Annotated in this window: 45 protein-coding genes and 2 pseudogenes (2 of these 47 only partly in view); 22 read left to right on the top strand and 25 right to left on the bottom strand. The window is 69.1% G+C overall.

What is annotated here, in order from left to right; translation table 11 throughout:
• The 3 genes in view from ABD691_RS23290 to ABD691_RS23280 are tightly spaced (at most 37 nt apart) and all read left to right on the top strand, a layout consistent with a single transcriptional unit that may run on beyond the window.
• Positions 1-670 carry the 3' portion of a thioesterase II family protein gene (locus tag ABD691_RS23290; RefSeq protein ID WP_344683059.1) on the top strand. It extends 98 nt beyond the left edge of the window, so only the last 670 of its 768 coding nucleotides appear in the window; the start codon falls outside the window, past its left edge; it ends in the stop codon at positions 668-670.
• On the top strand, positions 667-1,872 hold the full coding sequence (locus ABD691_RS23285) for a cytochrome P450 (protein ID WP_344683058.1): 1,206 nt from the start codon (positions 667-669) through the stop codon (positions 1,870-1,872). Before ABD691_RS23290 ends, ABD691_RS23285 begins: the two co-directional genes overlap by 4 nt.
• Positions 1,873-1,909: 37 nt before the next feature.
• Positions 1,910-3,502, top strand: coding sequence for a tryptophan halogenase family protein (locus ABD691_RS23280; RefSeq protein ID WP_344683056.1), 1,593 nt, complete (start codon positions 1,910-1,912; stop codon positions 3,500-3,502).
• A 33-nt stretch (positions 3,503-3,535) separates the two neighbouring features.
• On the opposite strand, the gene ABD691_RS23275 is transcribed toward ABD691_RS23280, so the two are convergent.
• The 11 genes and pseudogenes from ABD691_RS23275 to ABD691_RS23225 form a co-directional block, all read right to left on the bottom strand.
• A complete protein-coding gene (locus tag ABD691_RS23275; RefSeq protein ID WP_344683054.1) occupies positions 3,536-4,699 on the bottom strand; it encodes a DUF711 family protein in 1,164 nt (387 codons plus the stop codon).
• A gap of 78 nt (positions 4,700-4,777) precedes the next feature.
• A complete protein-coding gene (locus ABD691_RS23270; RefSeq protein WP_344683052.1) occupies positions 4,778-5,908 on the bottom strand; it encodes a ParB N-terminal domain-containing protein in 1,131 nt (376 codons plus the stop codon).
• Between the two features lie 1,124 nt (positions 5,909-7,032).
• Positions 7,033-7,539, bottom strand: a complete 507-nt coding sequence (locus ABD691_RS23265) for a hypothetical protein (protein WP_344683051.1) — start codon at positions 7,537-7,539, stop codon at positions 7,033-7,035.
• Positions 7,540-7,588: 49 nt separating this feature from the next.
• Positions 7,589-10,945: a TM0106 family RecB-like putative nuclease gene (locus ABD691_RS23260; protein ID WP_344683050.1), complete on the bottom strand. Its 3,357-nt coding sequence runs from the start codon at positions 10,943-10,945 to the stop codon at positions 7,589-7,591.
• Positions 10,946-11,105: 160 nt separating this feature from the next.
• Positions 11,106-15,332, bottom strand: coding sequence for a type VII secretion protein EccCb (gene eccCb, locus ABD691_RS23255; protein ID WP_344683049.1), 4,227 nt, complete (start codon positions 15,330-15,332; stop codon positions 11,106-11,108).
• A 4-nt stretch (positions 15,333-15,336) separates the two neighbouring features.
• On the bottom strand, positions 15,337-15,723 hold the full coding sequence (locus ABD691_RS23250; RefSeq protein ID WP_344683048.1) for an effector-associated constant component EACC1: 387 nt from the start codon (positions 15,721-15,723) through the stop codon (positions 15,337-15,339).
• Positions 15,724-15,998: 275 nt separating this feature from the next.
• Positions 15,999-18,104 carry a xanthine dehydrogenase family protein molybdopterin-binding subunit gene (locus tag ABD691_RS23245; protein ID WP_344683046.1) on the bottom strand — a complete coding sequence of 702 codons (2,106 nt, stop codon included), beginning with the start codon at positions 18,102-18,104 and terminating at the stop codon, positions 15,999-16,001.
• Positions 18,101-19,087, bottom strand: a complete 987-nt coding sequence (locus tag ABD691_RS23240; protein WP_344683044.1) for an FAD binding domain-containing protein — start codon at positions 19,085-19,087, stop codon at positions 18,101-18,103. Before ABD691_RS23240 ends, ABD691_RS23245 begins: the two co-directional genes overlap by 4 nt.
• Positions 19,084-19,431 carry a (2Fe-2S)-binding protein gene (locus ABD691_RS23235; protein ID WP_344683508.1) on the bottom strand — a complete coding sequence of 116 codons (348 nt, stop codon included), beginning with the start codon at positions 19,429-19,431 and terminating at the stop codon, positions 19,084-19,086. Before ABD691_RS23235 ends, ABD691_RS23240 begins: the two co-directional genes overlap by 4 nt.
• Positions 19,408-19,548: pseudogene (locus tag ABD691_RS23230) on the bottom strand (2Fe-2S iron-sulfur cluster-binding protein); the annotation flags it as partial. The gene ABD691_RS23235 and the pseudogene ABD691_RS23230, both read right to left, overlap by 24 nt.
• A 245-nt stretch (positions 19,549-19,793) precedes the next feature.
• The gene (locus ABD691_RS23225; RefSeq protein ID WP_344683043.1) at positions 19,794-20,159 is read right to left on the bottom strand and encodes an SPW repeat protein; all 366 of its coding nucleotides are present in this window, start codon (positions 20,157-20,159) and stop codon (positions 19,794-19,796) included.
• Positions 20,160-20,404: 245 nt separating this feature from the next.
• Between ABD691_RS23225 and ABD691_RS23220 the strand changes: the two genes are divergently transcribed.
• The 3 genes from ABD691_RS23220 to ABD691_RS23210 all read left to right on the top strand — a co-directional run bounded on the left by ABD691_RS23220 (position 20,405) and on the right by ABD691_RS23210 (position 23,107).
• Positions 20,405-20,893, top strand: coding sequence for a DUF5994 family protein (locus tag ABD691_RS23220; RefSeq protein WP_344683042.1), 489 nt, complete (start codon positions 20,405-20,407; stop codon positions 20,891-20,893).
• A gap of 364 nt (positions 20,894-21,257) precedes the next feature.
• Positions 21,258-21,728, top strand: coding sequence for a DUF350 domain-containing protein (locus ABD691_RS23215; protein ID WP_344683040.1), 471 nt, complete (start codon positions 21,258-21,260; stop codon positions 21,726-21,728).
• A 524-nt stretch (positions 21,729-22,252) separates the two neighbouring features.
• Positions 22,253-23,107 (top strand): sulfurtransferase, encoded by an 855-nt coding sequence (locus ABD691_RS23210; protein ID WP_344683038.1) that lies wholly within the window; start codon positions 22,253-22,255, stop codon positions 23,105-23,107.
• A gap of 125 nt (positions 23,108-23,232) precedes the next feature.
• On the opposite strand, the gene ABD691_RS23205 is transcribed toward ABD691_RS23210, so the two are convergent.
• The 4 genes from ABD691_RS23205 to ABD691_RS23190 are packed head-to-tail and all read right to left on the bottom strand — an operon-like array spanning position 23,233 to position 28,385.
• Positions 23,233-24,912 (bottom strand): dipeptide ABC transporter ATP-binding protein, encoded by a 1,680-nt coding sequence (locus ABD691_RS23205; RefSeq protein ID WP_344683037.1) that lies wholly within the window; start codon positions 24,910-24,912, stop codon positions 23,233-23,235.
• Positions 24,891-25,733 (bottom strand): ABC transporter permease, encoded by an 843-nt coding sequence (locus tag ABD691_RS23200; protein WP_344683035.1) that lies wholly within the window; start codon positions 25,731-25,733, stop codon positions 24,891-24,893. The genes ABD691_RS23205 and ABD691_RS23200 overlap by 22 nt, the downstream gene beginning before the upstream one ends.
• Positions 25,730-26,716 (bottom strand): ABC transporter permease, encoded by a 987-nt coding sequence (locus tag ABD691_RS23195; protein ID WP_344683033.1) that lies wholly within the window; start codon positions 26,714-26,716, stop codon positions 25,730-25,732. Before ABD691_RS23195 ends, ABD691_RS23200 begins: the two co-directional genes overlap by 4 nt.
• Before the next feature lie 10 nt (positions 26,717-26,726).
• The gene (locus tag ABD691_RS23190; protein ID WP_344683031.1) at positions 26,727-28,385 is read right to left on the bottom strand and encodes an ABC transporter substrate-binding protein; all 1,659 of its coding nucleotides are present in this window, start codon (positions 28,383-28,385) and stop codon (positions 26,727-26,729) included.
• 206 nt (positions 28,386-28,591) lie between these two features.
• Between ABD691_RS23190 and ABD691_RS23185 the strand changes: the two genes are divergently transcribed.
• Positions 28,592-30,904, top strand: coding sequence for a molybdopterin-dependent oxidoreductase (locus ABD691_RS23185; RefSeq protein ID WP_344683029.1), 2,313 nt, complete (start codon positions 28,592-28,594; stop codon positions 30,902-30,904).
• Position 30,905: 1 nt separating this feature from the next.
• Here the strand turns inward: ABD691_RS23185 and ABD691_RS23180 are convergent, their stop codons facing one another.
• The 3 genes from ABD691_RS23180 to ABD691_RS23170 all read right to left on the bottom strand — a co-directional run bounded on the left by ABD691_RS23180 (position 30,906) and on the right by ABD691_RS23170 (position 34,425).
• Entirely contained in the window at positions 30,906-32,126 is a 1,221-nt protein-coding gene (locus ABD691_RS23180) for an acyl-CoA dehydrogenase family protein (RefSeq protein WP_344683027.1), read from the bottom strand.
• Positions 32,123-33,340: an LLM class flavin-dependent oxidoreductase gene (locus tag ABD691_RS23175; RefSeq protein ID WP_344683025.1), complete on the bottom strand. Its 1,218-nt coding sequence runs from the start codon at positions 33,338-33,340 to the stop codon at positions 32,123-32,125. Before ABD691_RS23175 ends, ABD691_RS23180 begins: the two co-directional genes overlap by 4 nt.
• Before the next feature lie 185 nt (positions 33,341-33,525).
• On the bottom strand, positions 33,526-34,425 hold the full coding sequence (locus ABD691_RS23170; RefSeq protein WP_344683024.1) for a LysR family transcriptional regulator: 900 nt from the start codon (positions 34,423-34,425) through the stop codon (positions 33,526-33,528).
• A 149-nt stretch (positions 34,426-34,574) separates the two neighbouring features.
• Here ABD691_RS23170 and ABD691_RS23165 point away from each other — a divergent pair, with 149 nt between their 5' ends.
• Positions 34,575-35,306 (top strand): alpha/beta hydrolase, encoded by a 732-nt coding sequence (locus tag ABD691_RS23165; protein WP_344683023.1) that lies wholly within the window; start codon positions 34,575-34,577, stop codon positions 35,304-35,306.
• Entirely contained in the window at positions 35,306-36,658 is a 1,353-nt protein-coding gene (locus ABD691_RS23160; protein WP_344683021.1) for an FAD-binding oxidoreductase, read from the top strand. The genes ABD691_RS23165 and ABD691_RS23160 overlap by 1 nt, the downstream gene beginning before the upstream one ends.
• Positions 36,659-36,682: 24 nt before the next feature.
• Here ABD691_RS23160 and ABD691_RS23155 read toward each other — a convergent pair whose 3' ends face one another.
• Complete coding sequence (locus ABD691_RS23155; RefSeq protein ID WP_425565143.1) at positions 36,683-37,294, bottom strand: TetR/AcrR family transcriptional regulator; 612 nt, start codon at positions 37,292-37,294, stop codon at positions 36,683-36,685.
• 195 nt (positions 37,295-37,489) lie between these two features.
• Between ABD691_RS23155 and ABD691_RS23150 the strand changes: the two genes are divergently transcribed.
• Entirely contained in the window at positions 37,490-37,858 is a 369-nt protein-coding gene (locus tag ABD691_RS23150; RefSeq protein ID WP_344683018.1) for a hypothetical protein, read from the top strand.
• 31 nt (positions 37,859-37,889) lie between these two features.
• Positions 37,890-38,915: a CPBP family intramembrane glutamic endopeptidase gene (locus ABD691_RS23145; protein ID WP_344683017.1), complete on the top strand. Its 1,026-nt coding sequence runs from the start codon at positions 37,890-37,892 to the stop codon at positions 38,913-38,915.
• On the opposite strand, the gene ABD691_RS23140 is transcribed toward ABD691_RS23145, so the two are convergent.
• Both ABD691_RS23140 and ABD691_RS23135 read right to left on the bottom strand, forming a co-directional pair.
• Entirely contained in the window at positions 38,912-40,852 is a 1,941-nt protein-coding gene (locus tag ABD691_RS23140) for an NACHT domain-containing protein (RefSeq protein WP_344683016.1), read from the bottom strand. The two genes, ABD691_RS23145 and ABD691_RS23140, sit on opposite strands and share 4 nt — an antisense overlap.
• Positions 40,853-41,447: 595 nt before the next feature.
• Positions 41,448-42,650: an ROK family protein gene (locus ABD691_RS23135; RefSeq protein WP_344683014.1), complete on the bottom strand. Its 1,203-nt coding sequence runs from the start codon at positions 42,648-42,650 to the stop codon at positions 41,448-41,450.
• A 379-nt stretch (positions 42,651-43,029) separates the two neighbouring features.
• Between ABD691_RS23135 and ABD691_RS23130 the strand changes: the two genes are divergently transcribed.
• From ABD691_RS23130 to ABD691_RS23100, 7 genes are all read left to right on the top strand, one after another.
• Positions 43,030-44,283, top strand: coding sequence for an ABC transporter substrate-binding protein (locus tag ABD691_RS23130; RefSeq protein ID WP_344683012.1), 1,254 nt, complete (start codon positions 43,030-43,032; stop codon positions 44,281-44,283).
• Positions 44,284-44,296: 13 nt separating this feature from the next.
• Entirely contained in the window at positions 44,297-45,292 is a 996-nt protein-coding gene (locus ABD691_RS23125) for a carbohydrate ABC transporter permease (protein ID WP_344683010.1), read from the top strand.
• On the top strand, positions 45,289-46,125 hold the full coding sequence (locus ABD691_RS23120) for a carbohydrate ABC transporter permease (RefSeq protein ID WP_344683008.1): 837 nt from the start codon (positions 45,289-45,291) through the stop codon (positions 46,123-46,125). The genes ABD691_RS23125 and ABD691_RS23120 overlap by 4 nt, the downstream gene beginning before the upstream one ends.
• 28 nt (positions 46,126-46,153) lie before the next feature.
• A complete protein-coding gene (locus tag ABD691_RS23115) occupies positions 46,154-47,800 on the top strand; it encodes a glycoside hydrolase family 13 protein (RefSeq protein ID WP_344683006.1) in 1,647 nt (548 codons plus the stop codon).
• 27 nt (positions 47,801-47,827) lie between these two features.
• Positions 47,828-48,892, top strand: a complete 1,065-nt coding sequence (locus ABD691_RS23110; protein ID WP_344683004.1) for an ABC transporter ATP-binding protein — start codon at positions 47,828-47,830, stop codon at positions 48,890-48,892.
• Between the two features lie 10 nt (positions 48,893-48,902).
• Complete coding sequence (locus ABD691_RS23105; protein ID WP_344683003.1) at positions 48,903-49,925, top strand: aldo/keto reductase; 1,023 nt, start codon at positions 48,903-48,905, stop codon at positions 49,923-49,925.
• Positions 49,926-50,049: 124 nt separating this feature from the next.
• On the top strand, positions 50,050-50,877 hold the full coding sequence (locus ABD691_RS23100; protein ID WP_344683001.1) for an SAM-dependent methyltransferase: 828 nt from the start codon (positions 50,050-50,052) through the stop codon (positions 50,875-50,877).
• Positions 50,878-50,908: 31 nt separating this feature from the next.
• On the opposite strand, the pseudogene ABD691_RS33780 reads toward ABD691_RS23100, so the two are convergent.
• Both ABD691_RS33780 and ABD691_RS23095 read right to left on the bottom strand, forming a co-directional pair.
• Positions 50,909-51,166: pseudogene (locus ABD691_RS33780) on the bottom strand (IS5 family transposase); the annotation flags it as partial.
• 135 nt (positions 51,167-51,301) lie between these two features.
• Positions 51,302-52,288: a LacI family DNA-binding transcriptional regulator gene (locus ABD691_RS23095; RefSeq protein ID WP_344683000.1), complete on the bottom strand. Its 987-nt coding sequence runs from the start codon at positions 52,286-52,288 to the stop codon at positions 51,302-51,304.
• A gap of 170 nt (positions 52,289-52,458) precedes the next feature.
• Between ABD691_RS23095 and ABD691_RS23090 the strand changes: the two genes are divergently transcribed.
• Together ABD691_RS23090 and ABD691_RS23085 are read left to right on the top strand one after the other, a co-directional pair.
• Positions 52,459-53,832 carry a sugar porter family MFS transporter gene (locus ABD691_RS23090; protein ID WP_344682999.1) on the top strand — a complete coding sequence of 458 codons (1,374 nt, stop codon included), beginning with the start codon at positions 52,459-52,461 and terminating at the stop codon, positions 53,830-53,832.
• A gap of 54 nt (positions 53,833-53,886) precedes the next feature.
• Positions 53,887-54,579, top strand: a complete 693-nt coding sequence (locus ABD691_RS23085) for a nucleoside/nucleotide kinase family protein (protein ID WP_344682998.1) — start codon at positions 53,887-53,889, stop codon at positions 54,577-54,579.
• A 99-nt stretch (positions 54,580-54,678) separates the two neighbouring features.
• Here ABD691_RS23085 and ABD691_RS23080 read toward each other — a convergent pair whose 3' ends face one another.
• Positions 54,679-55,272, bottom strand: a complete 594-nt coding sequence (locus ABD691_RS23080; protein ID WP_344682997.1) for a DUF6801 domain-containing protein — start codon at positions 55,270-55,272, stop codon at positions 54,679-54,681.
• Between the two features lie 240 nt (positions 55,273-55,512).
• Positions 55,513-56,136 (bottom strand): MerR family transcriptional regulator, encoded by a 624-nt coding sequence (locus ABD691_RS23075; protein WP_344682995.1) that lies wholly within the window; start codon positions 56,134-56,136, stop codon positions 55,513-55,515.
• A gap of 82 nt (positions 56,137-56,218) precedes the next feature.
• Between ABD691_RS23075 and ABD691_RS23070 the strand changes: the two genes are divergently transcribed.
• Complete coding sequence (locus ABD691_RS23070) at positions 56,219-57,538, top strand: flavin-containing monooxygenase (RefSeq protein ID WP_344682994.1); 1,320 nt, start codon at positions 56,219-56,221, stop codon at positions 57,536-57,538.
• A 90-nt stretch (positions 57,539-57,628) separates the two neighbouring features.
• Positions 57,629-57,671, top strand: the 5' portion of a protein-coding gene (locus ABD691_RS23065) for a hypothetical protein (protein WP_344682992.1). Its footprint extends 434 nt past the window's final position; the window shows 43 of its 477 coding nt (coding positions 1-43); its start codon is at positions 57,629-57,631; the stop codon falls past the right edge of the window.

The following is a 57,671-nucleotide window of genomic DNA, read 5'->3' as shown; positions in this document are numbered from 1 at the left end:
AGCGTGGCAAACCGCGCTGGGCGACGACATCTCAGTGGTCGGGGTTCAGCTGCCGGGCCGGGAAACCCGATGGGCGGATCCAGAACCGTCCACGATGGAGGAAGCAGTCGGGGCGGTGGTGGCCGAGCTGACCGATCTGGTTCCCCCCGGCCACCGCATCGTCCTTTTTGGACATAGCTTCGGTGGACTGCTGGCCTACGAGGTCGCCAGATCGCTGTGGCGGCAGTGGAAAACCTGGCCGAGTTCCCTCGTGGTGGCAGCGTGCAAGCCACCCGGGGAATGGGTCGGCGCGGGCCGCGGCCTGGCCGACGACGAGGAGGAGCTGGCCAACCTGCTTGACGCCCGCGGGCTGGACGCCGAGGACCTGGACGAGGACAGCCGGGAGTTGATGCTCGAAGTCCTGCGGCAGGACGCCCGGTTGTCGCTCAGCTTCGCCGAACCTGACCAGCCGGTGGTCGACTGCCCGCTGGAAGCGTGGGGTGGTCAGGACGACCTGACCGTCTCGCACCGGCATGTGGCCGGCTGGCGGGACTACGCGGGTGGTGGGTTTCGGGAACGGCTGTTTCCCGGTGGCCACTACTTCTGCCTGGAGGCGCCTGCTCCCGCTCTGGAACTGCTGCGCTCGATGGCTTGTCAGCCGTCGATCGACACGAAGGGAAGCAAGCAGTGATCGAAGCGCCGATCGTGGACCTTACCGACCCGGAACTGTTCTCCAGCAACGAATTCTGGAAGGTGCTGGCCTGGTTGCGGGCCAATGACCCGGTACACTGGCACGAGGACGGCAAGGGTTCCGGTTTCTGGGTCGTCACTCGCTATGACGACGTGACCGCCGTCTACGCCGACGCGGAGTCGTTCAGCTCCCGGTTCGGCATGCGGCTCGGCAGCGATGAGGACGCGGTTTCCGCGGTGTCGCAGCGAATGCTCATAGTGTCCGATCCACCCGATCACACCTACCTCAAGCGGGTGCTGTCCAAAGCCTTCAGCGCCAGCGAGATGTCCCGGCTGGAAGGGCTGGTGCGGGACGTCGTCCGCGAGGTGATGGACGACGCCGTTGATGCCGGCGAGATCGATTTCCTCGATGTGGCCAAGCTGATTCCCAACTACGTGGTGTGCGCGGTGATGGACCTGCCCCGCGAGGACTGGGCCTGGGTCGGCCGGACGACCACCGACGCGTTCGAGGGCGAGGACGAGGAGACCCGCAGCGGCGCTCACAGTGAAATCTTCCTCTACTTCGACGACCTGCTGCGGCAGCGCCGGGGCGGCTCCGGCGAGGACTTCGTCAGCCGGATCGCGCGCGACCGGCGGGCCACCGGCGAGCCCGGCCAGGACCGGCTGCTCACCGATGAGGAGATCGTCTTCAACTGCAACGGCGTGCTCGCCGGCGCCAACGAGACGACCCGGTACTCGACGGCAGGCGGTGTGCTCGCGCTGGCGGAAGATCCCGACCAGTGGCGGACGCTGCGCGCAGGCGGCGCGGCAGCGATTCCGAACGCCGTTGAGGAGATCCTGCGGTGGACGGTGCCAGGCGTGCACGCACTGCGTACCGTGACTCGGCCGGCCGCCATCGGCGGCCAGCCGGTCGGAGTCGGCGACCGCGTCACCGTCTGGAACGTCTCGGCCAACCGGGACGAGGCCGTGTTCACCGACGCGGACAGGTTCGTGGTCGATCGCTCGCCCAATCGGCACATCACCTTCGGCGCCGGTCGCCACCTGTGCCTGGGGGCCCGGCTGGCACGACTGGAGCTCGCCGCTTTCCTCGGTGAGCTCCTCGAACGGGTCGAAAGGATCGAACTGTGCGGAGAACCGCGGTATAACGCCTCCAACTTCACGTGGGGGCTTCGCAAACTGCCGGTACGACTCGTAGCGAAATAGAAGGTTCCCCAAGAAATCTGCAGATCGGAGACAGCAAGTGGACCACAGGATCAAGAAGGTCGTGATTCTCGGCGGAGGCACCGCGGGATGGATGACTGCCGCGTACCTCTCCAAGGCCCTGCAGAACACGGTGGAGATCACCCTGTTGGAGGCAGCCTCCGTACCGCCGATCGGTGTCGGCGAGGCGACGGTGCCGAATCTGCACCGGGTCGTGTTCGACTTCCTCGGCATCCCCGAGGACGAGTGGATGCGCGAGTGCAATGCCAGTTTCAAGACCGCGGTCAAATTCATCAACTGGCGAACACCGGGGGAGGGCAGTCCCACCGCCCGGGAGTGGCAGGGCCGACCGGACCATTTCTACCACCCGTTCGGGCTGCTGCCTTCGCAGGAGCAGATCCCGCTGTCGCACTACTGGTCCTACAAACGGCTGCTCGGCGAGACCGATGAACCCTTTGACTACGCGTGCTTCCGGGAACCAGCGATCATGGACGCGAAGAAGGCGCCGCGCTCGTTGGACGGCGAGCCGGCCACCTACTACGCGTGGCATTTCGATGCGCACCTGGTCGCCGACTTCCTGCGCCGTTTCGCCACTGAGAAGCAGGGTGTGCTGCACGTACAGGACACCCTGCGGCAGGTCCAGAAGGACGATCGGGGCTTTGTCACGGCGCTGACCACCGAGGGCGGGCGCGTCCTCGACGCCGACCTGTTCATCGACTGCTCCGGCTTCCGCGGGCTGCTGATCAACGAAGCGCTCGGCGAGCCCTTCATCGACATGAACGACCATCTGCTGTGCGACAGCGCAGTAGCCGCCTCGGTGCCGCACGACGACGAGGCGAACGGCGTCGAGCCCTACACCTCGGCGATCGCGATGCCCTCCGGTTGGACCTGGCGCATCCCGCTGCTGGGCAGGTTCGGATCCGGCTACGTGTATTCCAGCAAGTTCGCCAGCCGGGACCAGGCCACCGAGGACTTCTGCAAGCTGTGGGACCTGGACCCGGAAACCACGCCGTTGAACCAGATCAGCTTCCGGGTCGGTCGCAACCGTCGGGCCTGGGTGAACAACGTCGTCAGCATCGGTCTGGCCTCCTGCTTCCTGGAACCACTGGAGTCGACCGGGATCTACTTCATTTACGCGGCCATCTACCAGCTGGCCAAGCACTTCCCGGACCGCCGGTTCGACCCGGTGCTGGTGGACCGGTTCAACCACCAGATCGAGACCACCTTTGACGAGACGCGCGACTTCCTGCAAGCGCACTTCTATTTCTCGCCGCGCACGGACACGCCGTTCTGGCAGGCCAACAAGGAACTGGAACTGGCCGATGGAATCCTTGAGAAGGTGGCCATGTACAAGGCAGGCGTGCCGGTGAACCCGCCGCTGACCGACGAGCGGGGTTACTACGGCAACTTCGAGGCGGAGTTCAACAACTTCTGGACCAACGGCAGCTACTACTGCATTTTCACCGGGATGGGGATGCTGCCCGACCGGCCACTGCCCGCGCTGACCTACAAACCGGAGTCCATCCAGGCCGCGGACCTGCTGTTCGCCAAGGTGAAGCAACAGCAGCAGGCGCTGGTCGCGGACCTGCCGTCGAACTACGACGTCCTGCGGCAACTGCACCGCAAGGACTGACCGAACCCGGCCCGGGAACCGGTCTCTTCGAGGTCACGGCAGCCGCAGGTTGATCAGGTACGGCGAAGTGAACGTGGTGTGGTCACCGGATTGCTTGCCGGGCAACGGGAACAGCCGTGCCGACAGCGGCTTGGCCAGCCGGACGGCGAGGGTCGCCACGTCCATCAGCAGGCCGGCGATGTCGCTGACGGAGGTATCACCCGGCAGCGGCACGGTGTCCAAGCCGGTTCCGCAGACCGTCGAGTAGGCCAGCAGCTGGTGCATCCTGAGGCGACCCTCGGTCCACTCACGCGCCAGTACGGTGTCCTCCATAACCGGCAACATCAGTCCGTTGTAGCCACATGTCGGCAGGTTCGTGCTGCGCAGGGCCTCGGTGATCGCTGCCACCACCGCGACCGTGCCGGGAGCACCGAACCTGCCGACGAGGCCGAGTTCTATGGCCGCACCAATGCTGGTGTCGACCGACGGTGCCGGTGAAAGGTCTATCCCACCGAATCGCAGCCCGGACTCCTCAGCCAGTCGCTGCCCGAGCCGCACCACCGGGGTCGCATCGGTGATCATCGCTTCGCGCACTCGCGCAGTGATCGACGCAGGGTCGAGCTCATCGCTGTTGGCGAGCGCGGCGGTCACGATTCCGGCTCCCTGCAGGCCGATGGTGACTGCGTCCGGTCCCTGGTGGTAGCCGGCCGGAAAAAACGGGTGGCCGGACGGCACGCAGGCAAGAGCCGCGAACCGGAAGTTGCCTATTCCTGCCTCGGTCCGCTGCGCGATCCGGAGCATCGCGTGGGCCGTCGGCTCCACCGCATCGAACAGAATGCCTTGCTGCGCCGTGGCAATCTGGACGGCGCTGCTCAGCGCGGGGAGGTCCGGTATCAGTTTTTCGATCAACGCGATCTGCTCCAGCAGGATGTCCCGCCGTGTTGCTCGCGCTGGTCCCAACGAGAAGTGGTCGATGCCGAGGCGATCGAGGTCAGTTTGCAGGCGGCGGGCGTAGGAGCTCAGCTCGTCGGGTTGACCTGGGAAGTCGTCGAACACCGGCGGGGCGGTGATGCGGACCGTCTGCACCTCGTAGCCGGCTTGCCGGAAGGCGGCCTCCATCACCCGCAGCCGGGTGATGGAGGCCGCGAGTCTGGCCCCGGACAGCGGGTGGGGACCCGCGAGTCCCAATGTGATGGTCCGAATCACCGGCTGCCCCATGGCCACTCCCGAAATCTCGCACCGACCGCATCGGTGCAGGTGAACAGTACTGAACGGCAATCACGAAAATAGGAGGATTCAGCGTTCCTCAAGTCGTGCTGCGAATTCGCTCCACACCTGAGCGTACCCGCGGGCCAGTTTCGCCACCAAGCCCGCGCAGTGGTCGGGCACCATTTCGGCGATCTTCTTGGGTGCCGTCATTTCCACCTGGTGCTGGGCCAGCCATCGGAGCAGGAATTGACCCGCCTTCTTGAACCGGAGCGAAGGGTCTGCCTTCAGGTTGTCCAGGATGGCGGCAACGTCATCATCGCAGGTGAGACCAGTCTTCTCGGTCGTTTCCCGAGGAGCGCAGATCTCCGGTGGCCGGGGTGCGCCCGATGATTCTTGGACTCCCTGCCGTTGCGATGTCGGATCCTGGCCCGCACGCACGCGTTGCCGCACGTTGTGCACAGTGGAGTGTGACACACCGGCCTCCTTCGCAATGGCGCGGATCGACGCGGTGGGTTTCTCGGACAGCAGCTTGGCGACCTCCAGTCTGGCCGCGGAGCTGCTGGCAGGCCGCACTCGGCCGTCCTTGCCGACTCTTCTGGTTGAATGGGCGTTGTGCGAATTCGAACGCCAGCGCAGTTTGCCGACAGTCCCCGCGGAGAGACCAACAATGGTGGCGATCCGCCGGTTCGACCACTGCGGGTGCAACTGGATGATCCGGGCCGCTGCCGTGGTCCGATCAGCACGGGTCAGCGGTAGTCCGTGCGCGATGTTCAGCTGCACGGCGAGCAGGAAAGCGTCGCTGTCCGTGCCCTCGTACACTCTTGCTTCGATCTTGTCCTCGCCACGCAGAATTGCGGCGTGAACTCTGTGAATTCCGTCGATGACCTGCCCGGATCGACCGTGTACGACAATGGGAGGTAATCGGTCTTCCGACTCTGCGAGCATTCTGATGTGCTCGTCACTCGCGCCAGCCTGTCGCGGGGAACCATCAACCAACAAAGATTTTATCGACACCATGACGGTCGGCAGGTCATCCAGCCGAATGGACTGCTGACCGGTCGGCTCGCGGACATCTTCCTCAGATGCACCTTCGCGGGTCGCCGTGGAACCCTCGGACATCTTGCCCCCTTCAAGATAAGACATGACGTTGTCGATTTGTGCCAACCTGCGGATCGGCCCAGCGGTGCCAGCCGGAACACGCCCGGTCGCCGGCAGCACTTTGACTGGGATTCACCTCCTGGATGGGCAGTGGTCTGGTCGGGTAACCTAGGGGTTGACGGGCCCGCTCGGGTGCGCCCGAGCCGTCCGAGGCCGACGAGTGGTCGTCTTTCGACCATGCCCGCGAAGGCGTCGAAATCGGGGCCCAAAGCCTGCAACTGGATCGACAGTGACGAGAATGCTGGAAGTCTCTTTCGGGCGTCGCCCTTGTGTCGTTTTTATCACTTTTTGAAACGATTGTAGCCCCGATCGCGGCGATGATCCAGCCCAACATCAAGCTGACCTTGGCCGCAACTCAGCCGCTGTTCGCGGCTGTCTTCAGCACGGCCAACTCCGCGGCGTCATTTTTAATCGATTAATTCCACGATTAATCGATTAACGATGAGCAAACCTGCTCGCTGGGCGGGATTTCGAGGCATTGAGCGAGCATCGGATGCGAGCCCGTGAAGAGAACTGAGGCACCGCCAGGAACACCGTGGGGCGCCGGTGATCATGGTTGGGCCGCTGGGTCCGAGGGGTGGTACGGCCCGACGATGCGCCAGAGGTGTGGCCAGACCCCTAGCGCTGTAGCTCGAGTGCCCGGTCTTTTCCTGCGGGGCTGTCGGGCAGATGTAGTGGTCCGTCTGCGGAGTGCAGCGGTGTGGTGAGCAGTTCTTCGCGCCTGAGCAGCGGGCCGAACAGTTCGCTGCCCCACGTGCTCAGCGCCTCCTCGACCACCGCCGACGCGGACTCGGTACCCAGGCCCATGTCACAGGGACCGAGCGGCGCGCGACACCGCCCAGCAACGTGTGCATGGGTTACGCCGAGGCAGCGCACCCAGGCATCGTGCAGGGCCACCTCGACCGCAGGTCGCGCTCCATCCGGGCTCTCTTCCTGCTCAGGCCCGGGCGGGGCGACCGCCCTGGCCGGGGTCGGTGGTCGGTCAGGCGGGTTCGAGGACGAAGTCGTACTCCGACCGCCAGGAGCCTTTCCGTGTTCCCGGCTCGCACGGCTGGTGACGTCGCGCGCCCGCAGTCCGGCGAAATGCGTGCGCCGAGAGGTAGACCAGGAACTGGTGCGGACGGCCGCCGCTGCAAAACCCAGCGCGTCGGTCCGTCGTGGAAACGAGGGCTGCGGGTACCGGGTCAGTTGGGCAGGGGAGTGTTGGGCCAGAGGTGGATGCGGTAATGCTCGGTGCCTGGACGGCGGTCGGCGGGTGCTGGGAGCGATCCGCTGGGTGTGTCGAGTGAGGTGAGCAGTTGTCGGCGGTACTCGGCGGCGGTGGTGCGTCCGTGGTGGGTGATGCGTAGTGCGTAGGTGCCGGGTCCTTGGGGGAGTTCGATGCCGATGGCATCGCCGGTGGGGGAGGCCAGGACGAGTTGTCCGCTGGGGCAGTGCAGGGTCAGCGGCGGGCCGAGGTGTTCGATGGTGTCGGGGTGGCTGTCCCAGATGTGGGCGGTGACGGTGACGGGGCTGAGGTCTTGGGCGCAGCTGATGTACAGCTCGTCGTCGGTGCTGGCGGCGACGTCGTGCTGGGCTTGCTCGATGACGCCGCGAGGATCGGGGCTGGGGGCGGTGTCCTGGTCTCGCAGTGTGATCAGGTTGTGTGCGGGGATGGTGGTGAGCTGGGTTTCGGCGAGCAAACGGGGCATGAGCGGATCCAGGGTGAGACGCGGCAACAAGTGCCGTTGCGGTACGAGGTCAGAGAGCAGGCCAGGAGTGGGCGTCCCGCAGCAGTCCGAGCATCCCGGACACGAGCCGCATCTGCTCGACCGTCCGGATGTCGGCCTCCAGCAGCTGCGGGCTGCACACCAGCACCGCCACCGACTGCGCTCGCGACAGTGCCACGTTCAACCGGTTGCGCGACAACAGGAAATCCAGTCCGCGGGGCAGGTCGATCGCTGACGAGGAGGTCATCGTCGTCACCACCACCGGGGCTTCCTGGCCTTGGAACCGGTCCACCGTGCCGACGCGCACGTCGCCGAAACCGGCGTCGGCCAGCGCGTGCGTGACCGTGCGCGCCTGAAGGTTGTATGGCGCCACCACGAGGAAATCCGCGTCCGTCAGCGGACGGCCCTGCCATGTGCGCCCGTGCAGGTCCGCGATCACCGACACGACCTGCGCAGCTTCCTCGATCGACCGCGTGGTGTTCCCGCGGTGCTCCACCGAGGCGAGGTACAGCCCGGAGGCGAAGCCGTCGACCGAACGGTCCGCGGATGGGTGCGAGTGCAGCAAACCCGCGTACGACAACCGGGAAACCGGCGCGCACACGGCCGGATGCATGCGCCGTGTCTGGTCCAGGAAGTAGCCCAGCTCGGGCGGCATGATGTCCGCGTCGCCGATCAGGTGCCCCAACGCCGACGCCTCCGCGCCCGCCGGGTGCGTGCCCTGCACGACCTGCGGCAGCTGCTGCGGATCGCCCAGCAGCACGAGGTTCTTCGCGCACATCGACACGGCCAGCGCGTCCGCGAGCGCGAACTGCCCGGCCTCGTCGATCACCAGTACGTCGAACGGTTCCTCGCGCACGGCGGCGTTCGCGAACGTCCACGCGGTGCCACCGACGAGGTGCCCGTCGTTGTGCTCGTCGCGCCATTTGGCCAACGCGTTGTTCGTCTTCGGTTGGTCCCACGGCAACGCGGGATCCGGCGTCCGGCGCGGCCGTTTCGCGCACGCCATCGACGGTGCGTTGCCGAGCGCGGCGGACAGCACGTTCTCCACGGCCTTGTGGCTGTTGGACGTCACACCGACCGTCCGCCCAGACCGCACGAGGTGTGCGATCAGCTTGCCCGCCAAGTACGTTTTCCCCGCCCCGGGCGGGCCCTGCACCGCGAGCACCGACCCGTCGAGCGCGTCGACCGCCTTGATCACGGTGGCCACCAGGTCCTCGCCGGGTGCGGGCAGCGCACCACCACGCAACCGCGGGATCCGGCGCAGCAGGTCCACGCCCGGATGAGCGGGCAGCTCCGGCAGCGCTTCCCCGACCAGCCGGGCCAGGTCGGCCACGGCCTCGTCCTTCGGCGCGGGCCGCACCGGGCCGCCCGGCAGGACCGCGACCGGTTGCTCGTTCGACGTGCTGTCCGGTGCGCTGCTCTCCTCCAGCGTCAGCTCGACCGCCGATGCCGCCACGACTTTCGCGTCCCGCGCATCGGCGCCGTACCGCAGCCGCACGCCGTCCCCGACCGCGAACGGATGCGGCCGGTCCGGGTCGCACGCCACGACGAGCGTGCGCTTGGCCGTGCGCAGCCGTCCCGACGGCGGCACCCATTCCCCCGCGGACACCGATACCGGCACAGCGCAGGTCGTGTCCACCTCCAGGTCGCCGACCGGTGCGGCGAGCTGCCGGAAGAACTCCCACCACGCCGGGTTCGTCTCGCGCCGGTGGTAACCGACGGAAGCGGCGAGCAGTGCGCGAGCGTGGTCGTCCGGGGTGAAGTCGGCGGGATCATCGGGCAGGCCGTCGAGCAGCGGGTCGACCAGCGCCGCCAGCGCGGCCGCGCGTTCGGCCCGGCGCAGCGCGGCCTCTTCCTCCTCCGTTTGCCGCAGCAGGGCGTCCACTTCGGACTCCGGCGCCGGTGTTGCGAGCTCGATGCCCGCTTCCTCTCGTACGCGGTGCAGGAACTCCAGCAGCCGCAACGTGGACACGCAGTCGTACTCGTTGTAGTCGGCGATGCCGCGCAGCACCTCGTCGGCCTCTTCGACGTCGCCGGCTTTGGCGAGCGTCAGGTAGTCCTCGTACGCCTCGATGCTCGACGCGGCCGTCTTCACGTCGCCGTCGCGGGCTTCCGGCATGTACAGCGGTTCGAGGTACTTGATCGAGTACGACCGCTGGCCGACGCGCAAAGCCTTGCGCACCACGGCATACAGGTCGATCATCCGGCCGCTGCGCAGTAGTTCGTCCACGGCTTCCTCGCGCGTTCCGTGCACCGCGGCGAGCCGCTTGATGGCCGTGACCTCGTACGGCGCGTAGTGGAAGATGTGCGCGTCCGGATCGTCGGTCAGTCTGGCGGTGGCGAAGTCGACGAACTCCTCGAAAGCACGCTTCTCCTGCGGGCGCGTATGAGCCCAGAACGGTGTGAAGCGCGCATCGGGCGTGACGGCGCCGAACAGGTACTCCAGCCCGGCGCCGGCGAGCGCGTACGGGTCGCCTTCCATGTCGAAGAAGATGTCGCGCGGGCTCGGTGGCGGCAGCTCGGCCAGCGCCGACGGGTCGATGATCTCGTACGCCAGTTCCCCGGTTTCGTCCTGCCGCACCTGGATCGCGGCCTGCGCGCGCAAGGTCGCGAACGTGCCCACCGACATGTCACGGGGCCGGTCCGCAGGCTCGGCGGTGGCGAGCGCGTCGATCGTGCCGAGCCCGGCCGTCACGAGCTTGCGTCGCTGTTCGCCACGCATGCCCGCGACCAGTGACAGGTCCCGGTCCGCCTCGCGCGCGGACGAGCAGTGGTCGGCGAAGACGCAGCCGGTGCAGGCGGGGCGCTCGTCGGCCCACATGCGTTCCGGCAGCCGTGCCGGACGCGTGACCAACCGGTCACGGAGGCGATCGAGCAGCGGCAGGAAATCGTCGACGCGCAGGCTGCGCGTGGTGCCGTCACCGAGCAGCAGGTGCATCTCCGGCCCGGCCGGCCAACCGGCGCGGCGCAACGCGTCGGCGTACGCGGTGAGCTGCAGGACCGCGGATGGCTTCGCGTGCCGCGCGAGCTTCGTGTCGTAGACCTCGTAGCGGCCTTGGTCGTCGCGAAGCAGGAAATCGGCGCGGCCGGAGAACTCACCGTCGTGGAAGACGGCCTGGTAGACCACCGGCGCGCTCGCCCGCAGCGCTTCCTCGGTGGCCTTGGCGGCGGAGACCTGGTCGCGCTCGTCGATTTCGATCACGGTCTTGTGCTCGCCACGCAACCGTTCGAGCGTGGCTTCCTCGTGCGCACGGCCGTGCTTGACGGCCAGCCGGTCGGGCCCGGAGCTCGGGCGCGGCGCACCGGGCAGTCCCGCCGCCCACGCTTGCTTGAGGATGCTGCGATGTTCGCATTCGAGCAGGTCGGCGAGGTCGGACGGGGTATGCATCGCCTGGCAGTCTGACATGCGCGCCCGGCCGGGTCGGCGGCGTGGGTGCCGACACGCTGTGGCTTGCGGCGCGCACTCAAGGTATTGGTTCAACTCGGTCCGGAGACTTGAACCCCACCAGAGAACGGGCGCCCGTTTTGACGCTCCTTGATTCCCGCCTTTACTCCGCCGGGATGAATGCGGTCTGGAGCAGCTGCGGTCCGCCGCGGAGCATGCGGCTGGCGAACGTGCCCCGGCCCGGCGGCAGCGGGCGCGACTTGATGTTCGCGATCAGCTGGCCATCGTCCTTGTGCGCGCTGAGCACCAGCCCCGGTGCCGACGTCTCGCGCAACCTGCCGAGGACCGGCTCGTACAGCGCTCGAGCAGCACCACCGGAGTTGCGCGCCAATACCAAGTGCAGGCCTACGTCGCTCGCCTGCCCCACGAACTCCGCAAGCGGTGCGAGCGGGTTGTTGCCCTGCGGGGCGACCAGCTCGTAGTCGTCGACGACGACGAACAGCTCCGGCCCGCTCCACCACGACCGGTTCTTCAGCTGCTCCTGCGTGATGTCCGGCCCGGGCAGCCGCTTCTTCAACGACCGGCAGACGTCGTTGATGTTGCTCTTCAACTGGTCCGCGGTGACCGAGTACTCCAGCAGGTGGCCGGTGTCGAGGAATCCGATCAGGGTGCGCCGGTAGTCGACCAGCAGAATGAGCGCTTCCTGCGGTGTGTAGCGCTCGGTGATACCTCGCAGGATGGTGCGCAGCACCGCCGTCTTGCCCGAGTCCTGCTCGCCGAACACGTAGAAATGCGACTCCACCAGGAAGTCCAGGTACACCGGGGCGAGGTCGTCCTCGTTGATGCCGATGGGGACCAGCTTCGGAATCGGCTGCTGCTCCGGACGCGGCAATCGCTGGTACGGCAGCATCTCCGGCAGCAGGCGGATCTCCGGTGCCGGGCGGCCCTGCCAGGAACTCCTGATCCGGTACACCAGGTCGGCGACACGCGCGGAAACATCGTCGGGTTCCGCACTGCCCACATGCGGCAGTGCAACCAGGAAGTGCAGCTTCGAAGTGTGCAATCCGCGCCCCGGACGGCCGTCCGGGACCTTCGCCGCGAGTTTGCGGTCGACCTCCGACTCGCTCGGGTCACCCAGCCGCAGCTCGATGCGGGTTTGCAGCAGATCCCTCAGGGCCGGGCGGATCTCTGCCCACCGGGCAGCGGTGACGAACACGTGGATGCCGTAAGCCAGACCGTTCGAAGCCAGGTTCAGCACATCCTGCTCGAGCGGTTCGAACTCTTCCCGGAACGACCGCCACCCGTCGATGACCAGGAACACGTCGCCGTACGGGTCGTTTTCGAACTCACCGCGCCGCTTGCGGTCGCGGTAGTCGGTCATGCCCTCCACGCGGTTCTTCTCGAAGAGCTCTTCCCGCTCCGCCAGCAGCATTCTGAGCTGCGCGATCGTCCGCCGCACCCGGTCGGCATCGCGCCGCCCGCCGACACCGCCGACGTGCGGGAGATCCCGCAGCGTGAACAGCCCGCCACCGCCGAGATCGATGCAGTAGAACTGCGCTTCCTGCGGCGTGTGCGTCAACGCCATCGACGCGATCATCGCGCGTACCGCGTTCGACTTGCCCGAACCGACACCGCCGACGATCGCACCGTGCCCGGCCTGACCGCTCAGGTCCAGCAGGAACGGTTCCTGCCGTTGCTGGAAGGGTATGTCAATCAGGCCCACCGGCACCTGCAAGCGTCCTCTGCCCGCGTATCCGGCGGCGGCGTAGCCGCGGTCTTCAGTCTGCTGCAGCGGCGGCAGCAGGGCGTCCAAAGTGGGCGGTGGGTCCAATGGCGGCAGCCAGATCTCGCGGGCTTGCGGTCCCCTGCCTCGGAGTTCGGCCAGCAGTTCGTAGAGCAAGGGGGCGCTTTCGCCATCCCCGGAACCGGACACGTATGCGGCACGGAAGCGCGTCATGCCGTTGGGGTGCTTGAGGTAGCCGTGCCCGCCATCGGTGGGAAGTTCGGCGGCGTCTGGAACACCGATCGCGGCGCGGGATTCCGTCGCGTTGAAGGTCCGCAGGCCGATCCGGTAGGACAGGTGAGCGTCCAGGCCGCGAAGCTTGCCCTCCTCCAGCCGCTGCGACGCAAGCAGCAGGTGGACCTGCAGTGAACGCCCCAGCCGCCCGATCATCAGGAACAGCTCGGCGAAGTCCGGCTGCCGCGCCAGCAGCTCGGCGAACTCGTCGATGATGACGAACAACGTGGGCAGCGGCTCCTCGCAGCGCTCGTCGCCTGCCTCGCGCTTGCGCCGGTATTCCCAGACGTCCTTCGCGCTCGCCGCGTTCAGAAGTTCCTGGCGGCGGTACAGCTCGCCGCTCAGCGCGTCCTGCATGCGGTCGATCAGCGAAACATCGCTCTCCAGGTTCGACACGACCGCCGAAACGTGCGGCGCGGCCGCGAAGTCGTGGAACGTCGCGCCGCCCTTGAAGTCGATCAGCACGAAGTTCAGCGCAGTGCTGGGATGCGTGGCCATCAGGCCGAGCACGAGGGTGCGCAGGAACTCCGACTTGCCGGATCCGGTCGCCCCGACGCACAGACCGTGCGGCCCCATCCCGCGGGCAGAGACCTCCTTGATGTCCAGCTCGATCGGCAAGCCCGCCTCGTCGACGCCGAAAGCGATCCTGTAGAGCTCGTCTGGCGGCCGCGGTGCCCAGGCCCGCTGGGGGTCGAAACCCCCGTCGAGGTTCCACAGCGGGACCGGATCGACGGTGCGACCGGTGGCTTCCTGCCCGGCGGAGATCTCCAGGTCACCGGGCACGATCGGGGAATGGAGCAGCGCAGTCAGGTCCTCTGGGATGTCCGGGCCGTCCTCCAGCTGCGGCAGCGCGACCCGGAACCGCCGGCGGTCGGACAGCGCCCACCCCGGTTCGGCGGGCAGCGTGGCCGACAGTTCGGGATCGATGCGGGAGGCGCCCGGATCGTCCAGCGCGAGCTCGATGTGCGCCTGCAGCAGCAGCGCCACCGCGCGCGGGATGTTCTCCCACTGCCGCGCAGTCAGGATGATGTGCACCCCGCAGGCCAAACCGCGCTCGGCGATGCGGCGGACGGTGGTGGCGAAACCCGGGATGTCCTCGGCGAAGGTCTCCCAGCCGTCGACCACCAGGAACACGTCGGCGTGGTGGTCGCCGGGCAGCTTGTCGGCATGCCGGCGGCGGATCTCCCGGTAGAAATCGAGATTCTCGATGCCATACCGGTGAAAAAGCTTCTTCCGCTGCTCGATGAGGCCCTCGACCTCCCGGAGCACGGCTTGCGCCGTGGCGTTGTCGATCGCGTTGGCCAGAACGTTCGCCCGTCGCTGCAGGCCGACCAGCGCACCATCGCTGTCCAGGCAGTAGAACCGGACCTCGTCTGCCGGATGCGTGGCGGAGTGGCCGACGATGAGCGTGCGCAGCAGGGTCGACTTCCCGGAGCGGAACCGGCCGATCACCGCGAGGTGCCCGTGGTGGTCGAACGGGTCGATCGACACGATCTCGCCGTGGTGCCGGTCGACGTCGTGCGCCCGCCCGATCGGCACGGTCGGCCCGGACCGGGCTTGGTCGGCCGGGATGAGTTCCTTGAGGCGCAACGAATCCTCCTCGGCGAGCAGCCGGCTGCGCGCTGCCTTGGCGAGGACGATCGAGCGGTGCCGCACCCCTCCGTTGGTCGGTGTCATCCCTTCGGCATGCAACTTGCGGGAGGCGAACTGGAAGAGCTCCTCTGCGGTGATCGCCCCGTCGTGGTCGGTGTCGGCGGCGCCGGTCTTCAGCCCCTCGATGATCGCGGAGGTGAACGCACTGACCGCGATCGGCTTGTTGAGCACGAGCTGTTCCTGCTCGTAGGCGTACTCGATCTCGTTGGTCGCGGTCATCACGTACACGCCACCGCCGGACTGGTTGTCACCGCCGAACCGGTCCGTCACATCGACCGCCGTGGAACTGCGGGCGACGATGTCGTTGGTGAACACTCCGCTGTAGCAGCAGTCCAGGATCACCGCGATCGACTGCGCCCGGCAATCCCGGATCATGCTCTGCACCACCGCGGCCGGGATCGCGGTGGAGTACGGCAGCGCCAGTTCGGTGTTGTAGGCGGCGAAGAACAGCTCGCTGTGGTCGTTTTTGATGCCGTGCCCGGAGACGAACAGCAGCACCATGTCGTCGGGCCCGCGATCGCGGAACAGGGTCTCGACCTCGCGCTCGACCCCGGCCTTGGACTCGTTGACGACCATCTGCACCGAGTCGAAGTCGCCGATGGCCGGATCGCGCAGCAGGTCGCGTAGCTGGTGCGCTTCCTTCACCGGGGAGCGCAGCCGCCTCAGACCGGGGTCCCGGTAGTCGGAGGTGGCCACGAGCAATGCGTGGCGAGTACCCATCAGCTCATCGCTCTGCGCGGCGGTCTTCTTCCTTGTCCTCGGCGAACATCTCCGTCAGCCGACGCTGGACCTCGGGGGAAGCGCCGGTGACGGTCAGCTCCTGGCCGTCGGCCTTCTTGATCGTCACCGAGCGGCTCGCGGAGCGGTTGATCAGCGCGGTGATGACCTGCGTGACCGCGGCGCCCGTCCCGCCGGAGAGAGTGCCGGTGACGATCAGCTCGGCGAGCTGCGCCCCGACCCCGGACTTGCTGTCCGGCGGGGCGTCCTCCCTCGAGCGCCGCACCTCGATCCCCCGGACCGAGCGGAGATCCCGCATCAGCTGGTCGTGCATCTGATGCAACCGCTGCGGCGAAACGGTCGGCTCCTCGATGTTGATCCTGGCCTCGATCATCGCCCACCCCCAGCTCGTCCAGAATTCGCCGGACCATATATACCAAACAGCACCCCCGGCCTGGTCTCGCTTCGATCATGTTCGGAGGAAGATTGCCGCGCTACCGCAAGATCCACGATTTCAGGCTCGGTGCGTCGGCTGCGGTCAGTGCCAGGCTTTTGGTCTGTGCGCCCGTCGACAGGGCACACCGCCGCGCGACGTCGAGGCGCATGGTGATCGACTGGCCCGCCGCCGTAGAGCCATCCGCGCCGACTTCCTCACCGCTGCCGCTCCTGCTACAGCAGGTCGTGGATCCGAATTGGCAGGTCGCGGATCCGGCGGCCGGTGGCGTGGTGAACGGCGTTGGTGATCGCCGCGCCTACACCGATCGCGCTCAGCTCGCCGATGCCCTTGGCGCCGATCGGGCTGGCATGCCGGTCGTCGTCGAGGAACGTGATGTCGATGTCGCCGATGTCGGCGTTCACCGGGACGATGTAGCCCGCCAGGTTCTTCGACAGGAAGCGTCCGCGGCCCGGCTCCAGCACCGATTTCTCCAGCACCGCCTGCCCCCAGCCCCAGACGATGCCGCCGATCGCCTGGCTCCGGGCGGTCAGCGGGCTGAGGACGCGCCCGGCGCCGTAGACGGCCGTGCAGCGGCCCATCCGCACCAGGCCGAGATCGGGGTCCACCCGCACCTCGGCGAAGACGGCTCCGTAGGCGTTGACGGAGTGGTCCTTCCAGCGGGCGGCGTCCTCGTCGGGGTCCCAGCGTCCCTCGACCTCCAGGTAGTCGATCCCGGCGGTGCGAAGGCCCGCGGCGCCGCCTGCCGCGGTGAGCTTGTCGCCCAGCTCGGTCGCGGCGATGTGCACCGCCGAGCCGAGACTCATCGCCGACATCGAGCCGATCGCGGGGCTGCCGGGGGGTTGTGCGGTGTCGCCGTGTTCGATCCCCACTCGCGCGGGTGCGATTCCCAGCACCTCGCCCGCGACCGCCTGGATCACGGCCGGGGTGCCGGTGCCGATCTCCTGGATCCCGGTTTCCACCACGAACCGGCCGTCGGCGTGCGCCCGCATCCGGACGGTGGAGGCGGCGCGGTTGGTCTCTCGGGTCACGGCGGCCACGCCCCAGCCGACGAGGTCGTTGCCGTCCCGCATCGAGCCCGGCTCGGGCGTCCGGCGCTCCCAGCCGAAGCGGCGCGCGCCCTCGCGCAGGCAGTCGGCCAGCGTCCGGCTCGAAAACGGCTTGCCCGTCGTCGGGTCCACCTCGGGCTCGTTGCACAGCCGCAGCTCGACCGGGTCGATGCCCGACGCGCAGGCCAGCTCGTCCATCGCTGACTCCAGCGCGAACAGGCCCAAGCCCTCGGCGGGCGAGCGCATCGCGGTCGGGTTCGGCCGGTCGACCTGCTGCACCCGGATCCGGGTCTGGATGGCCGGGGAGGCGTAGAGCCAGCCGGCGGCGACCGGCGCGCCCTCGCAGAAGTGGCCCTCGCCGCGGGCGGTGGCGTTGACGGCGTGGTGCCGCACGGCGGTGAGCCGCCCGTTCGCGGTCGCGCCCAGCGTGATCTCCTGGCGGGTAGCCGGCTGATGACCGTTCAGGGTGAACATCTGCGCCCGGGTCGAGGTGAGCCGGACCGGACGGCCCACCGCCTTGGCGGCGGCTGCGGCCAGGGTGGTGTTCGGCCAAACGTATCCCTTGCACCCGAAGCCGCCTCCGACGTAGGGGCAGACCACCCGCACCTGTTCCGGATCCAGGCCGAAGAGCCCCGCGAGCGTTTGCTGGGTCAGCGTCAGCGTCTGCACGGAGGAATGCACCGTGAGCCGGTCGCCGTCCCACTCGGCCAGCGTCGACGACGGCTCGATCGGGTTGTGGTGCCGGTCGGAGGTGGTGTACCTGGCCGACACCACCGTCTCGGCGGCGGCCAGGCCCGCCTCCACGTCGCCCGTGCGGTGGTCGGTGGGCCAGAGGACGTGTCCGCTGTCGGGTGGCACCGGCTCGGCCTGACCGAACATCAGCGGCTCGGTGACGTCGGCGTACTCGGCGGTGACCAGGTTCGCGGCATGGACGGCCTGCTCCCATGTAGCGGCCAGCACGATCGCGATCGGGTCACCCTCGTACCGCACCGCGTCGTCCTGCATGGGCAGCGCAGCGTGCCCCAGCGGGGGCGAGGACTGCGGCCGCAGCCGCGGCAGGTCGGCGGCGGTAAGCACGGCCGCCACCCCGGGCGCTTTCTCGGCCGCGGCCGTGTGCAGGGCCGCCACCCGACCTGTTGGGACGGACGCGCCGACCAGCGCCGCGGCGAGCGCGCCCGGTGCGGGGACGTCCGCGGCGTACTGCGCATGCCCGGTCAACTTGGCCGGGCCCTCGGGGCGCAGCGGGCCCGTCGGCTGCGTTGTGGTGGTCATTGCACTCCTCCCGCGGTCCGCAGAGCCCGGACGGCGGCGCGCTGCGCCAGCTCTACCTTGAACTTGTTGCCCGGCAGCGGGCGCGCGTCGGTGAACGAGCGCGCCACCGCGGCCCGTAGCCCGGCCGGGTCGTCGAGAGCGATCCCGGCCAGGGCCTGCTCGGCGGCAGGCAGCCGCCAGGGGCGGTGCGCGACGCCGCCCAGCGCGATCCGCGCGTCGCCGATCACGCCGTCCTCCGCATGCAGCGTCACTGCGGCCGACACCACTGCGAACTCGTACGACGCCCGCTCGCGGACCTTGAGGTAGTGCGAGGCGCCGGGCGCAGCGGGCACGTCCACCGCGACGATCAGCTCGTCCGGGGCCAGCTCGTTGTGGCGGGCGGGCTCGGTGCCGGGCAGCCGGTGGAAGCCGGTGGCCGGGATGCGGCGTACGCCCCGCTCGCCGACGGCCGTGACGGTGGCGTCCAGTGCGGCGAGCGCCACCGCGAGGTCGGAGGGGAAGGTTGCGGCGCAGTCGTTGCTCCACCCGAAGATCGCGTGGGAGCTGGTGTCACCACCGTCGAGCGCGGCGCATCCCGAGCCGGGCAGCCGCTTGTTGCAGGGCAGTTCAACGTCGGCCCGGAAGTAGGGACAGCGGGTGCGCTGCATCAGGTTGCCGCCGATGGTGGCCATGTTGCGCAGCTGCGCGGACGCGGCCCTGTGCAGGGACTCGGCGAGTACCGGGAAGCGGTCGCGCACCGTCGGGTGGGCGGCCACGTCGCTCATCCGCGCCAGCGCCCCGAGCCGAAGTCCGCCGTCGTCCGAGACGTCGATTCCGGCGAGGGGGAGGCCTGTGATGTCGACCAGGCGGGCCGGGGTCTCGATGCCCTCCTTGAGCCAGTTGACCAGTTCGGTGCCGCAGGCGATGAGCCGGGTGCCGGGATCGCGGAGCGCGCCGAGTGCCTCATCGACCGTGGCCGCCCGGGCGTAGGTGAACGGCCTCAACGATCCGTCCTCTCGTCGTCGGCGCCGGGCCGCATGGCAGCGGCCGCCGCAGAGACGGCCGACACGATCTGCGGGTAGGCCGCGCAGCGGCAGATGTTGCCGCTCATCCACTCCTTGATCTCCGTGTCGGTCGAGGCGTGGCCCTCGTTGATGCAGCCCACGGCAGACATCACCTGCCCGGCCGTGCAGAAGCCGCACTGGAACGCGTCGGTCTCCCAGAACGCGTGCTGCAAAGGGTGCAGTTCTCCGTCCGGGGCGAGCCCTTCGATGGTGGTGACCTCGGCCCCCTGCGCGCCGACGGCGAGCGTCAGGCAGGACAGCACCCTACGGCCGTCGATCAGCACGGTGCAGGCGCCGCACTCGCCGCGGTCGCAGCCCTTCTTGGTGCCGGTCAAGGAGAGCCGGTCCCGCAGCGCGTCCAGTAGCGTCGTGCGCGGGTCGACGGCGAACCGCTGAGCGGTTCCGTTGACCTTTAATGACCTGCTCTATCAACGGTGCGTGAGACTCACCAGTCAGATTCATGTCAGTGTCGTTGACCGATTCGATCAGCTGACCGAACTTTCGATGCCGAGCTGAGCGAGATCCTCTCGAATACCTTTGAGGTGAACCGTTTGTCGGAGATGAGCAGAATTCCTTCGCGCCCGGCGATCAGCTTTGCCCCGACCTCCAGCATTGCTGCCAGGACCTCGCGCTCGCCGATCTTCGCTCAGTGCTGGCCGGCCATGCCTCGGCCGTGGTGGGCGGTGGTGGCGGACGGAAGGGCGGCGGCCCCGAGGATCACAGCCAGTGCTCCGAGGACCCACGCGCTGCCCGCAGACGCCGGCTCTGCGCTGTAGCCCACGATCCAGGGTGAGATCACCAAGAGCGCCCCCAACGCCATGTGCACCCACTCACTGGTCAGCGATCCCGGTTTGACCAGCGACCAGATCGCCGACGCGGTCAGCAGCACGCCCAGGACGATCAGGGATGCGGTCGCTGCGGCCGAGGCCGCGGCCCACAGGGGTGAGAGCACCGCGAGCACTCCCACTGCCACGACCAGCCAGTCCTGCCATCGAGTCCATTGCTTGACCATCACGGCCACCTCCCCGGGCAACACTGCTACCCCCATCGTCCGCTCGGCGGCGGTGTGGCGCACCCCCGTCGGCAGACGCGGAGCGGGAGCGGGTACCCCGGCCGCTCGCGAACCCTCGCAATCGCCCTGATCAAGGACATTCGGCGTAGTCTGAGATCAACGAGGTTCTCGGCAACGTGAGCAGTCCAGCTCCACAGTCCCGGGGGTCAGTACCGGTCGTTGATCGACCGGGAAGGAGTTCCACCATGGGACCCGACCAGCCGCGCCCGAGCACCGCTCCGCGCTTCACGCTCAAGCCGACAACGAGCACGCGAGGATTCGTCGACGGCGCCTGGTGGCCGCGCTCGATGAACCCAGCAACCGAGTTCACGTCGCTGCTCACCGCACTCACCGCCACCTCGGGGCCGATGACCCGGCTCGCCTACAACCCGACCGGGTGGGAACCGGCCACCAGAAAACTCCGCGTCAACGGACGGCAGGTACGCCTCGAAGGGTTCCACGCGCTCGATCAGCGCACGGTCAGCCTGACGGACCCGAGCGGCCACCGCATGGTCCTGTTGCTCATCCCCGTGGAAACGACCGAACTTCGCGGGAACGCGGTCCTGGCCAAGGCGTCCGAACAAGACAGCGCCGCCTCGCCCCACGACCTGCTGGCTGATGACCCGACGCCAACCGAGGAATCACCGGAAGCCCGTTGGGAAACCGACGGCGGCCACCTGCTCACCGGCCGATAGACCCGCTCGGCGGAGGAACAGATCCTCGGTCTGGTACCGCAACGGCAGTTATGTGAGTGGGTAGCCGCGTCGATGGGCGACTTCGGTCGTCGCGGGCGTGGGCCGCCTGGATCCGCTGGTACGCCTCTGATCGGGTGAACGAGGTGGGCCTATGACCGCCACGGGAACCGAGAGCACCGTCAACCGCCTCGGTTGGCGGTTGACGGTGCTCCGGCGCAGGCCACGCACGTTCGTGCGGCGAGGGAGAGCGTCGTAGCTCACGCTGGAGGCGGTCCGCGGGCAGTGGTGAGCATGGCGACGCTTCGGCCGGCCCCACCAGGATTCGCAGGACACAGGAGGTTCTCCGCGGAATGGGGGCAGCCACATGATCACGACGCTCGCCGAGCAGGACGACTTGACGCTCGCGCCCGGCTTCTTCGAAGCCATCAGTCGCGGTGTTGGTGCGATCCTGCTCTACGCGCTCGTCGGCCTGGCGCTGATGATCATCGGTTTCTACGCCATAGACGTGACCACACCGGGTCGGTTGAGCCGCTTGGTGCGGGAAGGAGCGCCCAACGCGGTCGTGGTGACCGCGCTGGGTTTGGTGAGCATGGCGCTGATCGTCGTGGTGGCGATCTACTCCACTTCCGGCCGCCTGCTCGAAGGACTGCTCACGTCGATGATCTTCGGCCTGGTAGGAATCGCCGTGCAGGTCCTCGCGGTCAGGCTGCTTGAGCGGATTATTGGCATCGACATCGGTCTTGTGCTGAAGGCCGAGCGGTTCTCCCCGGTCAGCCTGATCGTCGGGGCCGGGCACTTCGCCCTGGGACTCGTGGTCGCCGTCGCGGTGAGCTGAACAAGCCAGCCGACGGAGCTGCTTCGCGCGGGCTATCGAGGCGACCGTAGCGGACACCGAGTGGTCCGCTGCTGGTTACGAAATAAGGGCCTCCGCAGCCGCGGAGGCCCTTACCGGAACGCCAGCTCGAGTTTGACGAGCGTCTTTCGCACTTCTGAACTCCGCCTGCTCCAGAACTTCCGGCAGGGCTCAGGACTACGAACGTCCTTGAGTTGGACCATGCGTTCCTTCGGGGCTGTCGTGCCATCGCCCCTTCGGTTTACCGACCCTCTCGATCGATTCACCGCACTCTTAGTACACGCCTATTGAGGGCAAAAGTCAATGAACCGAGTCGTCTGAGCTGCTGAAACTTTATTGAGGACACCACCTAGGGAACGCCGGCACAGGCTGCCCGCGCGGAAGGGGAGTCCGAGCCTGCGGAGGTCCTTTGTGGTCTCCACCGGACCACGTCGCGCTCGATGGTCTGCGTCCCACATCGCGGTGGTGGTTTGACTGCGCACGTGATCACGTGTGTCGTGAGCGCTATGACCGAACCCCGCAGCATCCTGATCACGGCTGGCGAGCTTGCGGAAGAGCTGGACTCGCCGAATCCGCCGGTGGTGCTGGACGTCCGGTGGGCGTTAGGCGATCCCGATGGCCACCGCCACTACATTGCCGGACACGTGCCCGGAGCCGCCTTCGTCGATCTGGACGCGGAACTGGCGGCCGAACCTTCCGCGCTCGAAGGCCGCCATCCGATCCCGGATCCGGGCGACCTGCAGGACGCAGCTCGACGATGGGGCGTTCGCAACGGTAGTGCGGTGGTCGTCTACGACGACGCCGGAAATCTCGCCGCAGCGCGCGCCTGGTGGCTGCTGCGCTGGGGAGGGGTGGCCGACGTCCGGTTGCTGGACGGTGGTCTGAAGGCGTGGCGGGAAGAGGGGCGCCGCCTCGAAAGCGGGCCGGCGCCGGAGGTTCCCGCGGGGGACGTGGTGATCGAGCCGGGACACCTGCCGACTCTGACCGCCGACGAGGCAGCGGCCTTTCCCGGCGACGGCGTGCTTCTCGACGCCCGCGCCGCCGAGCGCTACCGGGGCGAGGCGGAACCTATCGACCCCCGCGCCGGGCACATCCCCGCTGCGCTGAGCGCACCCACCGGCGACAACCTCGCAGCCGACGGTCGATTCCGCTCCCCGGCCGAGCTGGCCGACCGCTTCCGCGCGCTCGGGGCCGAGCCCGGTCGTCCGGTCGCCGTCTACTGCGGTTCCGGAGTCACGGCCGCGCACGAGGTCGCCGCGCTGGCGCTCGCCGGTGTGGACGCGGCGCTGTATCCGGGTTCCTGGTCGCAGTGGTCGGCCGATCCGAGCCGACCGGTGGCCACCGGGTCGGACCACCCGTAACCCGTCGGACGCTCAGCGTCCACACTGGACAGCTGGAGGCAGCCAAGGTACTCGGGCTGCCTCGGCTGCGGGCCGTGCGGCCCACGATCGCACCCGAGCTTTTCCGCAGCGCGACGCCCGATTCCTCAAGGCACCGCCGCTGTCCCGAAGCCTGCGGGGACTGAGTCGAGGAGTGTCCTGGTGTAGGGCTCGCGGGGGTCGTCGAAGACGGTCCCGACGGGGCCGCTTTCCACGATCCGCCCCCGGTGCATGACCGAGACGGTGTGCGCGAGCTGGCGCACGAGCGCCAGATCGTGCGAGACGAACACGTATGTCAGACCGAGCTCCGCCTGCAGCGACAGCAGTACCTCGACGATCCCGGCCTGGACGCTGACGTCGAGCGCCGAGGTCGGCTCGTCGAGCACGATCACGTCCGGTCTGAGCACCAGCGACCGGGCGATCGCGACCCGCTGGCGCTGGCCGCCCGAGAGGGCGGCGGGCCTGCGGGAGAGCAGGTCCTCGTCCAGCCCGACGGAGTCGAGCGCCTCGCGCACGCGCTCGCTGCGCTCCTGGCGGGTCCCGACGCGGTGGCGGTCGAGCGGTTCCCGCACCAGGCGCTCGACCTTCCACGTGGGATCCAGCGAGGTGAAGGGGTTCTGGTAGACCAGCTGCAGGTGCCTGCGGGCCAGCTTCAACAACGCGTGCGACCTGCCGGACACCTCCTCGCCGGCCACCCGGATGCTGCCGGCATCGGGCTCCTCGAGTCCGAGCAACAGCCGGATGGTGGTCGTCTTCCCCGAGCCGGACTCGCCGACCAGCGCGTGGGTGGTGCCCGCCTCAACGGCGAACGACACGTCGTCGACGGCGGTCAGCGCCTCGCCCTCGACGGTGTAGGTCTTGGTCACCCCGCTCACCTCGATCTTGGGCCGCTCGCCTCCCGGGCGGTCCCCGCCGGCGTCGCGCAGGTGCCGGTAGCGGTCGGCGTTGAGCGCCGGGACGTCGGCGTGCAGGCGGCGGGTGTACTCCGACGCCGGTGACGAGAACACCGTCGCGGTACTGCCTGCCTCCTGCACGGTCCCTTCCTTGAGGACGACCAGGGAGTCCGCGCGCTCCGCCGCGATCGCCAGGTCGTGGGTGATCAGGAGAAGGCTGATGTCCAGGTCCCGCTGCAACCGCGACAGCAGGTCGAGGATGCGCTTCTGGATGGTGACGTCCAGCGCCGAGCTCGGCTCGTCGGCGACGATCAGTGCAGGCCGAGGCAGCACGGCCAGACCGATAAGGACGCGCTGCAGCATGCCCCCGGACAGCTGGTGCGGGTAGGAGTCGTAGACGCGGCGCGGGTCTTCCAGGCCCACCTGGGCGAAGGTCTCCAGGACCAGTTCCGTGCGCCTGGCCGCTCTCGGCTCGTCGAGGAGGGCAGCGGCCTCCTCGGCCTGGGCTCCGATCGTCCGCACCGCGTTGAGCGAGTTGCCCGGGTCCTGCGGCACGAACCCGATGCTGCGGCCGCGCAGTGGCCGGAAGCGCCGCTCGGGCAGCGACAGGACGTCGTGGCCGTCGAAGTCCACCAGGCCCTTCGCGTGCCCGATTCCCGGCGGCAGCAGGCGCAGCACCGAGCGGGCGATGGTCGACTTGCCCGAACCCGATTCGCCGATGAGCGCCAGGCTCTCGCCGCGCCGGAGACCGAAGCTCACGCCGTGGACGACCTGGTGGGTGCCGTAGGCGACCGAGAGGTCCTCGACCCGCAGCAGCGTGCCGGCGTGCCGGGTCGGGCTCGTGGGCGTCTCCACGCGGTCGAGGGTTTCGGTCAGTCGGTCTTGCGGAGCCATCGGCTGATCCTGTTCACGGAGAGGACGGTCGCGATCGTGACGAGAGCGGGGGCGTAGACCAGCCAGGGCGCCAGCGGGTAGTTCTTCCCCGTCGAGATGAGCAGACCCCAGTCGGAAGCCGGGGGCGGGTCGCCGTACCCGAGGAACGCAAGCCCGGCGATCACGAGGATCGACAGCCCGAACTGGAGCACGGCGAGCGTCAGCACCGAGCGGGAGGCGTTGGGCAGCACGTGGCGCAGGAGGATGTGCCACCGGGACCCGCCCTGGAGGTAGGACGCCTCGACGAAGACGGCGCGGCGCGTCTTCAGCACCTCCGACCTCATGACGCGGGCGAAGACGCCCACCGCCGAGACACCCGTGGCGATGGCGGCGTTGACCGTCTCGAAACCGAGCGAGCTGACGATGACGACCGCGAGCAGGAACGCCGGGATCGCGAGGAGCACATCGACCAGCCGGGCGAGCACGATGTCGACCCAGCCGCCCGCGAACCCCGCGACGAGTCCGATCAGACCGCCCGCCACGACACCGATGCCCACCGCGATCAGCGCGCTGGTCACCGAGGAGGCGGTGCCGTGCACGACGCGGGCGAACAGGTCGCGGCCCAGGTTGTCGGTGCCGAACCAGTGGGCGGTACCCGGCCCGAGGAACTTGTCGGACGGCACGCCGATCGCGGGGTCGTGGCCGGTGAACAGGCCGGGGGCGAGCGACCACGACAGCACGACCGCCACGACCGCGAACGACAGGATGACGGTGGGAGGAACCAGGCGGGCCTGCCCGCGGCGCACCACGGTTCGCGTGGATGCGGTGGTGGGAACACTCATGGCGCCACCACCGCGGTCCTGTCGCGCTGTACCGGCTGCGTGCCACCGAGCCGCACCCGCGGGTCGAGCAGCGGGTACACGAGGTCGGCGACGAGGTTGACGACGACGAAGACGACGGCCGCGAGCGTGACGACCGCCTGGAGCACCGGGAGGTCCTGCGTCGTGACGGAGCGTTGCACGAGGCTGCCGATGCCGGTGCGCCCGAAGATCGTCTCGGTGATCAGGGCGCCTCCGAGCAGTTCGCCGACGGTCAGCGCGACGACGGTGACGACTGGAAGCGAGGAGGGTTTGAGCAGGTGGCGCAGGAACAGCCGGGTCTGGCCGAGGCCGCGGGAGCGGGCGACCGAGGCGTACTCCTGGCGTGCCTCGTGGTCGAGGTTGGCGATGAGCACCTCGGCGACCTGGGCGGATACCGGGATGCCGAGCGCGACGGCGGCGAACAACGTCGCCAGCGGGGCCTCGGAGTCGATGACCCGGAAGAGCCCGAGCTGGAAGGAGAAGACGTTGATCAGCACCAGGCCGATCACGAAGTTCGGCACCGAGAGGAACAGGGAGGGGAAGGTCCGCAGCAGCCCCTGCCCGTAGCGCTTCGGCAGGTACTGCGTGCCGAGTCCGGTGGCAGCCGCCAGCACCAGGGACACCGCCAGCGCCGACGACGCGAGGACGAGCGTCGACGGGAGCACCTCGCCGATCAGCCGGGACACCGGAAGCCCCGATCGGAGGGAGACGCCGAGGTCGCCCACCAGGAACCGGGACAGCGCCTCCCACAGCTGCACGTGCACTGGGCGGTCGAGCCCGTAGTAGGCGACGATCCGGTTGATCTCGTCTTCGGTGAACCCGTTCTCCGGGTTGCGCAACGTGTTCGTCACCGGGTCGCCGGGCAGCACGCTGATCACGATGAAGGTGAACACGTACGCCAGCAGGATGACGACGATCGCCTGGAGAACGCGCCGCAGCGCGTAGTTCGCGTATTGCCGGTTCATGGCGTCGCCTTCAGCCGAGCCAGGCGGTGTAGTAGTTGGCGTAGGCGATGCCGTTGTAGGTCACGCCGCGCAGCCTCGGCGACTGCAGGTAGATCCGCTGCACGATCTGCGTGAGCGGCACGAAGTATCCCTGCTGGAGCACGTATCTCTGCAGTTCGTCGAGGGGCTTGGCGCGCTCGTCGACGCTCTTGGCTCCCGCCACCGCGGTACCGAGCCGGGCGAGCTCCCGGTCGCTCTGGCCGACGCCGAACCAGTCCTCGCCGTCGTTGGCGTCGGTGAGGATCCCGGCCACCGTGCCCGCGTCGATGAAGCTCCGCGTGACTTCGTAGGCGGGCACGTTCGGGTTGCCGACCTCGACCCGCTCGCCGTAGGTCACGACGTCGAACGCCTGGATGTTCACCTTGAAGCCGAGCTTGCCGAGCTGCTGGGCGAGGAGTTCGTCGACCGCCTTGGAGGTCGCCAGGTAGGGGTTCGGGTGCAGGGTCAGCTCCAGCGGCTTGCCGTCCTTGGCGCGGACGCCGTCGGGGCCCTTCGACCACCCCGCCTCGTCGAGGAGGCGGTTCGCCCGGTCGGCGTCGTAGGCGAAGTCGCCGCTGTGGTCGGTCGCGCCGGGAACGTTGCTCTGGAAGAGCGATTGGGCGGGAAGCCAGTCCTCGGTGTAGATCGTCGAGATGATCTCGGACCGGTTGATCCCGTGCTGCAGCGCCTGCCGGACCTTGATGTCGTTGAACGGCGCGACCTTGGTGTTGACCGCGAAACCGTTGACGAAGCCGAGGTAGCGCGGGGTCGCGACCGTGAGTCCCTGGTCCTTGAAGGACGAGAGTTCCTGCGGGGACGGGTTGTAGGCGACGTCGGCCTGGCCGGACTGGACGGAGGCCGTGCGCACTGACGGCTCGGCGACGACCTTGTAGGTGATCGAGTCCAAAAAGGCCGGTCCCTGGTGCTTGAGCGCCGCGGGGCCCCAGTTGTAGTCCTCGCGCTTCTTGAGGACGACGCTGTCGCCCTCCTTCCAGGAGTCGACGACGAACGGGCCGCTGCCGATGTCGTTGGCGAGGTCGGCCTGCTTGTCGGCGGGCAGCGCGATCGTTTTCGGCGACATCAGGATCGAGCCGTGGTAGCCCAGCGTCGGGATGAAGCCCAGCGTCGGAGCGTTGAAGAACACCTTGACCGTGGCCGGGTCCACGGCCTCGGCGTGGTCGTAGGTCTTCGGGAACAGGCCGATCGGGCTGATGCCTCGGCCGGGGTCGCCCTTGGCCCAGATGTCGAGGTTGGCGAGGACGGCCGAGGCGTCCAGCGGCGTGCCGTCGGAGAACGTGACGCCGTTCTTCAGGTGGAGCGTGAACTCCGTCGCCTCGGCGTTCTGCTCCCACCGCTGCGCGATCCACGGGCTGACCGCGCCGTTCTCGTCGACGTAGACGAGCTTGTCGGCGACGTGGCCCCAGATGTGTCCCTGGAAGCTTGAGATGGCGCTGTCGTTCGGGATCCAGCCGTCGCCGAGCGAGTCGATGAGGAAGGTGATGTCGCCGCCCGGCTTCGGCTCGCCGGAGCCGCCCGAGGTCGCTCCGCCCGGTGCGCAGGCGGCGAGGGCGACGACGGTTGCCAGGCCGACGATCACCCGGAACAGGCGGCCCGGAGGTCTGACGCGACGCGACGCGCGGGAGGTCTTCACGGAGCTTTCTCCTCGAAACGGGGGCGGAACGGCACGGAGTTCTGAGGTTCCGGCCGGGGGAGTGCGCCTGGATCAGCGCTGATTCGCCACGAATCTAGGAGCGGGCGCCGCGCGGGGTCCAAGATGAGTTGGAGATCGGATTCCATCGAGGAGTCTGATCCGGCGACGCTCGTTTCTCCGGCGTTCCCGCCCCTAGCATCGGGGCCGTGAGCCGGACGCAGGAGACCAGCGCGCACTGGGGGACCTACCTGGTCGAGGTGTCCGCCGATGGCCGTGATGTCGTCGCTGCCCGCGCGCACGCCGACGACCCCGACGCCGCGCCGGCGATCGGCAACGTCGTCGACGCCCACCGCCATCGCTCGCGCGTGGCGCGGCCCAGCGTGCGCCGCCGCTGGTTCGAGGGCGGCCCGAGTCCGGATGCCGGTCGCGGCGACCCCGCCGAGGAGTACGTCGAGGTCGGCTGGGACACCGCGCTCGACCTGGTCGCGCGCGAACTGGCGCGGGTCCGGGACGCGTTCGGCAACCAGGCGATCTTCGGCGGTTCCTACGGCTGGGGCAGCGCGGGCAGGCTGCACCACGCGCAGAGCCAGTTGCACCGGTTCCTCAACGTGATCGGCGGCTACACCCGCTCGGTCAACGACTACAGCCGCGGCGCCAGCATGGTGCTGCTGCCGCACCTCATCGGCCAGCGGGCGACGGCCGATCTGCGGTTCAAGCCCGTCTCCTGGGACGACATCGCCCGGCACACCGATCTGCTCGTCAGCTTCGGCGGTGTGCGCCGCTCGAACACCTGGGTGGTGCCCGGCGGGCACGCGCGCCACGTCGGGTCCGGGCTGGCGAGGGAGGCTGGCCGGACAACGCGGGTCGTGACCCTGTCGGCTCAGCGCGACGACGCCTTCGCCGACCTCGGCGCCGAGTGGTTGGGCGTCATGCCGGCGACCGACACCGCGGTCATGCTCGCCCTCGTCCACGTCCTCGTCGTCGACGGCCTTGCCGACGACGCGTTCCTCGCGACCCACACCGTCGGGGCCGACCAGGTGCGCCGGTACGTGCTCGGCGAGGCGGACGGGGTGCCCAAGACGCCCGAGTGGGCCGAGCGGATCAGCCGGACGCCGGCGAGCGCGATCCGGGAGCTCGCACACCGCATGGCTTCCGGGCGCACGCTGGTCAACGTCGTTTACTCCTTGCAGCGCGGCGAACGCGGTGAGCAGGCCCTCTTCGCCGGGCTCACGCTCGCGGCTTTCCTCGGCCAGATCGGCCTGCCCGGCGGCGGTTTCTCCCACGGCTTCGGGTCGATGGGCGACTACGGCGTGGGAATCGCCGGTGCGCGGCTCCCGACGTTCCCCCAAGGCAGGAACCCCGTGCCGGACTTCATCCCGTGCGCCCGGATCAGCGATCTGCTCCTGCGTCCCGGCGAGGAGATCCCGTACAACGGCGGGCGGCTGCGGCTCCCGGAGACGCGGCTCGCGTACTGGGCGGGCGGCAATCCGTTCCACCACCACCAGGATCTGCGGCGGCTCCGGCGAGCACTGGCCACATTGGACACCTTCGTGGTGCACGAGACGCATTGGACGCCGACCGCGCGTCACGCCGACGTGGTCCTTCCCGTCGCGAGCACGCTGGAGCGCGACGACGTGGCGGCGGGTGCGGGCGACAGCAGGCTGCGGGCGTCACCGTGCGCGGTGACGCCGCACGGCGACGCGCGGGAGGAGCTGTGGATCTACACGCGGCTGGCCACGAGGATCGGGGCGGATTTCGCAGAGGGCCTGGACTCGCGGCAGTGGTTGGAGCGGATCTACGAGGAGTGGCGCGGGAGACCTGGTTCGCCGCCTGCGCCGCCGTTCGAGGAGTTCTGGCGCGACGGCGACGTCGCACTGCCCCAGAACCCCTACCGCGACACGGTTTTCGCCGCCTTCCGCGATGATCCGGTGGCGCACCCGCTGGAGACGCCGAGCGGCCGGATCGAGCTGTTTTCGGGGACGGTGGCGGGTTTCGGCCTGCCCGACGTCGCCGGGCACGCGCAGTGGCGGGAGCCGACGCAGTGGTGGGGCTCGCCGCTGGCCGCGGAGTTCGACCTGCACCTGCTGTGCAACCAGCCGTCGCACCGGCTCCACAGCCAGCTGGACATGGGTGCCGCCAGCCAGTCGACCAAGGTCGCCGGTCGCGAGCCGTTGCGCCTGCACCCCGTCGACGCGGCCACGCGCGGTGTGGTCGACGGCGATGTCGTGCGGGTCCGCAGCGCTCAAGGGAGCCTGCTCGCCGGCGTCGTCGTCACCGACGCTCTGCTGCCCGGCGTGGCGCAGATGCACACCGGTGCCTGGTTCGACCCGAGTGCGCCGGAGGTCGCCGACTGCGTCAACGGTAGCGTGAACGTCCTCACCCGCGACGTCGGTACCTCGACGCTGAGCCAGGGCACGAGCGGCGCGCACGTGCTGGTGGCCGTCGAGAGGTATGACGGCCCCCTTCCACCGGTGCGGGCCTACGAGCCGCCGAAGCTGGTGCGTGAGCTGGCAGAGTAGGTCAGGTTTCGAGCAGACGGCGGCCTGCGGCGAGCAGGGCGGCGTCCTCCTGCGGAGGGTGGACGCGGACGCAGAGCACGTCGCGCAGGTGTCGTTCGAGCTGGTTGCGCCGGGACAGCGCCGGGTTGCCGAGAGCCGCGACCGCGGTCTGCACGGCTGCCACGACCGAGCGGGCGATCGCGACCTTGATCACCGGCAGCTGCGGGAGGATCGACTCGTCCCCGGCCTCGACGCGCAGAAGCGCGCCGTGCAGCAGGGTTTCGGCCTGCGCGATCTGCAGGTCGATCTCGCCGGCCACCGACTGGATCCGCTCGGTCGTGGCGATGGGCCTCCCGAGCGCGGCGGGCACGCGGGTGCGGGCGAACTCCCGGAACGCCTGCCGGGCCGCCCTGGCGGCCCCGATGTAGAGCGCGGGGTGGCCGAAACTGCCGGGCCCGGCCATGGCCGCCGGATCCCGGTAGACGCCGTCCGCCCCGCGCGGGATCTCGACGAACGCCTCCTCGGGGAGCTCGACCGCCTCGTAGCGGACATCGTGGGTGTTGGAGGCGCGCAGGCCAAGGTGGTCCCAGGTGTCTACCCAGGTGATGCCGGGCAGGTCGCCGGGGACGATCACGTGACCGACGCGCGGGGCGGCGGGGTCGCCGTCCGGCTCGTCGGCAACCGCCCACACCACGTGGTAGGCCAGTGCCGCGCCGCCCGTCGCGTAGGACTTGTGCCCGTCGAGCACCCAGCCGGACCGGCTTCGCCTGACGGTCGTCTTCGGCAGACCGCCGCGGGCCGGGGCGCCGAGCTCCGGCTCGGCCCGGATCGCGTTGACCGGCGCGGGCCCGGCTGCCGAACGCCGCAGCACGTCGTCGTAGAGATCCTTCGGCCAATGCCCGTTCGCGGCCTGGGTGGCATGCGCGGCAAGGGTGTTCGCCACGATCAGCGCGACCGAAGGGTCACCCTCGCCGAGTGCGATCAGGATGCGGGCCGTCTCGCGCGGCCCCAAACCGGGGCCGCCGTACTGCCGTCCGACGGAGGCGGTGAACAGGCCGGCGCGGTGGGCGGCTTCCAGGCCACGCACCGGCACGGCACCGCTCCGGTCGTAGGCCGCTGCCGTCTCGGCGACCTCGGCCGTGACCGCGGCGAGAGTCTCGTCGGTGAGATCCGGGACGGGGAGGTCGTGGGCCGGTTGCGGCTCGCTGTCGGTGGGCAGGTTGCGGGTCGCGGTGTTCGTCACGCCTGACCTGCCGTGGCGTAGCGCCGGTAGTCCTCGGCGTAGTTGCCGAGGTGCTCGGCCTGGAGCGTCCCCCGCCTGCCGGTCGCCTTGCGGTGGGCGAGTTCCTGGTGCACCAGCGGGAGCACGTGGCGGCCGTAGTCGACGGCGTCGGCGAGCGTGTCGTAGCCCCGGATGCTCACCAGGCTCGCTCCGCGGTCGATGTAGTCGAGGATCGCGGCAGCCACCGTCTCGGGAGACCCCACAAGAGCCGTTGACGCCCCGGCCGCGTTGGTGACGGCGGCGGTCCGAGTCCACAGTGCCCGGTCGTAGAGTTCGGCCTTCTCCGCGAAGGAAAGCGCCCGCTGCGAGCCGACGTTTTCGGGCGCGCCCTGCTGGTGGCGCTGCTTGCCGAAGGCCGACTTGCTGAAGGTCTCGGAGATCTTGGCGACGTAGGAGTGCGCCTTCTGCCAGGCCAGTTCGTCGGTCTGCGCGATGATCGGGCGGAAGGTCACCCAGATGCGGGGGACAGTGGTGCGGCCCGCGGCGCGGGCGATCGCGTGGACGCGCTCGATCTCGCCGCGGAGGTCGTCCAGCGGCTCGCCCCAGAAGCTGAAGATGTCGGCCTTCTCACCACCGATCCGGAAAGCCTCCTCGGACTGCCCGCCGATGGAGATCGGGATGGGGGAGCCGTGGGGCGCGAAGCCGGGGCCGAAGTCGTCGAACTGGTAGAACTCGCCCTCGTGGCTGAACGGAGCGGGCTCGGTCCAGGCACGCCGCAGCAGGTCGATGTACTCCGAGGTGCGGCGGTAGCGGCGGTCCTTGGGGAGGTAGTCGCCCTGGCGGGCCTGCTCGGCGTCGTTGCCGCCCGAGATGAGGTGGACGACGGCTCTGCCTTCGGTGAGCTGGTCCAGGGTGGCGAGCTTCTGGGCGGCGACCAGCGGGAAGGTGGTGTTGGGGCGGAGCGCGACGATCGGCTTGATCCGCTCGGTGAGCTGGCCGACGGCCGAGGCGACGACGAACGAGTCGGCGGTGGAGGAGCCGTAGGGCAGCAGCGTGTAGTCGAAGCCGCCCTCCTCGAGGGAGCGGACGTAGGTGCGGAAGTAGTTCAGGTCGATGCCCCGGGTCCGGATCGGGTTCAGCTCCGTCGACGGGTTCAGGTGCGACAGGCTGATGAACTCGACTTCCTCGGAGGCGGTCCCGGGGATCGTCTGGTCGAAGGCGGGTGCGCTGGTCATGGCGGATCCTGTCCCTGTTTTCGTTGCTGTGTCGCGCTTTTTGCCGCGCTTTCAGGAGAGTCCGCAGCCGCGACTTGCCGGCTCGGGTCTGGTTCGACCGTATGGCGATGCCGGACCCGGCGTCCAAGACAGGCGCGCGATCAATACCGATAGCCCCGCGTTATCGGCGCCCGCCAGGGCCGCGGTCAGGCTCCTCGGGCCGCGTTGCGCGCGGTCGGCACCAGCTGGAGGTGCGGTCGCTGCGCGAAGAACTCCACACCGGCCGAGAGCGCGGTCTGCTCCACCTCAGCCGCCAGACCGCGACGGGCGACCATCCGCAGATGCGTCGTCCCGGCGTCGGGCAGCTCGCCGGGCACGGTCAGCCCCGACGGTCGGCCGCCGACGCTGGGCAGGAGCGCGACGCCGAGACCGGCTCGAACACCGGCGAGCACGCCTTCGAGCGTCGTGGACTGGGCGGCGACCTCAACGCGGTGACCATCGGCGGACAGGACCGACAGCGCCCGCTCGCGGAGGCCGCACGGCTCCTCGAAAGCGATGAGCGGCCACGCCTCGCCGGGCGCGGGCGGCGTCCAGCCGCGTGCGGCGTACCAGACCAGCGGCAGCCGGCCGACGAGCCGCCCGGCGCCCTGGCCGTTGGGATCGAGGACGAAGGCGAAGTCGACCGTGCCCTTGCCCACGTCCTCGGCGAGCTGGGTGGAACGGCCGATCTCGAAACGAGTGGCGCAGTCGGGGAACGCGGCCCGCAGCGCCCTGATCATCTCCGGCAGGATCTGCTCGGCGCTGTGCTCGGTGGAGCCGACGACGATCGTCCGGGTGCGCTCGGCCTTGAGCCGCCGCAGCGAGGCGTCGTGGACCTCGATGATCCGCCGCGCCTCGGCCAGGACCCGCTCGCCCTCGTGGGTGAAGCGCATGTTCCGCCCGTCGCGTTCGAAGAGCTTGCGCTTGAGGCCGCGTTCGAGGAGCCGGACGTGCTGGCTCAGCGCGGGCTGACTGATGTGGCGCACTGCCGCGGCCTTGCTGAACCCGCCGCACTCGGCGATCGCGACGAGCGTGCGCAAGTGGTCGAGGTCGAGCGAGTTGGTCATGCCCCGATTAGAGCCGATCAGCGCGATGTCCGAGATGCCTGACCGGCATGTGGGACGCCGACCGGTCGTCCACCCATCACGTTCCCGCATGTGCGGTGATCGCGAATGACTCTTGGACGCACTGCCGGATCCGAGGTGAGGGTGCGAGGGTGACCACTCGAACGATCTCCACCAGCCCCCTCGTCGGCGTGTGGGACGAACCCGACGGTCTCGCCCCGCGCGGAACGGTCGTCGTGCTCACCGGGCGGGGAGAGACTCCCTTGTCCTATCAGCGCTTCGGCCGCAGGCTCGCAGCCGACGCCTACCGGGTGCGCGTGGTCGGGGTCGACCTCGACGACCTTGAGACCGCCCGGAAGGAGGCCCGGACGTTGCTCGGCGACGACGACCTGCCCGCGCCGAAGGTGCTGGTCGGCTCCGACTCGGGAGCGGCGTACGCCGCCCGGCTGGCCGATGAGCTGGACCTGGTCGACGGCGTGGTGCTGGCCGGGCTGGCGCTGCCCGGCAGCGCCGTGGTCGGGCGCTGGGAGGACGAGCTTGAGGCCCGCACCGCGTGTCCCGCTCATCGGCGGGTCATCGGCGGCGACGACGGATTCGCCCGCGGGCAGCTCGCCCGTCCAGTGCCGTCCGACTGGGTTGTGCACGCTCCCGCGAAGCCGTCCCTCGTGCTCCACGGCAGCGCCGACCCCGTCACGCCCTCGGCCGCGGCATTCGCGCCCTTCCTCGACGTGGAGACCGCGCGGCTGAGGATCGTCGCCGGTGGACGCCATGACGTCCTGAACGACGTCTCGCATCGTTCGGTGGCCGCGACCGTCGTCCTCTTCCTCGAGAGCCTGAGACTCGGCGGCGAACTGCCCGCCATCGTGGGGGATGTCCAGGGCTGATGGGCTTTCTCGACGAGCTCCGCAACACCGTCGCCGGCGTGTCCACCTCCCCGGCCGACTTGGCCGCCGCGGCCCGGGACCGCTCGGGCGCGAGCCCCGACGGGCTGCCGCTCGCAGTCGTGCGGGCCGCCGCCGTCGACGGGGTCCAGGACACTCTCCGGTTGGCCAACGAGCACGGCGTTCCGGTCGTCCCGCGCGGCGCCGGCACCGGACTCGCCGGCGGCGCGCTCGCGGGCCGGGGCACTGTGGTCCTGGACCTCAGCCTGCTGAACCGGATCGTCGAGATCGACCCGGACGACGAGCTCGCCGTGGTCGAACCCGGTGTGATCACCGCGGCGCTGGACCGGGCAGCGCAGGAGTACGGCCTGCGTTACGCGCCCGACCCGGCCAGCGCGGAGATCTCGACCATCGGCGGCAACATCGCGTCGAACGCGGGCGGCATGCGCTGCGTCAAGTACGGCGTCACCCGGGAGGCGGTCCTGGGGCTGGATGTCGTGCTTGCCGACGGCAGGCTCATCAACACGGGTCGGCGCACCGTCAAGGGCGTCTCCGGCCTCGACCTCACCGCCCTCTTCGTCGGCTCGGAGGGAACGCTGGGCGTGGTCGTCGGCGCGGCACTACGACTGCGACCGCTTCCCGAGCGCACGCTGACTGCGGCTGCGGCCTACGACGACGTCGAGGCGGCGGCCCGGGCGTGCAGCGAGCTCGCCCGCGCCCGCCGTGAGCCGAGCCTGCTTGAACTGCTCGACGGCGCCACCCTCGGCGTCATCGACCGCGCGCAGGGGAGCGACTTCGCGGCGCGCGGGCAGGCGCTGGTGATCGCGCAGGCCGACGGGCCGGCGGCGGAGGAGGAGATCGCGGCGATCGCCGACGTGCTGGGCAAGCAGGCCACGTGGTCGGAGCGGGGTGTCGATCCTGAGTCGTCCGAGCGCCTGCTGTTCGCCCGCCGTCGGGCGTTGCCGTCGATCGAGCGGTTCGGCCGCGCGCTCATCGAGGACATCTGCGTGCCGCGGTCACGGCTCGCCGACGCCTTCCGAGGCGTCGAGCGCATCGCCCGCGCGCACGACGTGGACATCTACACCTTCGCCCACGCCGGCGACGGCAACCTCCATCCGATCGTCGCCTACGACGCCGGCTCGCCGGAGCCGCCCGCCGCCGTGCGGCGTGCCGGGGACGACCTGTTCGCGCTCGCGCTTGAGCTCGGCGGGACCGTCACCGGTGAGCACGGCATCGGCCTGCTCAAGCGGGACTGGCTCGCGCGCGAGGTCGGCCCGGACGTCCTCGGGGTCCACGGCGCGGTCAAGGCAGCGCTGGACCCGCGCGGAATCCTCAACCCGGGCAAGGGATTTTGACACCCCTGAAAACGGGACGGCCGGTCATGAAGCGCGGGAGTTGAGGACGCAGTCGACGGCCGTATAGAGGGTGTCGGTTTCGGACTTCAGGATTGACTCCTCGGCGGGCAGTGCTCGCTCGATCGAGAGTCCGTTGAGGACAGTGAGCAGGAATCGCACATGTCGTGCGTGGTCTCCCTTGGGGAGTGCGCCTTCGTCAGCGAGAACCGTCAGCCAGTACTCGACGCGGCGCCACCCTTCCCGTTCCATGGCGAGATACGCCGCGCGCACCTCTTCGGTCGGGTCGGGCGCGATGAACGTCTGGTACGCCTTGCTCCACGCCTCTCGTGCTTTCTCCCCCACGCCGGCAGGGGCGAGCACTTGCCGGAGACAGTCGACCAGTCGGTCCCGGGCGGGGCGCGATCGGTCCTGAATCGGGTCGTCGGGGAACACCTGGTCGTAAATCCTGGCGAGCACCGTGTCCTGCAGCGCGCGCTGGGTTGGGAAGTGGAACCTGAGCGAGCCGGTGCTCACCCCGGCTCGTGCCGCGACCGCACGCACGCTCAGCCTCGCGGTCGCATCCTCGGCGACCATCGCCACCGCAGCCGCGATGACCTTCTCCCGTGAGCCGATGCTCCTGTCTTCCTGGGTCACCATCTCACCTCCCAACACATCGTACTAGTACGCCGTGCTACTGTCGGCGCTAGCACAGTGTGTTAGTGGGATGCGGTGCACGGAAGCCAGAGGGGGAAACGTGATGGGGGACTGGCGGCAGCGGCGGGCAGCCAAGCGCATTGAAGACGGAGGCTCCCCGCGGCATTCCCGGTCGAGGGCGGCACCATCGAGGTGGCGATGAGCTCCTACGGGATCAAGCGCTGCCACTACGTCACCACCGTCGGCGCGGAGCGGCAGCTCGCCCCTGACCCGAAGTCCGCCGAGGGACGCCGTGCCCGCCTTGATCGCGAGCACCCGGCACTGAGCCGCTCGATCGGCTTCTTCTCGGTGATGATGCTCCTTGTCGGCGTGGGCCTGAACCTGCTGCAGATCGCCGAACCGGTTTCGCGGATCCCTCCGATCGCGGAGAGCATCGGACGTTTCGAATCGCCGATCCACCTGCCGCTCTGGCTCAACATCGCGCTCGCCCTCGGGGCCTTGCTGGGAAGCATGGAGCGGGCACTTCGGCTGCGCTACAACCCCCTGCTCGACAAGTTGGCGCACTGACCACACAAAATGAGAGGAAACCAGGGCCACGATGATCAAGCCGAATTGGCTGCTCAGCCCGGGCGGGCCCAAGAACGCGGCGTCGGTTCCGGCCGGAGTGGAATACCACCGTGTGCTTGCGGGCGAAAAACGCCGCATCGTTCGTGGCATCTTCGCGATCGTGCTTCTGGCGGCGGGGCTCGTCATCTTCCCCACGGCTATCGGTATGGCGGTTGCGCAAATCGACGTACGGATGGGCAACACCCCTCCGATCCTGGGTGGTACCGACTACACGCCGCTCTACCACGCCAGCTCCATGATCTCCCTCGGCTTGCTCATGCCGTGGAGCGCGCTCATCCAGCGGTGGCTCTATGGCGTGCCCGGCGCATCGCTGCGCTCCGTGACATCGCGGTTCCGTTTCGACCTGTTCGGCAAATCGCTCCTGGTCTTCGGTCCCATGTGGATGGTCGTGATCGTGCTCGGATTTGTCACGCCCGGTGCGGAGGCTCCTTGGTCGCATACCGACCTCATCGCCATCTTCATCGCCACGCTGCTCCTCACACCGCTGCAGACGACCGGCGAGGAGTACGGCGTGCGTGGGCTGATCTTCCGCGTTGTTGGAAGCTGGGCCCGCGGGCCACGGGCGGGACTGGTCGCCGGAGTCCTGGTTTCGAGCGTGCTGTTCACCGCGGCCCACGGCTCAACCGACCCGTACATCATCGTGTGGTACTTCGTGCTTTGGACCTCGCTGGCGATCATCACCTGGCGCACGGGCGGCCTTGAGATCGCGGCCATGCTCCACGCCGTCCTCAACACGGTCTCCTTCATCGTGGCCCCGTATCTTCGTGCGGACCTCGGAGCCCAGCTGCAGGACCGCTCCGCCGGCGTGGGCACGCCGTACCAGCTTGTCCCCACCGCCGCTGTCATCGTTATCACCGCGATCGTCTGGTGGTGCACCCGAAAGACGGGACCACTGCGTACCCCCTCGGCGGGACCGCCCGAATCGTCAACACCCTCGACAAAGTCCGCGCGAGCCCGGGGTGCCGAGCTCATCTGTCGTGATGTGCCGTCGGGCTAGCTTCGGTGGTGGTCTGCAAGGTAATCGCGAAGCCGGGTATGGCGGAATTGGTAGACCGCACCTGTGGTGCGTAGTACGCCGCGAGCGTTGGCGTCTTCGAGGAAACGTTTTGGCCGCCACGGCAAGCGGCCGGTCAGTGGCAGCCACAGGCGCGCGAACATCAGCCAGCTCCCCCACGAAGAGGACGCCAAGCCCCACATTCCCAACAGGAACCCGAACGCGATCCCGTACGGGAGTTTCGTGCCCGCGTAGGAAAGCCCGAACCCAAGCACGATCGTCGTGGTCGTTCGGACGAGTGCGACCGCTCGGTCACGGCTCAAGAGCGTCCACGGGGCAGTGGCGTGGGGGTCGTAGGAATCTCCGAGAGCCAACACGATGACCATTGCGAACCCGACCATGAGCCCAACCGCGAGCTCGAAAATGAGCCCGAACGCGACCCCGATCACAATTACGAGCACAAGCCCGCTGGTGAACTCGGACCTGGATTTCTTGTGGTGCGACAACCAGGAGCGCGGTTCACGGTCTCGCCATCGTGGGCCCAGGCGTAGTCGTTCCGGTCCCCGTTCCGCGAGCCAGCGATAGAAGACCACTTCGAACCCGAGCCCGAACACGAGTCCCATCGTGAGCCCGGACACGAGTCCCATCTTGAGCCCAGCCGCGAGCCCGATGCAGAGCCCGGCCGCGAGCCCGGAGACGGCCGCGGTGACGAGGATGCGCGTACGGCGGTGGAGGGTTGCGGGCAGGTACCACCAGGTGAGGTCGTGGGTGTCGCGTTGGGTGAGGTGGGTGGCGAGGTAACCGAGCCAGTGGCGGGCTCGGTCGGGGTCCCAGTTCGGGTCTCGTGCGCTGCGCTGGCCGGCGTCGCTGCGGGCATAGACGGTGTCGAGGTAGGCGTCCAGGAGGTGATCTTCCACAGCCGTAGCGATGGGGAAGCGTTGGATGTCCAGGAGATCGTGGGGATCGTGGTCAGGGGTGTCGTTATAGACGGTGCGGGCGAGCATGACCATCAGCGGTGTGGTCAGGACGCGGGTGAGGTTCTGGCTGGCGGTCTGATCGGGTTGCGTGTTCAACCGGTCGAACACCGCGTCCCATTCCCGGCTGCGGGACTTGCTGGCACTCAGGCGTAAGAACCGGTGGGCCTCCTCGCGGGCGACGGCCTGGAGTTCGATGGCCGCGGCACGGCCGACTGCTTTGACCGCGTGAGCAGCCTCGCGGTATTCGTCTGGGCGGCTGGTGACGACCAACGGATAGTCGATGTTGCTGATCTTGCTGATCGCGGCACGGTGATGCTGGTGTGAGATCTCGTCGAAGCCGTCCAGGACCGGAAGGATCAGTTTCTCCTTGACGAGGACTTCGGCCTGTGTCTCGCCCGTGACGGGATTCTTGTCGTGCAGGAACCCGAAGTCCCGGAGGAGTTGCTGGATCAACCAGGGCTGGAGATCGGTCGAGTCGGGGTTCCAGCCGCTGAGGCTGAACAGCGCCGGCACCGGCCCGGTGACGCCGTCGGTGTCAAGCAGGTCGAGAATCAGGCGGTGGGCGAGCACGGTCTTGCCCGCCCCGGCCTGCCCCACGATCACCAGTCGCTTCGAGCGAACGGCCTGGTAGGTTTCCCGGACGGCCGTGAAGTGCCCCTCCAGGGGCACGGGCTCGTTGCTGTCGTGGATGTTCTCCCAGTGATCGACCAGGTCGTCGTCGGCGGTGCACCACTGCACCGACAACGCGCCAGAACCGCTGATTCCCCACTTCTGCACTACCCCTGTGCTGGCGTCCCGGACCGCGCGGGCCAGACGCCAGACGGCCTCGCGCAGCGACTCGTCCGCACTCTGCGGAGCAGGCGGTTGCTGCCACACCAGGTCGCCATGCACCTTGCCGATCTGGAGAACACTCCTGCCCCCAGGACCCGTGAGCTCGTTACGGATCTCATCGCCCTTCGCCACATCGTGCAGTGTGCCGCACGTGCCTGCGCACCGTGCATGATCACAACTGGATCCCCCAAACCGACTCTGAAAACGGACCTTGAGGGAAACCTGTTACGCACCATCCCTTCCCGGCTCACACCGGAAGATCTCGCAACATTGACGATGCGAGGAGCACGCCCAGTCTCCCCACCGCCCCACCGCCTGCGGGATCGCTGCGCGTCCAGCGACGAGTCCAGGCGAAGAAATCGCCGTCCGCCCCAACCGCAACCACGAACCCATCACACGGCTCTACACCACCGGGAAAGGCGCCAAACCCGACTGACCGGTGTTAAGCATCTCCTGAGCACAAACGGTCAATGATCACCTGTTTGTGCCAGGCACCATGGGAACGACGCTGTTGCGGGATGCGGGGAGGTACGTTTCAAGCCCTGCCCCGGGCAAGTACCTCGGAAATGCGCGACCGGATCGCGATGACTCCAGACGCGATCACTGGAGCCATCGTTCGCGTCGGCGGCGCTGCTGCGGCCGTTGCGCTCGGTGCCGGACGACCGCATCGCCAGTGCCGCCGAGACGGTTTCCGGAGCACGTCCCCTTTGCCCGTCCGGAATTCCGCTCAGCGCACGGCTGCCCGGAGCAGGCGGGACCGGACGGCGTTCTCCTGCTCCTTGGCCGTGCCCGTCGAGTCGACGGGCACGGACATGACCAGCCCGGCGGCGCCCTGGACCCAGCCGCGGTCGTCGTAGCTGTCGACCTCGACCGGAATGCCGTTGCGCATCAGGGGAAGATGCGCGCGCAGCGCGGGTTCGAAGCCCGGCTGCCAGTGCTTCCACGCGGGGGTTCCCTCTCCGTGGAGCACGACCGTCTCCGGGTCGACCACGTTGACCAGCCCGGCCACCGCGCGCCCCAGGATTTCCCCGGCGTCGCGGAAGATCTCCTGCGCCTCGGTGTCGCCCCGGTCGGCTGCCGCGCGCAGTTCCGCGATGCCGTGGTCCGGCGCCAGGATTCCACGTCCGTGCGCCTCGGCCAGCAGTGCGCGGTCGCCGATGATCGCCTCCAGGCAGCCGCGGTTGCCGCACACGCACTGCGGACCGGACGGGTCGACCGGGGTGTGCCCGAGTTCCCCGGCGTCGCCGTGCGCGCCCCGGTACACGCTGCCGTTGGCGATGATCGCCGCGCCGATGCCGACGCCGATGGTGACGATGAGGAAGTCGCGGTGCGTTCGTCCCCGTCCGTAGAGGCGCTCGGCGACCGCGAGCGCGTTCACGTCGTTGTCCACCAGCACCGGCAGCCCGAGGCTCGCGCGCAGCCGCCGGCCCAGCGGCAGCCCCCGCCAGCCGAGGATGTCGGCGTTGACCACGCCTTCGCCGGGATCGCTGACCCCGCCCGGGACGCCGACGCCGACGCCCAGCAGCGAGTCGGCGCCACCCTCGCACTTCTCGGCGACCGCGAGCAGGGTGTCGGTGAGAACGCCGAACGCATCGGCCGACCCGGGGTCGAAGTCGTGCTCGACGACTTCGCGGACGGTGCCGTCGAGCGCCACGTCGGCGATCGCCAGGTGGTCGGGGGTGACCTTGACGCCGAGCGCGTGCGGGGCCGTGCCCGCCAGGCCGAGCGGCTGCACGGGACGGCCGCCGCGGGAGGGCGCCGGGGCCAGCTCCTCCAGCAGGCCCTGCGCCAGCATCTCCTTGGTCAGCTGGGTGACCGTCGCGGCGCTGAGCTCCAGCCGCTGGGCGATCTCGGACCGGCTCAGTGAGCCGGTGGTGCCCGCCAGCGCGAGGATCGCGGCGCGGTGGCGGTCTGCCGCCTGCGAGGTCACCGGGCGTCCCCTTTCGTCAACTTCGAAGAAAGTCTGATGTTAAGAAGGCGGCGACACGGACGTCAAACCTTTAGATCGGCCCGTTTTCGCAGGTGCATCTGCGCTATGGCTGATCAGCTCCGCCTTGGAACCGGTGGCCTGGAGGGTCTTGACGTGGTCGCGGCCACAGCTTACCTTCCCTGTACTTAATTTAACTCCAAAGAAACCGGGCCGTCTCGAGTGGCGGTGAGCGCGACCCGCTCCCGCTGCCGCGGCCCGCCAGCCGCCACCTGATCGTGGCGCGCGGCGCCCGTGCGGGCGCCCGCATCCTGCCGAGTTCGCGACGGTCGTATCGAAGGGGATCGACTTGAGGCTGAGACGTGCGAGCACTGTATCGATCATGATCAGCGGGCTGCTGTTCACCGCGGCCTGCGGCGGTGGGTCCGAGGGCGAGGACAACGCCGGGAAGCTGGAAGGCCGGGGGCCGATCACCTTCGCCACCGGCAAGGACGACACCGGAGCGACGCCCCGCATCGTCGCGGAATGGAACCGGACGCATCCCGGCGAGCCGGTCGAGCTGATCGAACTCCCCGCCTCCGGTGACGACCAGCGCCAGCAGATGATCCAGAACGCTCAGACCAAGTCCGACGCCTTCAGCGTTCTGGACCTCGACAACGTGTGGACCTCGGAGTTCGCCGCGCACCGGTGGATCGTCGAACTGCCGAAGGAGCAGTTCGACCTACCGGCCTTCGTCCCGCCGAACCTGGAGACCGCGCACTACCGAGGGCGGTTGGTCGCCGTTCCGGCCACCTCCGACGGTGCGATGCTCTACTACCGCAAGGACCTGCTGGACCGGGTCGGCGCGGTACCGCCGACGACCTGGGACGAGATGCGGCAGGTGTGCGACCGGGTCCGGACGCTGCCCGAGGCGGCCGGGATGTCGTGCTACATCGGGCAGTTCGAGAAGTACGAGGGGCTGTCCGCCAACTTCGCCGAGGCGATCAACAGCGCGGGCGGCCAGATCGTCGGCGACGACGGCAGGCCGCGCGTGGACACCCCCGAGGCCAGGCGCGGGCTCGACTTCCTGGTCCAGGGATTCCGCTCCGGGACGATCCCGAAGGAGGCCATCGCTTTCAAGGAGCCGGAGTCGCGCCGGGCCTTCCAGGAGGGCGGCGTGGTGTTCAGCCGGTGGTGGCCCTCCCAGTGGTCCAACCTGAGCAAGACCGACGGATCCTCTGCGGTGGCGGGCAAGTTCGCGGTCGCCCCGCTGCCCGGCGCCGACGGTTCCGGCGTCTCCAGCCTCGGGGGGCACAACCTGGCGATCTCGGCCTACGCCGAGAACAAGGCGACCGCGCTGGACTTCATCAAGTTCCGGACCGGCGAGCAGCAGCAGAAGGTGATGCTGGACAGGGGATCCTTCGCGCCCACGCTCAGCTCGGTCTACGACGATCCGGCCCTGCGGGCGAAGTTCCCGTACCTGCCGGTGCTCAAGGAGTCGATCCTCGGCGCCGAACCCAGGCCCCGCGTGGTCGATTACGGCGAGGTCACCCAGGCGGTCCAGGACGAGGTCTACGACGCGCTGCGCGGTGCCAAGACCTCCGAACAGGCATTGGCGGACCTGCAACGACGGCTCGACCTGCTGACCAGGCCGTGACAGAGGAAACCCCATGACGACGACGATGAACAACACGCTGGTCCGCGCTCAGGGCGCGGTGAACCACAAGCGCCCGCCCAGAAGACCCGGCCGCAGGCGCTCCTCCTCGGCACGGCTGGCGGCTGCGCTGGTCTCGCCGACGCTGCTCGTGCTCGGCCTGGTGGCCGTGTACCCGATCCTCGCGGCGCTGCGCCAGTCCTTCTTCACCGAGAGCGAGCGCCTGGACGCTGACGGCTTCGTCATCGACGAGCCGCAGTTCGCCGGGCTGAACAACTACGTCGACGCGATCGTTGGATCGGGTGCGCCCCGGTTCTGGAACGCCCTGGCCAACACCACGTTCTTCACCGTGACCACGGTCGTGCTGGAAGCGGTGCTGGGCATGGTGATGGCGCTGATCATGCACCGCGCCTTCCGGGGTCGCGGCCTGGTGCGCGCCAGCGTCCTGGTGCCGTGGGCGATTCCCACGGCGGTGTCCGGCCTGCTGTGGCGGTGGATCTTCGCGCCGGACGGCATCGCGAACGTGCTGCTGGGACAGCAGATCCTGTGGAGCTCCGACGGCACCGCCGCCAAGTTCGCCGTGATCGTGGCCGAGGTGTGGAAGACCGCGCCGTTCGTCGGGCTGCTGACGCTGGCGGGGTTGCAGATGATCCCGAAGGAGCTCTACGAGGCCGCGACGGTCGACGGCGCCGGGCCGTGGCGGCGGTTCTGGAGCATCACCCTGCCGCTGGTGAAACCGGCCCTGCTGGTGGCGGTGCTGTTCCGGCTGCTGGACTCGCTGCGCATGTTCGACCTGCCGTTCGTGCTGATCGGCCAGCAGAAGCAGTCGGTGGAGACGCTGTCGATGCTGGCGTGGCAGGAGGCCACCAACATCCACTACGGACTCGCGGCGTCCTACGCGACGATCATGTTCGCCTACGTGGCAGTGGTGGCGTTCGCCTTCGTCAAGCTGCTCGGCGCCGACGTCATCGGAGAAGCCCGCAGGAGCAAGCGGAAGGCGGTCACGTCATGACAACCCTGGCGCCGAAGTTCAAGCGCTGGCTCCCCATGCTGGGCATCGCGGTCATCGTGCTGTACTGCCTCGCGCCGTTCTACTGGATGGTGGCCACCGCGTTCCGCCGTCCGTCGGACCAGTTCGACAACTTCCCCGTCCCGCGCGTGTGGTCGGTCGAGAACTTCCTCGCGGTGTTCGCACCGGGCACGGGGTTCGGCCGGGCGCTGCTCAACAGCCTGTTCGTCGCGGGCTGCACCACGCTGCTGACGCTGGTCATCGGCATCTCGGCGGCCTACGCGCTGGCACGGCTGGAGTTCCGGGGCCGTGCGGTCGTGGTGGCGCTGATCATCGCGTGCAGCATGTTCCCGGGGATCTCGCTGGTGGTGCCGCTGCTGGAGCTGTTCACCGACCTGCGCTGGATCAACACCTACCAGTCGATGATCACGCCCAGCCTGTCGTTCGCGCTGCCGCTGGCGGTGTGGAACCTGACCGCGTTCTTCCGGCAGATGCCGGTGGAACTGGAGCACGCCGCGATGGTCGACGGGTGCACGCCCGCGCAGGCCTTCCGCAAGGTCATCCTGCCGCTGGCCGCTCCCGGCGTGTTCACCACCGCGATCCTGACCTTCATCATGGCGTGGAACGAGTTCATCATCGCGCTGTCCATGGTGAACAAGAAGGAGATGCAGACGGTCACCGTCGCGATCTCGAAGTTCACCGGCGCCCAGGGGTTCGAGCAGCCCTTCGGCACCCAGATGGCCGCCGGAGTCGTGGTCACCGTCCCGCTGGTGATCGCCGTGCTCGTCTTCCAGCGCCGCATCGTCGCCGGGCTCACCGCCGGCGGAGTCAAGTAGCCCCACCACCTTCCGAGGAGAAGCCCCCATGCCCGACTCGATCGAGACGTCCGCGACCCCGTGGTGGCGGGACGCGGTGATCTACCAGGTCTACATCCGCAGCTTCGCCGACGGCAACGGCGACGGGATGGGCGACATCGCGGGTATCCGCTCGCGACTGCCGTACCTGCGCGATCTCGGCGTCGACGCGATCTGGATCAACCCGTGGTACGTCTCGCCGCAGGCCGACGCCGGCTACGACGTGGCCGACTTCCGCGACATCGACCCGCGCTTCGGCTCGCTGGCCGAGGCCGAGCGGCTGATCGGCGAAGCCCACGAGCACGGGATCAAGGTCATCCCCGACATCGTGCCCAACCACACCTCCGACCGGCACGAGTGGTTCCAGGCGGCACTGGCCGCCGGGCCGGGAAGCCCGGAGCGGCAGCGCTACGTGTTCCGGCCGGGGCGCGGCCCGGACGGTTCGCTGCCGCCGAACAACTGGCAGTCCTGCTTCCGGGGCCCGGCCTGGACCCGGGTGCCCGACGGCGAGTGGTACCTGCACCTGTTCGCCCCCGAGCAGCCCGACCTGAACTGGGCGCACCCGGAGGTGCGCGCGGAGTTCGAGTCGATCCTGCGGTTCTGGTTCGACCGGGGCGTCGACGGCTTCCGCATCGACGTCGCCCACGGCCTGACCAAGGACCCCGAGCTGCCGGACGTCGTGGCGCCGCAGGGGTCCGGGTACGTCTACCCCGACGGTGAGCACCCGCACTGGGACCGCGACGACGTGCACGAGATCTACCGGAGCTGGCGGCGGATCGCCGATTCCTACGACGGCGACCGCAAGTTCGTCGCCGAGGCGTGGGCGGACACGCCCCGCCGACTGGCCAACTACGTGCGCGAGGACGCCCTGCACACCGCGTTCAACTTCGACTTCCTGCAGTGCCCCTGGGACGCCGGGCGGCTGCGCGAGGTCATCGACACGACCACGACCAACCTGAACTCCGTGGGCGCGCCCGCCACCTGGGTGCTGTCCAACCACGACGTGGTCCGCCACCCGAGCCGCTACGGTCGCCCGGCGGTGGACTGGCTGCCGGGCACCACGTTCCAGCGCGACGGCGAGGTCGACCTCGCGCTCGGCACCCGGCGGGCCCGCGCCGCCGCGCTGCTGTCGCTGTCGCTGCCCGGCGGCGCCTACGTCTACCAGGGCGAGGAACTGGGGCTGCCCGAGGTCGAGGACCTGCCCGACGAACTGCGCCAGGACCCGACCTGGGAGCGTTCCGGTCGCACCGAGCCCGGCCGCGACGGCTGCCGGGTGCCGATCCCGTGGTCCGGGGCCAAGCCGCCGTTCGGCTTCAGCCCGCAGGGCTGCGACGCCCAGCCGTGGCTGCCGCAGCCGGAGTCCTGGGCCGCCCTCACCGCCGAAGCCCAGCAGGGCGACCCGGACTCGATGCTGGAGCTGTACCGGTCGGCGCTGCGCCTGCGCCGCGAGCACCCCGCGCTGGGCGAGGGCGATCTGGTCTGGCAGGAGGCGGATGCCGACGTGCTGTCGTTCCGCCGCACGCCCGGATTCGCCTGCGTGGTCAACCTTTCCGGCGCGCCCGTCGCGCTGCCCGAGCACGACCGCGTGCTGCTCGCCAGCGGTCCGCTCGACGGCGACCGGCTCCCACCCGACACCGCCGTGTGGCTGGCGCTGTGAATTCCGAGCGGAGCAGGAGACCCTGAGATGGCAGGCATCACCTACGACAAGGCGACCCGCAACTACGCCGGAGCCGACCGGCCCGCGGTGGACGAACTGGACCTCGACATCAGCGATGGCGAGTTCCTGGTGCTGGTCGGGCCGTCCGGTTGCGGCAAGTCCACCAGCCTGCGCATGCTGGCCGGGCTGGAAACCGTTGACGCGGGCGCGATCCGCATCGGAGACCACGACGTCACGCACCACTCGCCCAAGGACCGCGACATCGCGATGGTGTTCCAGAACTACGCGCTCTACCCGCACATGACCGTCGCGCAGAACATGGGTTTCGGGCTGAAGATGGCCGGTCGGCCCAAGCACGAGATCCAGCAGCGGGTCGCCGAGGCGGCGAAGCTGCTCGACCTGGAGCAGTACCTGGAGCGCAAGCCCAAGGCGCTGTCGGGCGGTCAGCGCCAGCGGGTGGCGATGGGCCGCGCCATCGTCCGCGAACCGCAGGTCTTCCTCATGGACGAGCCGCTGTCCAACCTGGACGCCAAGCTGCGGGTCTCCACTCGGACCCAGATCGCCGCGCTGCAGCGGCGGCTGGGTGTCACGACCGTCTACGTCACCCACGACCAGGTCGAGGCCATGACGATGGGGGACCGGGTGGCGGTGCTCAACGAGGGCGTTCTGCAGCAGTGCGCGTCGCCGCGCGAGCTCTACGACCGGCCCGCGAACGCGTTCGTGGCCGGGTTCATCGGTTCGCCGGGGATGAACCTGGTCACCTGCGCGGTGACCGAGGGCGGTGCGCGGCTCGGCGACGTGCACGTTCCGCTTCCCCGGGGAGCAAGCGACGACAGGAGCGTCACCGTGGGGTTCCGCCCGGAGGCGGTCGAAGTCGCTCCCGTCGGGAACGAGGCCGTGGTCAAGATCGTCGAGGAGCTCGGTTCGGACGCCTACGCCTACTGCACGCTGACCGAGGGCGGCACCGACGTCGTCGCCCGGGTGGACCCGCGCAGTGCGCCCGCCAAGGGCGAACGGGTCCGGCTGCGGATCGCTCCCGACCAGATCCACGTCTTCTCCGCCTCGACCGGAGAGCGCCTTACCCACAGCTGAGGAGAAAACCGTGCAGTACCGATCATTGGGCAGCACCGGTTGTGCGGTGTCGGCGTTCGCGCTCGGCACGATGACCTTCGGAAAGGAAACCGGCGAGCAGGACGCGCACGACCAGCTCGACCGGTTCGCCGCCGCCGGTGGCACGCTCGTCGACACCGCGGACGTCTACAACGCCGGTGCGAGCGAGCAGATCATCGGCCGCTGGCTGGCCAGGCAGCCGGCGTCGGTGCGCGACCACGTGGTGCTGGCGAGCAAGGGCCGGTTCCCGACCGGGACCGGCCCGAACGACGTCGGTCTGTCGCGCAAGCACCTGGCGACAGCGCTGGACGCTTCGCTCGCCCGGCTCGGGGTCGAGTGCCTGGACCTGTACCAGGTGCACGCCTACGATCCCCGCACCCCGCTGGAGGAAACGCTGCGGTTCCTCGACGACGCGGTGCGCGCGGGCAAGGTGCACTACGTCGGTCTGTCCAACTTCACCGGATGGCAGTTGCAGCGGGCCGTGGACCTGGCCGAGTTCGGCGGCCTGGCCCGGCCGGTCACGCTCCAGCCGCAGTACAACCTGCTGGTCCGGGAGATCGAGTGGGAGATCGTGCCCGCCGCGCGTGCCAACGGGCTGGGACTGCTGCCGTGGTCGCCGCTCGGCGGCGGCTGGCTGACCGGGAAGTACGCGCGCGACGAGCGGCCGGTGGGGCAGACCAGGCTGGGGGAGGACCCCGAGCGTGGCACCGAGGCCTACGAGCCCCGCAACCGCAGCCAACGCACGTGGGACGTCATCGAGGCGCTGCGCAAGATCGCCGGCGACCGCGGTGTCTCCTCAGCGCAGGTCGCGCTGGCCTGGGTTGCCGACCGGCCCGCGGTGAGCTCGGTGATCCTCGGTGCGCGCACGCTCGGCCAGCTCGACGACAACCTGGACGCGGCTGATCTGCACCTGTCACCGGAGGAAACCGCACTGCTCGACACCGTCAGCGATCCGGGCGCTGCGGATTACCCTTACGGCACAATGGGATTGGAGCAGCGCAGTCGCGAGTTCTGAGCCGGCGCCGGGGTGGTCGCACGAGTGCGGCCACCCCGTTCGTGCCCGGGACCGCGGCTGGCGCGCATTTCAAGCGATGCCCGTTCGTGTCCAAGACGAAGAACGCGGAGTGTAGCCTGCGGGTATGACCGACGATACGGAGTTGGCAGCCCAGGTAAGGCACGCGGATCTGACCCATCCCAACATCGCGCGGATGTACGACTACTTCCTCGGTGGGTCCGCGAACTTCGCCATCGATCGGGAAACGGCTGAGCAGGCGCTGCGGATCGCGCCGACGGAACGGGACTACTGCTGGGCCAACCGCGGGTTCCTCGGCCGAGCGGTGCGCTACCTGGTCACGGAGGCCGGGATCGACCAGTTCCTGGATCTGGGCTCGGGCGTGCCGACGGTGGGCAACGTGCACGAGATCGCCCACGAGCACAACCCCGCTGCGCGCGTGGCCTATGTGGACTGGGAACCCGTCGCGTGCCACCACGCCCGGCACCTGCTCGGTGCGGAAGAACATCGGGTGACGGTCACCGAAGCGGACGCGTGCGACGTGGAAGCGGTGCTCAACGCCCCGGGCGTGGCCGGCCTGTTCGACTTCGCCCGTCCGATCGCGGTGCTGGCCTTCGGCATCCTCGACATCATCCCGAGCCTGGACGGAGCCGGGCTGATCAGCCGCTATCGGGACGCATGCGTGCCCGGCAGCGCGTTGGCCGTGTCGAACAACGCCCAGATGACCCGCACCGACGAGGAAGTCGCCGGTATCCGGGGCCTGCTGGCCAACACCTCGACGCCGCAGCTGCACCTGCGCAGCCGGGAGGAGGTGGCCGCGCTGCTGCCCGGCTACACCCTGGTCGAACCAGGAGTGGTGCCCGCCGCGCAGTGGCGGCCCGACCGGCCGGTGACCGACGAGGAGGCGCGACGCGGCAACGTCTACGGCGCCGTGGGAATCCTGCCGCGCGCCTAGGTGCTGTTTGGGAATGGGTTTTGGTTAGGTCGCGGAGCCAGATGTCGATGGCGGCGACGTGCAGGGTGGCGTGGTAGCGGACGGCGAGTTTGTCGTAACGGCTGGCGACGGCCCGGTGTTGTTTGAGCTGGTTGATGCCGCATTCGACGGCGTGACGCTGCTGGTAGGTCGCGGGGGCGAACGCGGGCGGGCGTCCACCGGTCCGGCCGCGTGTGCGGCGGTGGGCGGCTTGGTCTTTCGGGACCGGGATCGTGGCCGGAATCGCTCGTCGGCGGAGATAGCGCCGGTTGGCCGAGACCAACATCGATAGTGGCTTGCGTCCTTGCTCGCAGGCGAGGTGGATCTTCGATTGGTGGTTGATCTACCTACCGGAGACCTCACCTATTTACGACACCGCCCCAACTTCCTAAACACCGCCTAGCTTTCAGCAGCCGCAGGAGTCGCGGTGCACGAACCGGGACGGCAGGCGGTGCGTCTCGGGTTCGACGCCGGGGGCGCCGATTCGGCGCAGCAGCAGGCGCGCGGCCTCGGTCCCGATGTCGCCGCAGGGCTGGGCGATCACGGTCAACCGCGGTGCGAACCACTCCGCCCAGAGGAAGTCGTCGAAGCCGACCAGCGCGATGTCGGCCGGAACCCGGAGCCCGGCCTCGCCGAGCGCCTGCATCGCGCCGATGGTCATTCCGTTGTTGGCGGTGATCAGCGCGGTCGGCCGGTGGTCGAGCAGGCGGCGGGTCGCCTCCACCGCTGACTCGGTCAGCGAGTGGCCCTCCGCCAGCAGGTCCGGGTCGGGTTCGAGGTCGTTGCGGCGCAGGCCCTCCCGGAATCCGCGCACCCGCTCCTCGGTGGTGGCCAGGCCGCGGCGGCCTGCGACCAGGCCGATCCGCCGGTGTCCGCGGTGCGCGAGGTGGTCGACCAGTTCGGCCGTCGGCTCGGCGTTGTCCGCCCCGACCTGGTCGTAGTGGTCGTCGACGAGCCGGTCGGCCAGCACCACCGGCAGTTCGTGCGCGGAGAGGTATTCGAGGGTCCGCTTCGGCACCGCCGAGGCCGCGAGGATGATGCCGTCGACGCGGCGTTCGTGCATGCCGCGCACCAGGTGGAGCTCGTGGTCGGGATCGTCGCGGGAGTCGGCCAGCAGCAGCGTGTAGCCGTGCCGCACCGCCTCGGACTCGACGCCCTGCAGCACCTGGCCGAAGTAGGGGTTGGTGATCGCCGACATCACCACCGCGATCGAGCGGGTGCTGGCGGTGGCCAGCGAGCGGGCCAGCGTGTTCGGGCTGTAGCCGGTCGCCTCGATGGCCTCCTCGACCAGTCGCCGGGTCTCCTCGCGGACCTTCCTGGTGCCGTTGATGACGTGCGACACGGTCGCGGTGGACACACCGGCCATGCGGGCCACGTCGGCCGTGGTCGCCATCGCCTGCTCCTCGTCGAGTCGGCCGTCGACGCCGCTGTGGTGCGGCCTCTCCGCCGGACGATACCAGGCAAGCGCTTGCGCAAGCGCTTAACTCGGGTTTACGGTCTCGAACACTCAACGACAGCGGTGCGTTACACCACACCGCCGCGCCACGCCAGGAAGGCATCCACATGAGCACCGCTCAGCTCAGCCCGCCCAGGTCCGCGCGACACGGGCGCGGCGCCGTCATCGGAGCCTCGACGATCGCCGCCCTCGGCGGTCTGCTCTTCGGCTACGACACCGGCGTCATCTCCGCCGCCCTGCTCTACATCGCTCCCGCGTTCGGGCTGTCCGACGGCATGCAGCAGTTCGTGGTGGCTTCCCTGCTGCTGGGCGCCATCGTCGGGTCGATCGGCGGCGGCCCGGTCGTCGACCGGATGGGCCGCAAGAGCACGCTGGTGCTGGTCTCGATCGTGTTCAGCGTGGGCGCGCTGCTGTCGGCCGCGGCGGTCAACGCCGAGATCCTGATCTTGGCGCGGGTGCTGCTCGGGCTGGCGATCGGCACCAGTTCGCTGGTGGTGCCCACCTACATCGCCGAGATCGCCCCGCCTGCCAGCCGCGGCCGGCTGGTGTCGATGAACCAGCTCATGATCACCATCGGCATCTTCGCCTCCTACCTGGTCGGCTACGCCTTCGCCGAAAGCGGCGGGTGGCGCTGGATGCTCGGCCTGGCGGTGATCCCGTCGCTGGCGATGCTGGTGGGGCTGCTGATGCTGGGGGAGAGCCCGCGCTGGCTGCTCTCCCGGGGCCGCACCGACGACGCGCGGCAGGCGCTGCTCAGGACCCGGTCCCCGGAGGACGCCGAGGCCGAGCTGGCCGAGATGTCGGCGGCGATGCGCGAGGAGAGCCGCTTCTCCTACCGCGACCTGGTCCGCCCCCGGCTGCGGCCCGCGGTGCTGCTGGGCGTCGCGGTCGCGGCGACCAACCAGCTCGTCGGTGTCAACGCGGTCATCTACTACGCGCCGACGATCCTCAAGCAGGCCGGTCTGGGCGACTCGGCCGCGATCCTGTCCTCGGTCGGGATCGGCGCGACGAACATGGTGTTCACCGCGATCGCGCTGCTGCTCATCGACCGGGTCGGACGCCGGCCACTGCTCATCGGCGGCACCGGAGTGGTGATCGCGGTGCTGTTCGGCCTGGGCGCGCTGTACCTGCTGCCCAGCGTGCAGGGCCTGGGCACGCTGCTGACCGTCGGGCTGATGGTCTACGAAGCGGCTTTCGCCGCCAGCCTGGGCCTGGCGATCTGGCTGATCAACAGCGAGATCTTCCCGACCGCCGTGCGCGGCAAGGCCGCCGGTGTCGGCACCGTGACGCACTGGGGCCTGGACTTCCTCATCTCGGTCTCGGTGCTGACCCTGATCCAGATGTTCACGGCCACCGGCCTGTTCTGGATCTACGGCGTGCTCGGCCTGCTGGGCATGGTCTACCTGTACCGCAAGTTGCCGGAGACCAAGGGCCGCAGCTTGGAGGACATCGAGAAGTCCCTGCGCGGCGGGCAGAAGTAGCGGCCGGCGGGGATGTGCGCCGAGCCGTTGGACGAGAAAGGTGTCGGAGGAGCAGTGATCGACCAAGACGTGGTCCGGCACGACCGGAGTGCCCATCCCCGCCTGGACGCGACGGTGGCCGGCTGGCTGGCGGACCTGCTCGCGCAGCGCCCCCAGGTGCTGCTGGCCATCGCCGGCTGTCCGGGGGCCGGGAAGTCAAGCCTGGCCCAGGACCTCGTCGAAATGGCAGAACTGCGCGGGATCGAAGCCGTGTGGCTCCCGATGGACGGCTTCCACCTGGCCGACGACGAACTCGCGCGCCAGGGGCTGGCGGACCGCAAAGGTGCCATCACCACCTTCGACGCCGACGGATACCTGGCCACCCTGCGCCGGATCCGCGAACGAGCCGGAACCGTCTACGTGCCCAGCTTCGACCGCGCCGTCGAGCAACCGATCGCGGGCAGCATTCCCATCCCGTCGTCGGCACAGCTGGTCGTGACCGAAGGGAACTACCTGCTCGACGAGCGCGAACCCTGGCGCGACGTCCGCGACGTCGTCGACGAGGTCTGGTTCTGCGAGGTCGACGACCAGTTGCGGCGGGAACGGCTCCTGCGGCGGCACATCGCCTTCGGCAAGGACCCCGACGCGGCCCGACGCTGGATCGAGACTGTCGACGAGGTCAACGCGACCGCGGTCGCGGCCACCCGCCCGGCTGCTACGCGCTGCGTCCTCGGTCTTGAGGACGGCGCGTGGGTGGCAGGTCGCTAGGGGCGGTCACCGCGACTGCGTTCAGCAGGACGACCGGTCTCGGTGGAGCGGGTGCACGGGGCCGGGGGAATCCCGGCCCCGTGCGGGGCCATCCGCGGATCAGCCGATCTGGGTGGTGCCCAGGACGGTGTCCTGGTCCGGCGGGGACAGGGTCAGTTGCACGTCGAACTTGCCGAGCTCCGGGGCGTCGGTCTCCACGTGCGTGGTCGCGTTCGGGTCGGCGGCGCTGGTGGCCTGGCCGGGCGCGGCGTCGGCCGGAACGGTGACCTCGACCGAGCCCTTCGCGCTGAAGGTCAACGTGCCCTCCGGCGGGACCGGCGTCTCCGGGATGGGCAGTTCCACCGCCACCGGGACGGTCCGTCCGTCGCTGCCGGTCAGCGTCACCGAGGAGTGGATGGTGCCGGAGAGCTTGGTGGCACCGACCAACCGCAGCCCTTGGGCGGCGGCCTCCCCGGCGTCCACGTCCAGGGTGAACGGCACGGTGAGGGTCTGGCCCGGGGACGCCTTCTGCGGGATCTCGGTGCGCACGACCGTCTTGACGGTCTGCTCGCCGATGGCCGGGAAGTCGCCCTTCCAGGTCAAGGTCTTGTCCGCGGCACCGGCCACACCGGCGCCGAAGAGCATCAGGGCGGCCACGAGCACGCCGAGGATTCCGGTCGTACGGCGGGTGAGGGGGATCGTTGTTGCGTTCACTCCCGGTCCTTTCTTCGTCGAAGGGAAGCGGACTACGGGTACCCGAGCCGAACCGAGTCCGGTTCGCACTGGCCGGGAAGCTAGTGGCGATCGCGGCGAAGGCACAAGCAAGCCCGTCGATTTCCCCGACCGGGACCGGAAAACTAGCACCGGAATGCAGGTCTTGCGCCGCTCGGCTGCATCCCGGATGAGAATTCGCGCCCCGTTGGTTCTTTCTGGATTCCGGCGTTGTTCGCGCCGTCAAGCCCGGTCTCGGTGGCGTGCGCGGTAGGCGCGTTGCTGACAGGCACGTGAGCAGTACTTCCGGGGCCTGCCTCGGGATGACCGCTCCACCGGCCGTGGACAACCGGCGCAGAGCGCGGTGTTTTCGTCACGCGGAGAGCGATCTGCCGGGTTTTCGTCACGCGCCTCCGCCGTTCGTGCGCTGCGGGCGGCGGTGACGAGATCGGCATCGGAGGCCCGCCCGCGTGGAGTGTTCGCGGACAGCTCGCGTGCGAGGAAGCGGCACTCCGCGATGTCGTCGTCCTCGCAGCTGAGCAGGTGCCGCAGGTAGTCCTTCGCGGCCTCCAGCTGGCTGATCTGCCGCTCCAGCAACGTGATCCGCTCGCTGACGGTCCGTTGCCAGGCCTCGTGCGTGCTCTTGCCGGAGGTGACGACGGCGGCCTTGTCCAGCGGCATTTTCCCGACCACGCAACACAGGTAGGCGACTCCGATGCGGCGGAGGTCGGCGTCGCGGTAGATCCGCCTGCCGCCGTCGCGGGCGGGCGGGTCGAGCACGCCCTGGCGTTCCCACCACCGCACCGTGGACGGTGCGAGGTCGTAGAGCGCCGCTGCTTGGCCGATGGAGACCGCGCGATCGTTCACGGGTTCCATTTGACATCAAGTCAACTTCATCCGGCAAGCTTCGACTAAGGCAAACCTAAGTAAAGTGAAAGGTCTGATTCCGGTGGAAGTTGAGCATGCGGAGACCGTTGTCGTCGGCGCCGGTCAGCAGGGGTGCGGGGTGGCTGCGGCCCTGCAGGAGCTGGGCCGTGAAGCGATCGTCCTGGAAAAGGGGGAGATCGGTCAGGCCTGGGCGCACGAGCGTTGGGACAGCCTGCTGGTCGGCAGCGGAAACCGGACGGTCCGGTTTCCCGGCTGGGAGTACGACGGCGACGACCCCGGCGGTTGCATGACGGGGCCGGAGCTGGCCGGTCACCTGCGCCGCTACGTGCGGAAGCGGAATCTGCGGGTGCGCCAGCACACGCCCGTGCGGGAGGTCGAATGCCTCCCCACGTCCGCGCACGACGAGGTGCGGTTCCGGACCCGGCTGTCCACCGGCGGTGTCATCGAGTCCCGCAATCTCGTCGTGGCGGTCGGGGGCTACGCCAGCCCCCGAGTCCCGGAGGTGGCATCCGATCTCGACCCGTCGGTCCACCAGATCCACTCGCGCCACTACCGCAATCCCGAGCGCCTTCCGGCGGGAGCCGTCCTCGTCGTGGGTTCGGGAATCAGCGGCCAGCAGATCGCCGACGAACTCGCCGACGCCGGGCGCGAGGTGTTCATGTCGGTCGGCCGCCACCGCGCGTGGCCCCGCCACTACCGCGGCCGCGGCCTCCACGAATGGATGGCCGTCTTCCCCCTGTACGAGGATTTCGTCACGGTGGATCCGGACGGAGCCGACGGCCGCCCGATCCTGCCCGGCCTGCCGGTGAGCGCCGCGAAGGACTGGGTCCAGGCGCTCAACCTCGGAACCCTCGCGGCGAAGGGAGTCGTTCTCGTCGGTTCCACCCGCGGAGCGCAACACGGTGTTCTCCTGCTGGAAGACAACGTCGTCGCCATCGCGAAGGCCGCCGACCGCGAGTTCCGGCGGATCACCGACAAGATCGACACCGGTATCCGGCAACGGGGTTTCGTGGCACCCGATCCGGACCCGGCGGTCGGTGTCGACCTGGATCGCATCGCCGACTTCGGCGACAAGCTCGACCTGGCCCACCACAACATCACGACGATCATCTGGTGCACCGGGTTCGGCCCGGACTACCGGATCCTGCCGGACCGCGTACTCGACGGCAACGGCGCACCGATCCAGGACAGGGGCATCTTCGGGGCGATCCCCGGCCTGTACTACGCCGGCCTGCCGGACGGAAACTCCCTCGGCCCGGTCGGCATCGGAGCCAACGTGGAAAACGGACGTCTCATCGCACGCCACATCCACACCGACCACCTCTTGCGAACCAACCCCACGGCGTCTCTGACCGACTGCGTAAGCACCCCGGATACGTAGTCATCTAGGTACTCGCACGAATGTGTCCGCGATCGGGTCCAAAGACACTGGATGCAACTCCGACGAAGTGGACCTAGCGAGGTTGACGCCATGTTCCTCCACGCCTGCCCCGAACGGACCGAGGCCGAGCGTT

It is taken from the genome of Saccharopolyspora taberi (genome assembly GCF_039534165.1).
Taxonomy (GTDB): Bacteria; Actinomycetota; Actinomycetes; order Mycobacteriales; family Pseudonocardiaceae; genus Saccharopolyspora_D; species Saccharopolyspora_D taberi.
Note: the sequence above shows the minus strand (reverse complement) of the source record. Positions and strands in the feature narration are given on the sequence as shown.

What these genes read in the sequence shown, in the direction of transcription:
- ABD691_RS23275 (WP_344683054.1), bottom strand. Translation starts at nt 4,699, where the DNA reads ATGGGGCAGCCGGTGATTCGGACCATCACATTGGGACTCGCGGGTCCC.
- ABD691_RS23265 (WP_344683051.1), bottom strand. Translation starts at nt 7,539, where the DNA reads ATGCCCCGTTTGCTCGCCGAAACCCAGCTCACCACCATCCCCGCACAC.
- ABD691_RS23260 (WP_344683050.1), bottom strand. Translation starts at nt 10,945, where the DNA reads ATGCATACCCCGTCCGACCTCGCCGACCTGCTCGAATGCGAACATCGC.
- eccCb (WP_344683049.1), bottom strand. Translation starts at nt 15,332, where the DNA reads ATGGGTACTCGCCACGCATTGCTCGTGGCCACCTCCGACTACCGGGAC.
- ABD691_RS23250 (WP_344683048.1), bottom strand. Translation starts at nt 15,723, where the DNA reads ATGATCGAGGCCAGGATCAACATCGAGGAGCCGACCGTTTCGCCGCAG.
- ABD691_RS23245 (WP_344683046.1), bottom strand. Translation starts at nt 18,104, where the DNA reads ATGACCACCACAACGCAGCCGACGGGCCCGCTGCGCCCCGAGGGCCCG.
- ABD691_RS23225 (WP_344683043.1), bottom strand. Translation starts at nt 20,159, where the DNA reads ATGGTCAAGCAATGGACTCGATGGCAGGACTGGCTGGTCGTGGCAGTG.
- ABD691_RS23220 (WP_344683042.1), top strand. Translation starts at nt 20,405, where the DNA reads ATGGGACCCGACCAGCCGCGCCCGAGCACCGCTCCGCGCTTCACGCTC.
- ABD691_RS23215 (WP_344683040.1), top strand. Translation starts at nt 21,258, where the DNA reads ATGATCACGACGCTCGCCGAGCAGGACGACTTGACGCTCGCGCCCGGC.
- ABD691_RS23210 (WP_344683038.1), top strand. Translation starts at nt 22,253, where the DNA reads ATGACCGAACCCCGCAGCATCCTGATCACGGCTGGCGAGCTTGCGGAA.
- ABD691_RS23205 (WP_344683037.1), bottom strand. Translation starts at nt 24,912, where the DNA reads ATGGCTCCGCAAGACCGACTGACCGAAACCCTCGACCGCGTGGAGACG.
- ABD691_RS23200 (WP_344683035.1), bottom strand. Translation starts at nt 25,733, where the DNA reads ATGAGTGTTCCCACCACCGCATCCACGCGAACCGTGGTGCGCCGCGGG.
- ABD691_RS23195 (WP_344683033.1), bottom strand. Translation starts at nt 26,716, where the DNA reads ATGAACCGGCAATACGCGAACTACGCGCTGCGGCGCGTTCTCCAGGCG.
- ABD691_RS23175 (WP_344683025.1), bottom strand. Translation starts at nt 33,340, where the DNA reads ATGACCAGCGCACCCGCCTTCGACCAGACGATCCCCGGGACCGCCTCC.
- ABD691_RS23170 (WP_344683024.1), bottom strand. Translation starts at nt 34,425, where the DNA reads ATGACCAACTCGCTCGACCTCGACCACTTGCGCACGCTCGTCGCGATC.
- ABD691_RS23160 (WP_344683021.1), top strand. Translation starts at nt 35,306, where the DNA reads ATGGGCTTTCTCGACGAGCTCCGCAACACCGTCGCCGGCGTGTCCACC.
- ABD691_RS23155 (WP_425565143.1), bottom strand. Translation starts at nt 37,294, where the DNA reads ATGGTGACCCAGGAAGACAGGAGCATCGGCTCACGGGAGAAGGTCATC.
- ABD691_RS23150 (WP_344683018.1), top strand. Translation starts at nt 37,490, where the DNA reads ATGAGCTCCTACGGGATCAAGCGCTGCCACTACGTCACCACCGTCGGC.
- ABD691_RS23145 (WP_344683017.1), top strand. Translation starts at nt 37,890, where the DNA reads ATGATCAAGCCGAATTGGCTGCTCAGCCCGGGCGGGCCCAAGAACGCG.
- ABD691_RS23130 (WP_344683012.1), top strand. Translation starts at nt 43,030, where the DNA reads ATGATCAGCGGGCTGCTGTTCACCGCGGCCTGCGGCGGTGGGTCCGAG.
- ABD691_RS23125 (WP_344683010.1), top strand. Translation starts at nt 44,297, where the DNA reads ATGACGACGACGATGAACAACACGCTGGTCCGCGCTCAGGGCGCGGTG.
- ABD691_RS23120 (WP_344683008.1), top strand. Translation starts at nt 45,289, where the DNA reads ATGACAACCCTGGCGCCGAAGTTCAAGCGCTGGCTCCCCATGCTGGGC.
- ABD691_RS23115 (WP_344683006.1), top strand. Translation starts at nt 46,154, where the DNA reads ATGCCCGACTCGATCGAGACGTCCGCGACCCCGTGGTGGCGGGACGCG.
- ABD691_RS23110 (WP_344683004.1), top strand. Translation starts at nt 47,828, where the DNA reads ATGGCAGGCATCACCTACGACAAGGCGACCCGCAACTACGCCGGAGCC.
- ABD691_RS23100 (WP_344683001.1), top strand. Translation starts at nt 50,050, where the DNA reads ATGACCGACGATACGGAGTTGGCAGCCCAGGTAAGGCACGCGGATCTG.
- ABD691_RS23095 (WP_344683000.1), bottom strand. Translation starts at nt 52,288, where the DNA reads ATGGCGACCACGGCCGACGTGGCCCGCATGGCCGGTGTGTCCACCGCG.
- ABD691_RS23090 (WP_344682999.1), top strand. Translation starts at nt 52,459, where the DNA reads ATGAGCACCGCTCAGCTCAGCCCGCCCAGGTCCGCGCGACACGGGCGC.